The 41,500-nt window shown below is 70.2% G+C and carries 39 protein-coding genes; 14 read left to right on the top strand and 25 right to left on the bottom strand.

Translation table 11 applies throughout. The annotated features are described in order from the left end of the window. Positions 1-509: 509 nt before the first annotated feature. Positions 510-1,505 carry a tryptophan--tRNA ligase gene (gene trpS, locus J7E87_RS34090; protein ID WP_215098535.1) on the top strand — a complete coding sequence of 332 codons (996 nt, stop codon included), beginning with the start codon at positions 510-512 and terminating at the stop codon, positions 1,503-1,505. A 166-nt stretch (positions 1,506-1,671) separates the two neighbouring features. Here the strand turns inward: trpS and proC are convergent, their stop codons facing one another. The 3 genes from proC to J7E87_RS34075 form a co-directional block, all read right to left on the bottom strand. Continuing rightward, positions 1,672-2,481, bottom strand: coding sequence for a pyrroline-5-carboxylate reductase (gene proC / locus J7E87_RS34085; protein WP_215098534.1), 810 nt, complete (start codon positions 2,479-2,481; stop codon positions 1,672-1,674). A gap of 161 nt (positions 2,482-2,642) precedes the next feature. Beyond that, positions 2,643-3,380: an ABC transporter permease gene (locus J7E87_RS34080; protein WP_215098533.1), complete on the bottom strand. Its 738-nt coding sequence runs from the start codon at positions 3,378-3,380 to the stop codon at positions 2,643-2,645. Next, positions 3,377-4,189, bottom strand: a complete 813-nt coding sequence (locus tag J7E87_RS34075; protein ID WP_215098532.1) for an ABC transporter ATP-binding protein — start codon at positions 4,187-4,189, stop codon at positions 3,377-3,379. Before J7E87_RS34075 ends, J7E87_RS34080 begins: the two co-directional genes overlap by 4 nt. A gap of 138 nt (positions 4,190-4,327) precedes the next feature. Here J7E87_RS34075 and J7E87_RS34070 point away from each other — a divergent pair, with 138 nt between their 5' ends. Further along, complete coding sequence (locus J7E87_RS34070; RefSeq protein ID WP_215098531.1) at positions 4,328-4,789, top strand: hypothetical protein; 462 nt, start codon at positions 4,328-4,330, stop codon at positions 4,787-4,789. A gap of 202 nt (positions 4,790-4,991) precedes the next feature. Here J7E87_RS34070 and J7E87_RS34065 read toward each other — a convergent pair whose 3' ends face one another. Both J7E87_RS34065 and J7E87_RS34060 read right to left on the bottom strand, forming a co-directional pair. Next, complete coding sequence (locus J7E87_RS34065; protein ID WP_215098538.1) at positions 4,992-5,453, bottom strand: hypothetical protein; 462 nt, start codon at positions 5,451-5,453, stop codon at positions 4,992-4,994. Positions 5,454-5,606: 153 nt separating this feature from the next. After that, the gene (locus J7E87_RS34060; RefSeq protein WP_215098530.1) at positions 5,607-5,915 is read right to left on the bottom strand and encodes a peptidase; all 309 of its coding nucleotides are present in this window, start codon (positions 5,913-5,915) and stop codon (positions 5,607-5,609) included. 142 nt (positions 5,916-6,057) lie between these two features. Here J7E87_RS34060 and J7E87_RS34055 point away from each other — a divergent pair, with 142 nt between their 5' ends. Continuing rightward, entirely contained in the window at positions 6,058-8,187 is a 2,130-nt protein-coding gene (locus J7E87_RS34055) for a serine/threonine-protein kinase (RefSeq protein ID WP_215098529.1), read from the top strand. 33 nt (positions 8,188-8,220) lie between these two features. Here J7E87_RS34055 and ilvD read toward each other — a convergent pair whose 3' ends face one another. The 4 genes from ilvD to J7E87_RS34035 all read right to left on the bottom strand — a co-directional run bounded on the left by ilvD (position 8,221) and on the right by J7E87_RS34035 (position 12,726). Then, the gene (gene ilvD, locus J7E87_RS34050) at positions 8,221-10,071 is read right to left on the bottom strand and encodes a dihydroxy-acid dehydratase (protein ID WP_215098528.1); all 1,851 of its coding nucleotides are present in this window, start codon (positions 10,069-10,071) and stop codon (positions 8,221-8,223) included. A gap of 260 nt (positions 10,072-10,331) precedes the next feature. Continuing rightward, positions 10,332-10,946 (bottom strand): TetR family transcriptional regulator, encoded by a 615-nt coding sequence (locus J7E87_RS34045; RefSeq protein ID WP_215098527.1) that lies wholly within the window; start codon positions 10,944-10,946, stop codon positions 10,332-10,334. Further along, positions 10,943-11,773 carry a sugar phosphate isomerase/epimerase gene (locus J7E87_RS34040; protein WP_215098526.1) on the bottom strand — a complete coding sequence of 277 codons (831 nt, stop codon included), beginning with the start codon at positions 11,771-11,773 and terminating at the stop codon, positions 10,943-10,945. Before J7E87_RS34040 ends, J7E87_RS34045 begins: the two co-directional genes overlap by 4 nt. Before the next feature lie 23 nt (positions 11,774-11,796). Next, the gene (locus J7E87_RS34035) at positions 11,797-12,726 is read right to left on the bottom strand and encodes a Ppx/GppA phosphatase family protein (protein WP_215098525.1); all 930 of its coding nucleotides are present in this window, start codon (positions 12,724-12,726) and stop codon (positions 11,797-11,799) included. 40 nt (positions 12,727-12,766) lie between these two features. Between J7E87_RS34035 and J7E87_RS34030 the strand changes: the two genes are divergently transcribed. After that, positions 12,767-13,579, top strand: coding sequence for a hypothetical protein (locus tag J7E87_RS34030; RefSeq protein ID WP_215098524.1), 813 nt, complete (start codon positions 12,767-12,769; stop codon positions 13,577-13,579). Between the two features lie 650 nt (positions 13,580-14,229). On the opposite strand, the gene J7E87_RS34025 is transcribed toward J7E87_RS34030, so the two are convergent. Then, entirely contained in the window at positions 14,230-15,900 is a 1,671-nt protein-coding gene (locus tag J7E87_RS34025) for a hypothetical protein (protein WP_215098523.1), read from the bottom strand. A gap of 227 nt (positions 15,901-16,127) precedes the next feature. Here J7E87_RS34025 and radA point away from each other — a divergent pair, with 227 nt between their 5' ends. Together radA and disA are read left to right on the top strand one after the other, a co-directional pair. Continuing rightward, positions 16,128-17,570, top strand: coding sequence for a DNA repair protein RadA (gene radA / locus J7E87_RS34020; RefSeq protein ID WP_215098522.1), 1,443 nt, complete (start codon positions 16,128-16,130; stop codon positions 17,568-17,570). A gap of 44 nt (positions 17,571-17,614) precedes the next feature. Next, positions 17,615-18,739 carry a DNA integrity scanning diadenylate cyclase DisA gene (disA, locus tag J7E87_RS34015; RefSeq protein ID WP_215098521.1) on the top strand — a complete coding sequence of 375 codons (1,125 nt, stop codon included), beginning with the start codon at positions 17,615-17,617 and terminating at the stop codon, positions 18,737-18,739. Positions 18,740-18,936: 197 nt separating this feature from the next. Here disA and J7E87_RS34010 read toward each other — a convergent pair whose 3' ends face one another. Further along, positions 18,937-19,749 (bottom strand): hypothetical protein, encoded by an 813-nt coding sequence (locus J7E87_RS34010; RefSeq protein ID WP_215098520.1) that lies wholly within the window; start codon positions 19,747-19,749, stop codon positions 18,937-18,939. Between the two features lie 352 nt (positions 19,750-20,101). Between J7E87_RS34010 and J7E87_RS34005 the strand changes: the two genes are divergently transcribed. The 5 genes from J7E87_RS34005 to cseC all read left to right on the top strand — a co-directional run bounded on the left by J7E87_RS34005 (position 20,102) and on the right by cseC (position 24,462). Then, on the top strand, positions 20,102-21,010 hold the full coding sequence (locus J7E87_RS34005; RefSeq protein WP_215098519.1) for an A/G-specific adenine glycosylase: 909 nt from the start codon (positions 20,102-20,104) through the stop codon (positions 21,008-21,010). 182 nt (positions 21,011-21,192) lie between these two features. Beyond that, the gene (locus J7E87_RS34000) at positions 21,193-21,765 is read left to right on the top strand and encodes a SigE family RNA polymerase sigma factor (protein ID WP_215098518.1); all 573 of its coding nucleotides are present in this window, start codon (positions 21,193-21,195) and stop codon (positions 21,763-21,765) included. Beyond that, positions 21,753-22,424: a hypothetical protein gene (locus J7E87_RS33995; RefSeq protein ID WP_215098517.1), complete on the top strand. Its 672-nt coding sequence runs from the start codon at positions 21,753-21,755 to the stop codon at positions 22,422-22,424. Before J7E87_RS34000 ends, J7E87_RS33995 begins: the two co-directional genes overlap by 13 nt. Positions 22,425-22,435: 11 nt before the next feature. Beyond that, positions 22,436-23,143 carry a two-component system response regulator CseB gene (cseB, locus tag J7E87_RS33990; RefSeq protein WP_215098516.1) on the top strand — a complete coding sequence of 236 codons (708 nt, stop codon included), beginning with the start codon at positions 22,436-22,438 and terminating at the stop codon, positions 23,141-23,143. After that, complete coding sequence (gene cseC / locus J7E87_RS33985; protein WP_215098515.1) at positions 23,140-24,462, top strand: two-component system sensor histidine kinase CseC; 1,323 nt, start codon at positions 23,140-23,142, stop codon at positions 24,460-24,462. Before cseB ends, cseC begins: the two co-directional genes overlap by 4 nt. A 116-nt stretch (positions 24,463-24,578) precedes the next feature. Here the strand turns inward: cseC and J7E87_RS33980 are convergent, their stop codons facing one another. The 3 genes from J7E87_RS33980 to J7E87_RS33970 all read right to left on the bottom strand — a co-directional run bounded on the left by J7E87_RS33980 (position 24,579) and on the right by J7E87_RS33970 (position 27,325). Next, the gene (locus J7E87_RS33980) at positions 24,579-25,025 is read right to left on the bottom strand and encodes a VOC family protein (RefSeq protein WP_215098514.1); all 447 of its coding nucleotides are present in this window, start codon (positions 25,023-25,025) and stop codon (positions 24,579-24,581) included. 60 nt (positions 25,026-25,085) lie between these two features. Continuing rightward, a complete protein-coding gene (locus tag J7E87_RS33975) occupies positions 25,086-25,481 on the bottom strand; it encodes a helix-turn-helix transcriptional regulator (RefSeq protein WP_251018409.1) in 396 nt (131 codons plus the stop codon). 149 nt (positions 25,482-25,630) lie between these two features. Next, positions 25,631-27,325: an MDR family MFS transporter gene (locus J7E87_RS33970; protein WP_215098513.1), complete on the bottom strand. Its 1,695-nt coding sequence runs from the start codon at positions 27,323-27,325 to the stop codon at positions 25,631-25,633. A gap of 104 nt (positions 27,326-27,429) precedes the next feature. On the opposite strand from J7E87_RS33970, the gene J7E87_RS33965 reads away from it, so the two are divergent. Then, positions 27,430-27,990, top strand: coding sequence for a TetR/AcrR family transcriptional regulator (locus J7E87_RS33965; RefSeq protein ID WP_215098512.1), 561 nt, complete (start codon positions 27,430-27,432; stop codon positions 27,988-27,990). 54 nt (positions 27,991-28,044) lie between these two features. Here J7E87_RS33965 and J7E87_RS33960 read toward each other — a convergent pair whose 3' ends face one another. Next, complete coding sequence (locus J7E87_RS33960; RefSeq protein ID WP_215098511.1) at positions 28,045-28,788, bottom strand: M23 family metallopeptidase; 744 nt, start codon at positions 28,786-28,788, stop codon at positions 28,045-28,047. A gap of 569 nt (positions 28,789-29,357) precedes the next feature. On the opposite strand from J7E87_RS33960, the gene dacB reads away from it, so the two are divergent. Continuing rightward, positions 29,358-30,938, top strand: a complete 1,581-nt coding sequence (gene dacB / locus J7E87_RS33955; RefSeq protein ID WP_308313198.1) for a D-alanyl-D-alanine carboxypeptidase/D-alanyl-D-alanine-endopeptidase — start codon at positions 29,358-29,360, stop codon at positions 30,936-30,938. Positions 30,939-31,241: 303 nt separating this feature from the next. On the opposite strand, the gene J7E87_RS33950 is transcribed toward dacB, so the two are convergent. Continuing rightward, positions 31,242-33,767 (bottom strand): ATP-dependent Clp protease ATP-binding subunit, encoded by a 2,526-nt coding sequence (locus tag J7E87_RS33950; RefSeq protein WP_215098509.1) that lies wholly within the window; start codon positions 33,765-33,767, stop codon positions 31,242-31,244. Between the two features lie 431 nt (positions 33,768-34,198). Between J7E87_RS33950 and J7E87_RS33945 the strand changes: the two genes are divergently transcribed. Next, positions 34,199-34,777 carry an SCO3374 family protein gene (locus J7E87_RS33945; protein ID WP_215098508.1) on the top strand — a complete coding sequence of 193 codons (579 nt, stop codon included), beginning with the start codon at positions 34,199-34,201 and terminating at the stop codon, positions 34,775-34,777. Here the strand turns inward: J7E87_RS33945 and J7E87_RS33940 are convergent. The 9 genes from J7E87_RS33940 to J7E87_RS33900 all read right to left on the bottom strand — a co-directional run. Further along, positions 34,756-35,091 (bottom strand): Lsr2 family protein, encoded by a 336-nt coding sequence (locus tag J7E87_RS33940; protein ID WP_215098507.1) that lies wholly within the window; start codon positions 35,089-35,091, stop codon positions 34,756-34,758. The two genes, J7E87_RS33945 and J7E87_RS33940, sit on opposite strands and share 22 nt — an antisense overlap. Before the next feature lie 143 nt (positions 35,092-35,234). Then, a complete protein-coding gene (locus tag J7E87_RS33935; RefSeq protein WP_215098506.1) occupies positions 35,235-35,756 on the bottom strand; it encodes an amino-acid N-acetyltransferase in 522 nt (173 codons plus the stop codon). A gap of 9 nt (positions 35,757-35,765) precedes the next feature. Then, entirely contained in the window at positions 35,766-36,209 is a 444-nt protein-coding gene (locus tag J7E87_RS33930) for a BlaI/MecI/CopY family transcriptional regulator (RefSeq protein ID WP_215098505.1), read from the bottom strand. 124 nt (positions 36,210-36,333) lie between these two features. Next, positions 36,334-36,507, bottom strand: coding sequence for a hypothetical protein (locus tag J7E87_RS33925; RefSeq protein ID WP_215098504.1), 174 nt, complete (start codon positions 36,505-36,507; stop codon positions 36,334-36,336). Positions 36,508-36,520: 13 nt separating this feature from the next. Next, positions 36,521-37,150 (bottom strand): hypothetical protein, encoded by a 630-nt coding sequence (locus tag J7E87_RS33920; RefSeq protein WP_215098536.1) that lies wholly within the window; start codon positions 37,148-37,150, stop codon positions 36,521-36,523. Between the two features lie 459 nt (positions 37,151-37,609). Further along, positions 37,610-38,407: a type III pantothenate kinase gene (locus J7E87_RS33915; RefSeq protein WP_215098503.1), complete on the bottom strand. Its 798-nt coding sequence runs from the start codon at positions 38,405-38,407 to the stop codon at positions 37,610-37,612. Next, on the bottom strand, positions 38,407-39,420 hold the full coding sequence (nadC, locus tag J7E87_RS33910; protein WP_215098502.1) for a carboxylating nicotinate-nucleotide diphosphorylase: 1,014 nt from the start codon (positions 39,418-39,420) through the stop codon (positions 38,407-38,409). The genes J7E87_RS33915 and nadC overlap by 1 nt, the downstream gene beginning before the upstream one ends. 2 nt (positions 39,421-39,422) lie before the next feature. Continuing rightward, complete coding sequence (locus J7E87_RS33905) at positions 39,423-41,132, bottom strand: L-aspartate oxidase (protein WP_215098501.1); 1,710 nt, start codon at positions 41,130-41,132, stop codon at positions 39,423-39,425. After that, a partial coding sequence (locus tag J7E87_RS33900; protein WP_215098500.1) for a pantoate--beta-alanine ligase occupies positions 41,129-41,500 on the bottom strand: 372 nt, incomplete at its 5' end. The genes J7E87_RS33900 and J7E87_RS33905, both read right to left, overlap by 4 nt.

The raw sequence follows: 41,500 nt of genomic DNA, 5'->3' as shown, positions 1-41,500 counted from the left end.
CGGCCTTTCGGCTTTCCGGCGAGTCCGACTCTATCAGAACCTTTCGGGCCTGATTCCCGGTCGAACTCGAGTTGTCATTCCGGCTCTTGAGCCGTTCCGACGAGTGAGACTTTAGCGGAATCCTTGTCCCCAACGCTAATCGGGGTTGCGTCCGCTCGAACGCCGATTCCTCATTTCGCAAAAGCGCACGGAAAGCCGAGCGACGGAGAGTCGCTTGCTTGTAGTGGGTCTTGCGGAATGGCTGTCCGGGGACCGGCCGAAGTCGGTGCTCACGCCGGACAACTCGGAGAACAGTACGGATGTGGGAATCCGCTGTCAACCTGGTGCCTGCCAGCGTACTCTCGTTCGCATGACAATGCGTACGTGCCTCCTTCAGTGGTGGGCCGCCTGACGGCGGCCGGCACCTACGCATGTACTCAACGGCCGCCGCTTCGGCGGCCGTTCTCGTTTCTCCCTCCGGGAGTCCGGCCGCTGGACGCGGCGGCTCCGATCAGGAGACGGAGAGCGTGATGACGCGGATCTTCAGCGGGATCAAGCCCACGGGGCATCTGACGCTGGGCAACTACCTCGGGGCGCTGCGCAGGTGGGCCGAGGTCGATCAGTACCGGGCGGACGCGCTGTTCAGCGTGGTCGATCTGCATGCGCTGACCGTGGAGCACGATCCGGCGCGGGTGCGCAGACTCAGTCGGCAGGCCGCGACGCTGATGCTGGCCGCCGGGCTGGATCCGGAGCTCTGCACCGTATTCGTACAGACTCATGTGGACGAGCACGCGCGGTTGTCGTATCTCCTGGAGTGCACGGCCACGGACGGCGAGCTGCGGCGCATGATCCAGTACAAGGAGAAGGCCGCGCAGGCACGGGCGGCCGGGCAGAGTGTGCGCCTGTCGCTGCTGACCTATCCGGTGCTGATGGCGGCGGACATCCTGGCCTACGGGACGGATGAGGTGCCCGTGGGTGAGGACCAGACCCAGCATGTGGAGCTGACCCGGGATCTGGCGGTTCGGTTCAACCAGCGGTACGGGCACACGTTCACCGTGCCGAAGGCGACGCATCCGCCGGTGGCCGCGCGGGTCATGGATCTCCAGGACCCGACCTCGAAGATGGGGAAGTCGCACGAGTCCGGGGCGGGGATCGTCTATCTGCTCGACGACGCGGATGTGGTGCGCAAGAAGATCATGCGGGCGGTCACGGACAGCGGGCTCGAGGTCGAATACGACCGCGAAGGCAAGCGGGGCATCGCGAATCTTCTCGAAGTACTGGCGGCTTGTTCGGGTGGGAACCCAAGCGAGCTGGCCGGTGCATACGAGTCGTACGGGGCCTTGAAGAAGGACACGGCCGAGGCGGTGGTGGAGCTGCTGAGGCCGGTGAGGGAGCGACATGCGCGGCTGGCTTCGGATTCGGGACACGTCGAAGAGGTGCTGAGAAAGGGAGCCGAGCGGGCCAGGGGGATGGCTCGGCCGAGAGTTGATGCCGCCTACAGGGCGATCGGACTGCTGCCCCGGTAGCTGAGGACAGCTGCGTCCCACCGCCGTGGCACCACGGCGGTGGGACGGGGATGGGTACGACCGCAGGCGGTGGCTTGGCCTTTGGCCACGGCCCAGCAGCCCGCAGCCGTGGCAGTGACCGGAGCCGTCGGCCGTCAGCGAGTGATCGTGGTCATGACCAGCGCTGTCAGCCGTTGCCCGACGCGAGCTCGCGGCTGCGGTCGCGGGCCGCTTCGATGGCCGCGATCAGGGCGGCGCGGACACCGTGGTTCTCGAGTTCGCGGATGGCACTGATGGTGGTGCCCGCCGGGGAGGTGACGGCTTCACGGAGCTTGACCGGGTGTTCGCCGCTGTCACGGAGCATGATGGCCGCGCCGATGGCAGCCTGGACGATCAGGTCGTGGGCCTGGGCGCGGGGCAGGCCGAGGAGGATGCCGGCGTCGGTCATGGCCTCGACGAGGAAGTAGAAGTACGCCGGACCCGAGCCGGACAGAGCGGTGGCCGCGTCCTGCTGGGACTCGGGAACGCGCAGGGTCTTGCCGACACCGCCGAAGATCTCCTCGGCGTGGGCGAGGTGCTCGGCGGTCGCGTGGCTGCCGGCCGAGATCACGGACATGCCCTCATCGACGAGTACGGGTGTGTTCGGCATGACACGGACTACGGGAGTGCCTGCGGTCAGGCGTTCCTCGATGAAGGAGGTGGGGATGCCGGCCGCGGCGCTGATGACGAGACGGTCAGCGGTGATGTGCGGAGCGAGTTCGTCGAGGAGCTTGCCCATGTCCTGGGGCTTGACGGCCAGGATGAGGGTGTCGGCGCGCTTGGCGGCCTCGGCGTTGGTGACGGGCTCGACGCCGTAGCGGGTGCGGAGCTCATTGGCGCGGTCGGCGCGGCGGGTGGTGACCAGCAGGTCGGCCGAGCGCCAGCCGGCGCGGATCATGCCGCTGAGGAGGGCCTCGCCGATCTTGCCAGTGCCGAGGACTGCGACTGTCTGGGTCATGGCTCTGTTCACCTCGCCGGTGGGGATACGTGTCGCCATCCTCGCACCGGGGGCGTGGCCGTGCCGGGGCGTCCGAGGGGCGGTACGGGTGAGCGCGGGCCCGCCCGTACCTCGGAGGCCGGCGCCGACCGGGTCGAGGTCGGGGACACCGTCACCCTGGACTAGGCGGTGCGGCGGCGAAGCGTCGCCGCGCCCAGAGCCAGCACCAGGACCGCGCAGGCCGCCACGATCAGGACGTCGCGGGTGAAGTCGCCGGTGGCGTCCGGGTAGCGCTGGACTTCGGCCATCGCGTCGACGGCGTACGACATGGGCAGGACGTTCGAGATCCCTTCGAGGACGGGCTGCATCTGCTCGCGCGCCGTGAACAGGCCACAGAGCAGCAGCTGCGGGAAGATCACGGCCGGCATGAACTGGACCGCCTGGAACTCGGAGGCGGCGAAGGCCGAGACGAAGAGTCCCAGTGCCGTGCCCAGCAGGGCGTCGAGCAGCGCGACGAGGAGCAGCAGCCAGGGCGAGCCGATGACGTCCAGGCCCAGTGCCCACAGCGCGAGGCCGGTGGCGAGGAGGGACTGGACGACGGCGATGAGGCCGAAGGCCAGGGCGTAGCCGGCGATCAGATCGCCCTTGCCCATGGGCATGGCGAGGAGGCGTTCCAGGGTGCCGGAGGTGCGTTCGCGCAGGGTGGCGATGGAGGCCACCAGGAACATCGTGATCAGCGGGAAGATGCCGAGGAGCGATGCGCCGATGGAGTCGAAGGTCTGCTCGTTGCCGTCGAACACGTAGCGCAGCAGGAAGAGCATCAGGCACGGCACCAGGACCATCAGTGCGATGGAGCGCGGGTCGTGGCGGAGCTGGTGCAGGACGCGGGCGGCGGTGGCGAGGGTGCGGGAGGTGCTCATCGGGCGTTCTCCTGAATGGCCTTGGGCTGAGGGTCGGCCTGCTGCGGGGAGCCGGCCTGCCGGGCGTTGGCCTCGTCGACCAGGTGCAGGAAGGCGGCTTCGACGGTCTGGGTGCGGGTGCGGACGCGGAGGTCTTCGGGGCTGTCCTCGGCGAGGATCTCGCCCTCCCGCATCAGGAGCAGGCGGTGGCAGCGCTCGGCCTCGTCCATGACGTGCGAGGAGACGAGGATCGTCGCGCCGCGCTCGTCGGCGAGGCGGTGGAAGAGGTTCCACAGATCGCGGCGCAGGACGGGGTCGAGGCCGACGGTCGGTTCGTCGAGGACGAGCAGTTCGGGTGCGCCGAGCAGGGCGACGGCGAGGGAGACGCGGCTGCGCTGGCCGCCGGAGAGCCGGCCCGCGAGGGAGTCGGCGTGCGAGACGAGGTCTACGTCGGCGATGGCGCGGGTGACGTAGTCGCGGCGGGTGTCGCGGTGGCGGCGGCCGGGCTGCAGGACGGAGGCGAAGTAGTCCAGGTTCTGACGGACCGTGAGGTCGTCGTAGACGGCCGGGTCCTGGGTGACGTAGCCGATTCGCGAGCGCAGGGTGGCGTCACCCGCGGGCTTGCCGAGGATCTCGAGGGTTCCGGTGACCTTGGCCTGTGTGCCGACCGCGGCACGCATCAGGGTCGACTTGCCGCAGCCGGAAGGGCCTAGGAGGCCGGTGATCCGGCCGGGCGGCACGGTGAAGTCGATGCCGCGAAGGACGGTGCGTTCGCCTCGTACGACGGTGAGGCCGCGGGCCAGGACGGCGACTCCAGAAGAATTCATCATGCGATGAATAATGCGCTTGCGGTCCTGCCCCGTCAAGAGGCTGTGCCACGTCAGGAGATGGGGGCGCGTCAAGAGATGGGGGGCGGGTCAGGGGCATCCCCCATGGCTTTTGGGGGGTGGGCGGCGGACCGTGGACATATGAGCCACAACGGTGAGATCTCGAAGGCCGAGCAGCGGCGGCTGACCGTCGCCTCGGTGACGCTCGGGCCGTGGCGGGCCGCCCTGGCAGTCGGCGGGCTGGGTGGCGGCGTAGCCCTCGCGCTCGGCACGATCGGCGACGGAATCGGCCTCGGCGTACTGGCCGGCGCGCTGTCGGTGGCGCTGATGCTGTTCTTCATGGTCGGCGGAGCGGGCGCGGTGCTCGGCGACAAGCCGGGCACGGGGAACGCGTCCGACCGCCGGATACGGCGCTGGGCCGCGGCCCACCCATGGCGGGTCGCGGCCGTGCCGGGCGCGCTGATGGTCGCCGCGGATGTGGTGGTCCAGCAGGCGCTCACTGCGCAGGGGTTCTTCGGCAGCCTGTGGGAGAGCCTGTGGCGGGGTGCGCTCGTGATGGGCGTGGTCGGGCTGGTCGGGCGGTTCTCGCGCCGGAAGGCGTGAGCGGGGCTGACCAACGCCCGGGATCAGCCGGAGCGCCCCGGGCGGCGGGACGCCAGACGCACAGTTCCTTGGTGCGGGCCGGCCGATCGCCCGTAAGGAAACAGGCGCTGGTGCGGGTACGAGTGCGGGTACGAGTACGCGTGCTGGTGCTGGTGCTGGTGCTGGGTGAGCGTCGAAGCGTACGAACCGGATCAGGCCGCGGCTACTTCCGCTTGGACTTGCCGCCCTTGCCCTTGCGGGCGGCCGGGTTGCCGGTACGGGCGCCCCGGCGCTTCTCGTACTGGCTGCGGGCCGTCTCGTACTCCTCGCGGCGCAGCTTCTCGCCCGGCGCCTCGGTGAGCGAGCGGAAGAAGTACGCGAGGAGCGAGCCGATGAAGCCGATCGCCTTGAGGCTGCGCAGCGAATCCTCGGCCGCGGAACCGATGGGACGGCGGGTGAAGCCCTCCCAGGTCTTGCGGAAGGCGACAGCGCTGCAGATCGCGAACATGACGACGACCAGCGCGTTGACGAAGCCGCCGACGTCGGCGACCGCCAGACCCTGGTAGGCGAAGCGCAGCACGAGACAGCCGGCTACGGCAGCGGCGAGCGCACCGGCGGCGACGCCGGCGCGGCGCAGCCCATAGCCCCCGTCGTGGCCGACCCAGGTCGTGCCGAAGAAACGGATGGGCTCGGGCTGCGGACCGCCGCCGGCCCTACCCGTGTTGCCGCGCTGTTCGTCGCTCTGCTCGTCGCGCGGTTTTTCGGTCTGCTTTTCGTTCTGCTTTTCGCTCTGCTCGCTCACGAGGGCGATTATCCCTGTGGCGGGACGGCGCTCGCGTCAGGAGCAGCGGATGGTCACATAACCGTCGCTGCCCGTGTTCACATACGCGTCCGAGACGAACTGCCCGTTGGCGATGTTGTCCCAGAGGTCGGTGGTGCCGTACGGGCCGCTGACCCGCTCCCCCGGCTTCTGGCAGTTGATCGGCACCCGGGCTCCGTACGGCAGGACCTTGACGAGCCGGTAGCTGGTGCCGGGGCCGCTGCGGACGTTCAGGCGGTAGCCCGGTGCGACCGGATAGCGTGTGGCCACCGACGAGTCGTCCGCCGCCTCGGCCAGAACCTTGTTCTGTACTTCTTCAACAGCCATCGAATTCTCCCCCGTTGATGTGCGCGCCGTGTATGCGCGCTGTACGCCGCGCGCAGGCTAGCAAGCCACACCTGCCTCGCACGCATCATCGACTAGGCTCCGTCGCGTCGCGCTTGCGCACGAACAACCACGGGGGTGGGAGATGCCACCGCTGCGCAGCACCGGGCGGTTCCCGGAAGCGGAGCATCCGGAATATGCCGGGCAGTACCGTCTCGAGGCATGCCTCGGCAACGGCGGCATGGGTGTCGTCCATCTGGCCACCTCTGCCTCCGGGTTGCGCCTGGCGGTCAAGGTCATCCATGCCGAGCACGCGTCGGACCCGGAGTTCAGAGCCCGATTCCGGCAGGAGGTCGCGGCCGCCCGCAAGGTCAGCGGCGCCTTCACCGCGCCCGTCGTCGACGCCGACCCTGAGGCGGAACGGCCCTGGATGGCCACGCTGTTCATAGACGGCCCGACGCTCGCCGAGCGGGTCAAGCGGAACGGGCCGCTGGGTTCGGAGGAACTGCGCAAGGCGGGCGCGGGTCTCGCCGAGGCCTTGCGCGACATCCATCGCGCCGGCGTGGTGCACCGCGATCTCAAGCCCAGCAATGTGATGCTCGCCGCCGACGGGCCGAAGGTCATCGACTTCGGCATCTCCCGGCCCGCGGACAGCGATCTGCGTACGGAGACGGGCAAGCTGATCGGTACGCCGCCTTTCATGGCCCCCGAGCAGTTCCAGCGCCCGCGCGAGGTCGGGCCCGCCGCCGATGTGTTCGCGATGGGTGCCGTGCTGGTGCACGCGGCGACCGGGCGAGGGCCGTTCGACTCGGACAGCCCGTACATCGTGGCCTACCAAGTGGTGCACAACGAACCGGACTTGGCGGGAGTGCCGGCGGATCTCGTGCCGCTGTTCCGGCTCTGTCTGGCGAAGGACCCGGCGGACCGGCCGACGCCGTACGAGTTGATGGTCGCGCTGCGAGGGTCCTCGCCCTCCTCGTCGTACGACACTCAGGCCTACATACCGGCGCAGCACACCCCGGACTCCCGTGAGAGCGCGCCCCTGGGGCCCGCTGCGGGAAGCCGCAAATGGACCCGGCGGAAAATCCTCCGCGCGTGCGCGGCGCTCGCGGTGCTGGTCACGGCGGGGATCGCCGTAAGTGTCGTAAGTACCGTGGGCGACGGCGGCACCCCGGCTCCCGCGCCGGCCGGGCCCCGGGCCGAGCAGGCCTTCCGCCCCTGGAGTGTGCCGCTGCGCGGCGGGGACGACGAGAACAGAACGCCGGTCTGCGCGTCGGCGGGCCCGGGGCTCTACTGCACGGCGCCCGGCATCAAGGCTGCCCGCCTCAACCCCGCCGACGGCAAGACGTTCTGGTCGGTCAAGTCGGACGACAGCACGGCGCAGACCGACGAGGGCATGACGCCCGTACTCGCCGGCGGGCTGCTGCAGGTCGTCGCGCCCGGCGGGAACCGGCTCGAGGCGCTCGACCCGGAGTCCGGCCGGGTGCGCTGGGACATCGACATCTCCCGGTACTCCACGGTCCGGCCCGCCGGCGACGCGGTGCTGCTGGTGACCGACGGCGGGCTGGTGCGGGCCGTCGACGCCGCGACGGGCAAGCAACGCTGGACCCGGCAGCGCGGCGGGACGGGCACCCAGTGGCTCGCGTCCCCCGGCGGTGACCGGTCGGCGCTCGCCGTCACACCTTCCACAGACGGTACGTCGACGCTGGTCAGCGCGGTCGACCCGGCCGACGGCGCCCTGCTCTGGGACAAGCGGGTCAAGGGGACGCTGAGCCCGGCGGGGCGGGCCGGCGGTTTCCTGTATCTGCTCTCCGCCAACGCCGACGGCTTCACGGACGCTGTCGTACGACTCGACACCGCCGGCAAGCCGCGCGCGGTACGCCGCATTGCGCTGCCCGCGCCCGTCGACCAGGCACAGGCGGCCGTGGCCGGGGACACCGTGTATCTGAGCGGGGCGGGCGGCTCGCTTCTCGCCCTCGACACGGGCGGGACGAAGCCCGCCCAGCTGTGGCGGCTGGAGACGTCGGTCACCCATCTCTCACGCCCCGCCGCCGACGCCCGCGCGGTTTATGTGACGGCCGGGGACGGGCGGCTGCTGGCCGTGGACGCCGTACGGGGCGTGCTCGTCGGACAGACCGAACCCCGTATGGACGACGGGCGTTACACCTTCGCGTCGGTGCTGCCCGCACCCGTCGCCGCCGGTGACAAGGTCTTCGGCTCGGCCCCGGACGGCTCCGTCTTCGCGCTGGACGCCCGGGACCCCGCCAAGTGGTGATCCGGCCCCAGGAGGGATCGGATCAGCCCGGGATCAGCCCAGCCGGGACACGTCCCGGACCGCGCCCTTGTCGGCGCTCGTCGCCATCGCCGCGTACGCACGCAGTGCGGCCGAGATCTTCCGGTCGCGGTTCTTCGGCGCGTAGCTGCCGTTCAGCGCATCGCGACGGGTCGCCAACTCCTCATCACTGACGAGGAGTTCCATCGAGCGGTTCGGGATGTCGATACGGATGCGGTCGCCGTCCTCGACGAGTGCGATGGTTCCGCCGCTCGCCGCCTCCGGCGAGGCGTGCCCGATCGACAGGCCCGATGTGCCGCCCGAGAAGCGGCCGTCCGTCACCAGCGCGCAGGCCTTGCCGAGGCCGCGGCCCTTCAGGAACGACGTCGGGTAGAGCATCTCCTGCATGCCGGGTCCGCCGCGCGGGCCCTCGTAGCGGATGACGACGACGTCGCCCTCCTTGATCTCCTTGCGGAGGATCTTGTCGACGGCCTCGTCCTGGGACTCGCAGACGACGGCGGGTCCCTCGAAGGTCCAGATCGACTCGTCCACGCCGGCGGTCTTCACGACAGCGCCGTCGACGGCGAGGTTGCCCTTCAGCACGGCGAGTCCGCCGTCCTTGGAGTACGCGTGCTCGACGGACCGGATACAGCCGTTCTCGGCGTCGACGTCGAGGGACGCCCAGCGCTCGGACTGGGAGAAGGCAGTCGCGGAGCGGACGCAGCCAGGGGCCGCGTGCCACATCTCGACGGCCTCGGCGGACGGGGAGCCGCCGCGCACGTCCCAGGTCTTGAGCCAGTCGGCGAGGGACGGGGAGTGGACGGTGTGGACGTCCTCGTTGAGGAGCCCGCCGCGGTAGAGCTCGCCCAGGATCGCCGGGATGCCGCCCGCGCGGTGCACATCTTCCATGTAGTACGTGCCGCCGGGGGCGACGTTCGGCGCGACCTTGGCGAGACACGGGACGCGGCGCGAGACGGCGTCGATGTCGGTCAGGTCGTAGTCGAGCTCGGCCTCCTGGGCGGCGGCGAGCAGATGCAGGATCGTGTTGGTGGAGCCGCCCATGGCGATGTCGAGCGCCATGGCGTTCTCGAAGGCCTCGCGGGTGGCGATGTTGCGCGGCAGGACGGACTCGTCGCCCTGCTCGTAGTAGCGCTTGGTGATGTCGACGATCGTGCGGCCGGCGTTCTCGTAGAGCGCCTTGCGGGCGGTGTGGGTGGCGAGCACCGAGCCGTTGCCGGGGAGGGCGAGGCCGACGGCCTCGGCGAGGCAGTTCATCGAGTTGGCGGTGAACATGCCCGAACAGGACCCGCAGGTGGGACAGGCGTTCTCCTCGATACGGAGAACGTCCTCGTCCGACACGTTCTCGTCGACCGCGTCCACGATGGCGTTGATCAGGTCGAGCTTGCGGACCGTGCCGTCCACCAGGGTCGCCTGGCCGGCCTCCATCGGCCCGCCGGAAACGAAGATCACCGGGATGTTGAGGCGCAGCGCGGCCATCAGCATGCCGGGGGTGATCTTGTCGCAGTTGGAGATGCAGATCAGGGCGTCCGCGCAGTGCGCCTCGACCATGTACTCGACGCTGTCCGCGATCAGATCGCGGGACGGCAGGGAGTAGAGCATGCCTGCGTGGCCCATCGCGATGCCGTCGTCGACGGCGATGGTGTTGAACTCGCGCGGCACGGCGCCCGCGGCCAGGATCGCGTCGGAGACGATCCGGCCGACCGGGGCGAGGTGGGTGTGCCCGGGCACGAACTCGGTGAAGGAGTTGGCGACCGCGATGATCGGCTTACCGATGTCCGCGCCCGCTACGCCCGACGCCCGCATAAGGGCGCGGGCACCCGCCATATTGCGGCCGTGGGTGACAGTGCGGGACCTCAGATCGGGCATCGTCGCTCGCTCCTTCAGACGGATTGGGACTTCAATCGAGCGTACGCCGCGTCTCCAAGATCTGGACAGTCTGTCCGTTATACGGGACGACAGGTTCACGCCTCGGTCAGTTGCCTTCACGCTTCGGCCGGATGCCGCATCACGCCTCGGTCAGATGCCTCACGCTTCGGCCGGATGATGCTTCACGCCTCGGTCAGATGCCTCACGCTTCGGCCGGATGATGCTTCACGCCTCGGTCAGATGCCTCATGCTTCGATGCCTCACGCTTCGGTCAGATACCGCTGCAGCGTCGGGGCCACCATCGCGACGATCTCCTCCGGGTCCGCCGAGGCCAGCGGCTCCACCTGGATCACATAGCGCAGAATCGCGATGCCGATCATGTGCGAGGCTGCCAGCTCCGCGCGGAACTTCGGGTCCGGCACGTCGAGATCGCCCGCGATCCGCTCGAGCAGCCGCCGCAGTACGAAGCTGCGCAGCACCTTCGCCGCAGCCTCGTGGGTGAGCGCGGAACGGAGGATCGCCAGCAGCGGGGCCCGGGTCGCCGGGTTCTCCCACACCCCGATGAAGAAGCGGGCGAGCCGCTCTCCGATGCCCTCCGCGCCCTGCCCCAGGATCTCCGGGATCACCATCGCCGGCTCGAAGGAGACCTCGATGGCGGCCGCGAAGACCTCGTCCTTCGTACCGAAGTAGTGGTGGACCAGTGCCGGGTCGACGTCAGCCGCCTTGGCGATGCCGCGGACGGTCGTCTTGTCGTAGCCGCGCTCGGCGAATTCCGTACGGGCCGCCTTGAGGATCCGGTCCCGGGCGCCGGGGCCCTCACCCGCTCCCGTACGGGCCGGACGGCCGCGCCGCCGCGGAGCCGCAGCGCCCGTCATGAGCCGCGCACCCCTGAAGAGGCGGCGGACGCCAGATGCAACCGGGTGAACGCGAGCGCCTCGGCGAGGTCGGCCTCGCGTTCGGCGGCGGACATCGCGCGCCGGGTGTTGACCTCGATGACGACATGGCCGTCGAAGCCGGTACGGGCCAGGCGCTCGAGCAGCTCGGCGCAGGGCTGGTTGCCGCGCCCCGGGACCAGGTGCTCGTCCTTCGCGGACCCCTTGCCGTCGGCAAGGTGCACATGCCCGAGCCGGTCGCCCATCCGGTCGAGCATGGCCAGCGTGTCGGTACGGGACGTCGCGGTGTGCGAGAGGTCGATCGTGAAGTGCCGGTAGTCCTCTTTGGTGACGTCCCAGTCGGGGGCGTACGCGAGCATCTCGCGGTCCCGGTAGCGCCACGGGTACATGTTCTCGACCGCGAACCGGACATCCGTCTCGTTCGCCATCCGCCATATCCCGCTGACGAAGTCCCGGGCGTACTGCCGCTGCCAGCGGAACGGCGGGTGCACGACGACCGTCGAGGCGCCCAGCTTCTCCGCGGCCGCCTGCGCCCGCTGGAGCTTCACCCAGGGGTCGGTGGACCAGACCCGCTGGGTGATCAGCAGACAGGGCGCGTGCACGGCGTGGATCGGCACCTGGTGGTAGTCGGACAGCCGGCGCAGCGCCTCGATGTCCTGACTGACGGGATCGGTCCAGACCATGACCTCGACGCCGTCGTAGCCGAGGCGCGCGGCAATCTCGAAGGCCGTGGCCGTCGACTCCGGATAGACGGAAGCCGTTGACAGGACAACCTTCGCATCCGGGATACGCACCATTGGTTCTGCCACGGGAGACAGCGTACGGGCCGCCGCTAGGAGGTCGGGAGATGGTCCAGGCGCCGCAGAATGACGCCCTCGCGCAGTGCCCAGGGACAGATTTCGAGCACTGCCGCCCCGAACAGGTCCATCGCACCCTCCGCGACCAGCGCTCCTGCCAGCAACTGGCGGGCCCTGCCCTCGGAGACGCCGGGGAGGGCGCCGCGCTGCTCCGCCGTCATGGCGGCGAGCTTCGGCATCCACTCCTGCAGTGACTTACGACTCAGTTCACGCTGCACGTAAAGGCCCTCGCCGGAGCGCGCGGCACCCGCGATACGGGCCAGCTGCCTGAAGGTCTTGGACGTCGCCACGATGTGGTCCGGCTTCCCGAACCTGCTGAACTCGCCGACCGTACGGGCGATCTCGGCACGGATGCGGCGGCGCAGCGCCTTCACGTCCTGCGGGTCGGGCGGGTCGCCGGGCAGCAGCGCCGTCAGCCGGCCCGCCCCGAGCGGCAGCGACACCGCCGCGTACGGCTCCTCGTCGATCCCGTACGCGATCTCCAGCGAGCCGCCGCCGATGTCCAGGACCAGCAGCTTCCCGGCCGACCAGCCGAACCAGCGACGGGCCGCGAGGAAGGTCAGCCGGGCCTCCTCCTCGCCGGTCAGCACCTGCAGGTCGACCCCGGTCTCGGCCTTGACCCGGGCGAGCACCTCGTCGGCGTTGCTGGCCTCCCGCACCGCGGAGGTCGCGAACGGCAGCACCTGCTCACAGCCCTGGTCCTCGGCGGCCTGCACCGCGTCGCCGATCACCTCTATCAACCGGGCGACTCCGTCGGGTCCGACCGCCGCGTCCTCGTCGAGGAGTTCGGCGAGTCGCAACTCCGCCTTGTGCGAATGGGCGGGCAGCGGACGCGCGCCGGGGTGGGCGTCCACCACCAGCAGGTGCACCGTGTTCGAACCGACATCGAGGACTCCGAGTCTCATGAACCGAACGCTACTGCCGACACGCGCATACCCTGGGCCTGTGCCAAAGACGAAAAAGGCGAAGCAGGGCAAAGCCAAGCCCCCGAAGCAGATCAAGCCCCCGACGAACGACGAGAAGGGCCTGGACTTCGCGCGGGCGTGGGTCGAGTTCCCGGATCCCGCCGACGACGAACAGGTCTTCCGCTGCGATCTGACCTGGCTGACCTCGCGCTGGAACTGCATCTTCGGAAGCGGCTGCCAGGGCATCGAGGCGGGCCGGGCGGACGACGGGTGCTGCACGCTCGGCGCGCACTTCTCCGACAAGGACGACGAGAAGCGGGTCGCCGAGAATGTCGCGCGGCTCACGCCGGAGCTGTGGCAGTTCCACGACGTGGGTACGGAGACGGGCTGGGTCCAGACAGACGACGACGGCGAACGCCAGACGCGTCGCTGGGACGGGTCCTGCATCTTCCAGAACCGCCCGGGGTTCGAGGGCGGGGCGGGCTGCTCGCTGCACATCCTGGCGCTGCGGGAGGGCAAGGAGCCGCTGGAGACGAAGCCGGACGTGTGCTGGCAGCTGCCGGTGCGGCGTACGTACGAGTGGATCGAGCGGCCCGACGACACGAAGGTGCTGCAGGTCTCGATCGGTGAGTACGACCGCCGGGGCTGGGGTCCGGGCGGCCATGACCTGCACTGGTGGTGCACGTCGGCGACGTCGGCGCACGGGGCGGGGGAGCCGGTGTATGTGACGTACCGCCCGGAGCTCACGGAGCTGATGGGCAAGGAGGCGTACGACGTCCTGGTGGAGCTGTGCGAGGCCCGCCTGTCGTCGCAGCTTCCCCTGGTGGCTCCACACCCGGCGGACCCGACGTAGGGCGCTGGGGGGCGGGTCGCGGGGTTGCTCGGGTGCGGGGGTTCGCGGTGCGGGTCGGGGGTCGCCCGGTGGCCGGGGGGGCGGGCGTTCCGCTGTGCGGGCCTGGGAGTTGCCCAGTGGCGTGAGGTGGGGGTTCCGGGGCCCCTCCGGGCTCGACTCCTCGGGGTCGGCGGCGGCAAGCGGTACGCATTGATCACCGGGTCCGGCCGCCGATCCCCTGCGGGGACGACCCTGCACGGCCCCTCCCCGGCGGCAGGCCACAGACCCGGTCACCCCGAGGGCTAGGTGCGGCAGAGCCGGCCCCCGCCTTCCGGGCCCCGCGGCGAAGCCGCCGGAGCGGGGCGTCAACCCCTCCGTTTCGGGCGGCACGGATGCTCCCGATGGTGCGGTGCGGGGGCGTCAGCCTCGCCCATTGGCGCCGCGGCAAAGAGGGCATGGAAAGGCCCCGCTTTTCCTGCGCGGCGCGCGCCTGCTGCGGGGTTTACGTAAGGGCAGCTCCCCGCTTCCGGGCTTCGCGGCGAAGCCGCCGGGGCTGCCTGGTCGTCAGCCCGGCGCTTTCTGGGCGGCGCGGATCTGCCGCGTGGCGAAGTCCCGGGGCCTCGGCCCCGCCGTCCGGGGCCCCGCGGGAAGGCCGCGCTTCCGCGGCTCACTCAGCTCGATGACGGGGACGCTGGCGGGTCCGACGCGGGCGGGTCGGGCTGTGTCGGTTCCGGCGTGGTCGGGGGTGGCGTCGGTGACGGGTCCGAGGGTGGCGGGGTCGGATCCGGTGTGGGCGTCGGGTCCGTAGACGTCGGGGGCGGAGTTGGAGTGGGGGCGGGGTCCGAGGACGTCGGCGGCCTCGTCGCGCCGTAGCCGTCGATCTCCACCACCGCGCCCGAGGGGTCTACGCCCACCCGCGCGGTCCACGGTCCCGACGGCTCCCGATCGTGGTCCACGGTTACGTAGATCGTGACCGACTCGCCCGGATGCAGCGTGCCCGAGGACTGGCTCACGTACAGCCAGGGCGCGTCCGTCCATGCCGACCACGTCATCGGGGAGCCGCCGGAGGCCGTGATCGTGATCCGCGTGGTGTCGCCGGCGGGCTCCGCCTCGACCGTGAGGCGGCCCGGGCCGACGCCGGAACGGGACGGCGGTGCCGGCGGGCCTGTGCTGATGACCTCGACCGAGACATCCGGCGAGCGCGAGCCCGCCGTGAACCTCGGGTCCGGGTTCGCCTGCGCGTTGCCCGCGTTCTCGTAGTGGTCGTACGGCTCGCCGTCGAGGCCTCGCGACGCGTCGGCCTCGCTCGCGGAGACCGAGGAACCGTCGCGCCCCTCCCCTGTCAGCGGCGCGCCCCGGTACGCCGCCCACAGCGCGAGCACCGGCGCCGCGACCACGGTCGCCACGACCGTGGTCGTCACGGCGCGCGCCCGCAGCCGGTCCCGCCGGGCCGCGTGGTCCTTCGGGTCCAGCGGGAAGCCGCCGCGGCCGAAGCGCGGCGCGGCGGCCCGGGCGCGGGGTACTCGCAGCATCTCGGCGTACGCGGCATCTCGCGGCGCCTCGACCAGCGGCAGCGCGGCCGGCGTGACGGCCGCCCCGGGCCACGGGCCGCCCGCTCCCGCACGCTCGGCGGTGCGGCGGCAGCGGGGGCAGTCGCCGACGTGCCGGACGAGTTCCTGGCGCAGCGTGGCGGAGAGCAGCACCTGGTGGTCGCCGGTGAGCCGGGCGACGGCCGGGCAGTTACCGGTCTCGACGACGGCCAGCGCGGCCCCGGTGCGCTCGACCTCGCAGGCCGCGGCGGCCAGCAGCTCGCGCGCGGCCCTCGCGTCCAGGCCGAGGACGGTGGCGACCTCGCGCGAGCCGAGCCCGTGCCGGACGGCGAGCTCCAGGGCCTCGCGCTGTTCGGGTGTCGTCCCGGCCGCCTCCGGCCAGGCCAGCAGCGCCAGTTCACGGTGCCGGCGCTCGGCGGTCTCCTCCGGGACCGGGGGCGCGGCATCCCCGGAGACGGCGGGGCGTCCGGTGTGCGTCGCTTGCCGCTTGCGCCGCTGCTCGGTCAGCCGGCGCATACAGGCCCACCGCGCGAGCGCGTACAGCCATGCCTTCCGCTCGGCCTCGCCCGCCGGGCAACGCCCGTGCTGCCGCTCGGCGATGGCGAGTACGTCGCCGAGGAGCGCGGTCGCCGCGTCGTGGTCGCAGAGCACGGAAAGGCAGTACGTGAACAGGCCGTCGAGGTACGGCTCATAGCGCGCGAGCGGCTGTTGCGCGAGCGGACGGGGCGCGCGCCGGTTCGGCCGGTGTGCGCCGGTGGTGTGCGTCGGATGTTCCAGCCTGCTGCTCGTCACGCCGTGACCGTAGGCGTTGGAGCGCACCCCCTTCGCACCACTTGAACACTTTTAATCCTTACGGGTGAACAGATCGTTCGAAGAAGGACAGGAATCGTTAATTCCACCCCTAGTGGGCCACCGGCGTACGCCGGCCCTCGATGAATTCCCCTGCGGACGACAACCGCGTGAAGGAGCCCGCAGGAGGCGGCGGCGGCGTTGTCAGTGGGCCCCGCTACGGTTCCCGCATGGCTGTCCGTACGAAATCCGCGAAGGACCGGCCGTCCTACCGCTGCACCGACTGCGGCTGGACGACCGCCAAGTGGCTCGGCCGCTGCCCCGAGTGCCAGGCATGGGGGACGGTCGAGGAGTACGGCGCGCCGGCTGTCCGTACGACCGCCGCCGGCCGCGTCTCGACCGCGGCCCTCCCCATCGGCCAGGTCGACGGCCGGCAGGCGACGGCCCGCCCCACCGGCGTGGACGAGCTGGACCGTGTCCTCGGCGGCGGCCTGGTGCCTGGCGCCGTCGTGCTGCTCGCGGGCGAGCCGGGCGTCGGCAAGTCCACGCTGCTGCTCGACGTCGCCGCGAAGGCCGCCAGCGCGGAGCACCCCACTCTGTATGTCACGGCCGAGGAGTCCGCGAGCCAGGTGCGCATGCGCGCCGACCGGATCAACGCGCTGCACGACCACCTCTATCTCGCCGCCGAGACCGATCTGTCGGCGGTCCTCGGCCATTTGGACGCGGTCAAGCCGTCGCTGCTGGTCCTCGACTCCGTACAGACCGTCGCGTCCCCCGAGATCGACGGAGCGCCCGGCGGCATGGCCCAGGTCCGCGAGGTGGCCGGCGCGCTGATCCGCGCCTCCAAGGAGCGCGGCATGTCCACCATCCTGGTCGGCCATGTCACCAAGGACGGCGCGATCGCCGGCCCCAGGCTGCTCGAGCACCTGGTGGACGTCGTGCTGTCCTTCGAGGGCGACCGGCACGCGCGTCTGCGTCTGGTACGAGGCGTCAAGAACCGCTACGGCGCGACGGACGAGGTCGGCTGCTTCGAACTGCACGACGAGGGCATCACCGGCCTCGCCGACCCCTCGGGCCTGTTCCTCACCCGCCGGGACGCCCCCGTCCCCGGCACCTGCCTGACGGTCACCCTCGAAGGCCGCCGCCCGCTCGTCGCCGAGGTGCAGGCGCTCACCGTCGACTCGCAGATCCCCTCGCCCCGGCGCACCACATCGGGCCTGGAGACCTCCAGGGTCTCGATGATGCTTGCCGTCCTCGAGCAGCGCGGCCGGATCACCGCATTGAGCAAACGCGACATTTACAGCGCGACTGTCGGCGGCGTGAAGCTCTCCGAGCCCGCGGCGGACCTGGCGATCGCGCTTGCACTGGCATCGGCCGCCAGCGACACCCCGCTGCCCAAGAACCTGGTCGCGATCGGCGAAGTCGGTCTCGCGGGCGAGGTCAGACGGGTCACCGGCGTCCAGCGCCGGCTCGCCGAGGCACACCGGCTCGGCTTCACGCACGCCCTCGTCCCATCCGACCCCGGTAAGGTCCCGGCCGGTATGAAAGTCACGGAAGTGGCTGACATGGGAGAGGCTCTGCGGGTGCTCCCGCGGGGGCGTCAGGGGGGCTCGGTGGCCGCCCCGCGCAAAGAGCGGGCAGACGGCCCACAGGGCGACGAGACGCGCCGGTAGACTTTGCCCTGGTCTCGCCCATCCGTACGAGCCGGAGGAGTGCAGTGGCAGCCAACGACCGGGCAGCAGCACCCGGAAAGTCCGGCGGAAGCTCCGGCAACGAAGCGTTGATCCGCGCCGCCCTGAGCGCGGTCGCGCCGGGTCGGGCCTTGCGCGACGGCCTGGAGCGGATCCTCCGCGGCAACACCGGAGGCCTGATCGTCCTCGGTATGGACAAGACCGTCGAGTCGATGTGCACCGGCGGTTTCGTACTGGACGTGGAGTTCACCGCGACCCGGCTGCGTGAGCTGTGCAAGCTCGACGGCGCGCTCATCCTCGACAAGGACATCACCAAGATCCACCGGGCCGGTGTGCAGCTGGTCCCGGACGCGTCCATCCCCACCGAGGAGACGGGCACCCGCCACCGCACGGCGGACCGGGTCTCCCGGCAGTGCGGATTCCCGGTCGTCTCCGTGTCGCAGTCGATGCGGTTGATCGCCCTGTACGTGGACGGGGAGCGCCGGGTCCTGGAGGAATCGGCCGCGATCCTGTCCCGGGCCAACCAGGCGCTCGCGACGCTGGAGCGGTACAAGCTCCGCCTCGACGAGGTCGCGGGCACGCTCTCCGCGCTGGAGATCGAGGACCTGGTGACGGTCCGCGACGTCACGGCGGTTGCGCAGCGCCTGGAGATGGTGCGGCGGATCGCCACGGAGATCGCCGAGTACGTGGTGGAGTTGGGCACGGACGGCCGTCTCCTCTCCCTGCAGCTGGACGAGTTGATCGCGGGCGTGGAGCCGGAGCGCGAGCTGGTCGTACGCGACTATGTGCCGGAGCCGACGGCTAAGCGGTCCCGCACGGTCGGCGAGGCGCTCACCGAGCTGAACGACCTCACGCACGCCGAGCTGCTCGAACTTCCCACAGTGGCAAGGGCGTTGGGCTACAGCGGTTCGCCCGAGACGCTCGACTCCGCGGTGTCGCCGCGCGGTTACCGGCTGCTGGCGAAGGTGCCGCGGCTCCCGAACGCGATCATCGAGCGGCTCGTCGAGCACTTCGGCGGCCTGCAGAAGCTGCTCGCGGCGAGCGTCGACGATCTGCAGACCGTCGACGGCGTGGGCGAGGCGCGGGCGCGCAGTGTGCGCGAGGGCCTCTCGCGGCTCGCGGAGTCGTCGATCCTGGAGCGGTACGTATAGCTGCCCCAGCTGGGGAGGTGCCCCCAAGCCGGGCTGAATTTTCGGGCCTGCCCGCAGTTTCAAGTCCGTCGGGCGTTCGAGGACAGTCCGCTGGACGACCCCGCAGACGCGCCTTCAAGCCCGTCCGGGGGGCACCTCGCAGCGGTAGCTGGGGGAGATGGACGACAAATCCCGGCCGCCGGACGCCTCCGGGCCGGCTACTCCTTCTCCAGGCGGAACGACGCCCGCAGCACCGTCACCCCCGGGAACTGCGCCTCCACCAGATACGTACCGGAGGCAACCGCCCCCGCGGGCGGCGTCGCGCACTGCGGCGCGCTCCGCCTGCGGTCCCACTCCACCGTGTGCGTGATCGTCGCATTCGCCGGGACCCGCAGCAGCAGACCGTCGGCCGTCCGCGGGCAGTCCTTCGAGGACCACACGTCGTCGTCCCCGTCGTCGGTGACCGTCAGCACCGCCACCTTGGGGCCGAAGTCCGCTTTGCAGTTCGTCGCCGACGAGTTGGACGCGACCAGCTGGAACGTCGGCTTCTCCCCCGGCTCGTACGAGACTTTGACGCTGCGCAGGCTCAGTTTCAGTGCGCCCGGGGAACAGTTGGGGAGGGTCGATCCGACCGGAACCTGCTGGCCGCCTGCGCCGCCACTGGCCGCGCCACCCGCTCCGTTGTCGCCGTTCTTGCCGCCGTCACCGCCCGTGTCGCCGGCGCCACCCGTGTCCGTAGCGCCGCCGTCGGCGCTGCCGTCGCTGTCGCCGGAATCGCCCGACTCGTCGCGTCCGCCCGGCTGTTCGCTGATCGCGGGGCCGGACTGGGAGGGCCCGGGGGTGATGGAGGGCGCGGGACCGTTGCCGTTGGATCCGCCGTCGTCCCTGCCTCCGCTGCCGTTGCCGCCACCGGAACTGACGGCCCATACGATCAGCACGGCGAGCAGCGCGATCAAAGACGCCGCGACTGCCCTCCGTCGCCAGTAGATGGAGGAGGGGAGCGGCCCGATCGGATTGCGCATAGATCCCACGGCCCAAACTCTACGAGAGATCACGGCCAACTCCCGTCCCATCCGGCACCCGACTTCGCGAGTTCTGGCGATCATCATCACGGTCGGCGCCGCACGCACCCCCGACATTCGTCAAGGCCGCCCCTTGCCGATCGCTATGAGTGACCGCTCGGGCCTGACGAGTACGGTCCGTGACCATGGGCAGCCACATCAACCGCGGCCCGTGCAGGAACATCACCGAACTGCGCCCGCACGACCCCCTCCTGGTGCCGAACATGCCGATGGCACCGCTGATGGCCTTCTCGCGGGCCTCGCGCGGCGCTCGGAGCGTATGCAGCGTCTGCTCCCCTTGTCGTGCCAGGATCAGAGTGCCATGACTGACACCAGCACAGACCCTGCCCCGGCCGACGCGGCGTCCCTCCACACGCCGGTCATCGCCTGGTTCGACGAGCACGCCCGCGATCTGCCCTGGCGCCGCCCGGAGGCCGGCGCCTGGGGTGTGATGGTCAGCGAGTTCATGCTGCAGCAGACACCCGTAAGCCGGGTGCGTCCGGTGTACGAGCAGTGGCTGGCGCGCTGGCCGCGCCCGGCCGATCTGGCCGCGGAGGCGCCCGGCGAGGCGGTCCGCGCCTGGGGCCGGCTCGGCTATCCCCGGCGTGCGCTGCGCCTGCACGGAGCCGCGCAGGCAATAACGGAGCGGCACGGCGGCGATGTACCGAGCGACCATGCGCAGTTGCTCTCGCTGCCCGGCATCGGCGAGTACACGGCGGCCGCGGTGGCCTCCTTCGCGTACGGGCAGCGTCATGCCGTCCTCGACACCAACGTCCGCCGGGTCCTGGCCCGCGCCGCGACCGGCATCCAGTTCCCGCCGACCGCGACGACCGCCGTCGAGCGCAAGCTGGCCCGCGCCCTGCTGCCCGACGACGAGGCGACCGCGGCCCGCTGGGCGGCGGCCTCCATGGAGTTGGGCGCGCTGGTGTGCACGGCGAAGAACGAGGACTGCGCGCGCTGCCCGATCGCCGCGCGGTGTGCGTGGCGGCTGGCCGGGAAGCCTGCGTACGCAGGTCCCGCGCGCCGCGGCCAGACGTACGCGGGAACGGACCGGCAGGTGCGCGGCAGGCTCCTCGCCGTGCTGCGCGAGGCGGTGGCGCCGGTGCCGCAGTCGGCGCTGGACACGGTCTGGCACGAGCCGGTCCAGCGGGCCCGGGCGCTGGACTCACTGGTGGCCGATGGGCTCGTGGAACCCCTGGAGAACGGCCTCTACCGACTCCCCCACAGCTGAGCAGGCCGGCCCCATTCCCACTCGAACCACCCCTGAAACATCCGCTGTTACACAACCGATGGATGGCCGTGCGCCCTCCGACGGCTGCTCCGCACAGGCCCGTGACAACACCTCCGTAGCTTCTTGTGACACAAGGGAACGGCAGTGCTTGTCGCGGGACTCACGGGGTGGAGGCGGTTGGAATGGCACAGGGCGAGGTGCTCGAATTCGAAGAGTACGTACGCAACCGGCAGGAGGCGCTGCTGCGAAGCGCCCGGCGTCTTGTCCCGGATCCGATCGACGCGCAGGACCTGCTGCAGACCGCTCTGGTCCGCACCTACGGTCGCTGGGACGGGATCGCGGACAAGTCGCTGGCCGACGCCTACCTTCGCCGCGTGATGATCAATACGCGTACGGAGTGGTGGCGGGCCCGCAAGCTGGAAGAGGTTCCCACCGAGCAGCTGCCCGACGCGAGCGTCGACGACGGCAGCGAGCAGCGCGCGGACCGCGCCCTGCTGATGGACATCCTGAAGGTGCTCGCACCCAAGCAGCGCAGCGTCGTGGTGCTGCGGCACTGGGAGCAGATGAGCACCGAGGAGACCGCTGCCGCGCTCGGCATGTCGGCCGGTACGGTAAAGAGCACGCTGCACCGGGCGCTGGCCCGGCTCCGCCAGGAGCTGGAGAGCCGGGACCTGGACGTCCGCGCCCTGGAGCGCGGCGAGGTGCGGCGTAACGGTGAGCGCGACGGACGGGGGCAGGAGCGGTGCGCGGCCTGACTGGCAGAGGCGGCAACAGACGCCTGGCGGCGAGCGGCGCGGTGATGGCCGGGCTCACCGCGGTGGGCGTGTTCGCCGCCGCCTGCTCCACGGGCGGCACCGGGGTTCAGGACGAAGGCGCGGCGCACACCGACGCGATCGCCAAGGCAACCCCCTCGCCCAATATGTCCCCCACCGGCGGGGCGCAGAAGACCGAGGCCGTCAACGCGGTGAAGCTGATCATGAGCGATCCGAAGGTCAGCGAGCGGGTCAAGGCCGACCTCAAGCCGTGCGCCCGGGACTCCTACCCGGTGGACACCTCGTACGGGAACCTCACCGGCGGCTCCTCGCCCGATGTCGTCGTCAATGTGCTGACGTGCGGGGACGCGGTGGGCATGGGCACGTACGTGTATCGCGGGACCGGCGGGAAGTATGAGAATATCTTCGCCGCCGAGGAGCCCGCGGTGTACTCCGCGATCGACCGGGGGGACCTGGTGGTGACCAAGCAGGTCTACGCCAAGGGTGATCCGGTCGCCGAGCCGTCCGGCGAGGAAGTGACCACGTACCACTGGTCGGGCGGGAAGTTCGTCCAGCAGCACTGGGTACGCAACGAATTCAGCAGGGCGGTCGGGGAGGGCGAGGTTGTCGCCACCGAACCGCCCGCACCGAACGAGAACTGAGAGCAGCGGGGATGGCCGAGACTCATGTCCTTTTCGTCGAGGACGACGACGTCATCCGTGAGGCGACCCAGCTCGCCCTGGAGCGGGACGGCTTCGTGGTCACCGCGATGCCCGACGGGCTGCGGGGACTGGATGCCTTCCGCGCCAACCGGCCGGACATCGCGCTGCTCGATGTGATGGTGCCGGGTCTGGACGGCGTGAGCCTGTGCCGCCGTATCAGGGACGAGTCGACCGTGCCCGTGATCATGCTGTCGGCGCGCGCCGACTCCATCGATGTGGTGCTGGGCCTGGAGGCCGGAGCCGACGACTACGTCACCAAGCCCTTCGACGGCGCGGTGCTGGTCGCCCGCATACGCGCGGTGCTGCGCCGCTTCGGTCACGCGGCCGGCGCGGCGGGCGGCGGCGCGGGCTCCGCGGATCAGGATCCGCAGGGGCCGCTGCTGGCCTTCGGCGATCTGGAGATCGACACGGAGGGCATGGAGGTACGCAAGGGGGGTGCGCCGGTGGGGCTGACGCCGACCGAGATGCGACTGCTGCTGGAGTTCTCGTCCACGCCCGGCACCGTGCTCTCCCGCGACAAGCTGCTGGAGCGGGTCTGGGACTACGGCTGGGGCGGCGACACCCGGGTCGTGGACGTCCATGTCCAGCGGCTGCGCACCAAGATCGGACAGGACCGGATCGAAACGGTCCGCGGCTTCGGTTACAAGCTCAAGGCATGAAGCGACTCGTACTGCGCACGGGAGTCCGCTGGAAGATCAGCATCGCGATCGCGGGCGTCGGCGCACTGATCGCGATGGCGCTGAGCCTTGTCGTGCACAACGCCGCCCGTGTCTCGATGCTGGACAACACGCGCGATGTGCAGATGGACCGGGTGCTGCTCGCGCAGCGCTGGTACGAGACGTCCAAGAACAAGGACCCGCGCTTCAACACCAAGATCAATGACCCCTCGCTGCCCAGGTCGCTGCAGAAGCTGATGCGCGAGAAGCGGCGCGGCACTTATGTGGACGAGGGCAACGGCGGCACACCCGACATCTGGGCCGCCGTGCCGCTGTCCAACGGCGACGTGCTCTCCCTGCACACCCAGTTCGCCGGCCGCAGCGCCACCGTCATGAAGGACCTCGACCGGGCGCTGATCATCGGCTCTGTCTCCGTGGTCTTCGGCGGCTGCGCGCTCGGCGTGCTGATCGGCGGGCAGCTCTCCCGCCGGCTGCGCAAGGCCGCCGCTGCCGCCGGCCACGTCGCGCAGGGCAATACGGGGGTGCGGGTCAGGGACGCGATCGGCGGTGTCGTACGCGACGAGACAGACGATCTGGCCCGCGCCGTGGACGCGCTCACCGACGCCCTGAACGAGCGCATCGAAGCGGAGCGCCGGGTCACCGCCGACATCGCGCACGAGCTGCGTACCCCCGTCACCGGGCTGCTCACGGCCGCCGAGCTGCTGCCGCCCGGCCGGCCCTCCGAGCTCGTACGGGACCGGGCGCAGGCCATGCGGACGCTGGTCGAGGACGTGCTGGAGGTGGCGAGGCTCGACAGCGCGTCGGAACGGGCCGAGCTGCAGGAAATCGCGCTCGCGGAGTTCGTCAGCCGCCGGATCACGGCGCTGAACCCCGATGTGGCGATCAGCGTCGTGCACGAGTCGTGGGTCAGCACCGATCCGCGGCGGCTGGAGCGCATCCTGCTCAATCTGCTGACCAACGCCGCCAAGTACGGCAAGCCGCCGGTCGAGGTCACGGTCGAGGGCCGCGTGGTACGGGTCCGTGACCACGGTCCCGGCTATCCCGAGGCCCTGCTCCGTGAGGGCCCGAGCCGCTTCCGCACGGGCGCCAGCGACCGCGCGGGCACGGGCCACGGTCTCGGCCTGACGATTGCGGCAGGCCAGGCGCGAGTCCTCGGCGCACGGCTGACGTTCCGCAATGCCGCGCCGGAGGGGACCGCGACGCCGCTGGGGCAGTCGGGCGGCGCGATCGCGGTGCTCTGGCTCCCCGAACACGCGCCGACGAACACCGGCAGCTTCCCGATGATGCCGCTGTCGGACTAGCGGACCGGCCCTGAGCCCGGACCAGCCGGACTACCGGAACCCGCCCTGCGCGCCCGGACCAGCCGGACTACCAGAACCCGCCCTGCTCTCCTCCCGAACCAGCCGATCCAGCCGGACTAACAGGACCAGTCCTTGTCCAGGTCGAGCCCGCCCTCGCGCCGCTGGGTGAACGAGAACCAGTTGCCCGAGTCGTCGCGCAGGATCGCCTCCGTGCCGTACGGGCGGTCCTGCGGCGGCTGCAGGAACTCCACGCCGCGTGCCCTGAGCTTCTCGTAGTCCCCCTGGATGTCGTCGGTGGTCAGCACTCCGGCGCCCATGACGCCCTTGGCTATGAGCTTCTTGATCGCCTCGGCGGATTCCGGGTCCATCGCGGGCGGCCCCGGCACCATGAGCGTCAGCTCCACATCGGGCTGGTCCTTGGCTCCTACCGTCAGCCAGCGCATGCCGCCGTCGCCCATCGTCATGTCGGTGCGGACCTCCAGGCCGAGCCGCTCGGTGTAGAACTCCTTCGCCCGGTCCTGGTCCAGGACCCAGACGGTGGAAATGGCAAGACCCTTGATCATGAGGTGCTCCTCGGTGAGGCGTGGTTCCCGCTTGCCCTGCCACCGTAGGCAGCGGCCCGGTCAGTCGGCTTCTTCAGAATTGCGCTGCTTGGCAGGAGGCTTCTCCTTGCCAGGGAAGCCGCCCGCCCACAGCAGGGCGTAGCACCCCGGTATCAGCGCGGCTCCCCGCCCCACATGCTGGGCGCGGTACTCGCTCGGGGTCAGCCTGGTCTGCTTCTTGAACCGGGTCGAGAACGTGCCCAGGCTGCTGAAGCCGACGAGCGTGCAGATCTCGGTGACCGACAGATTCGCCGAGCGCAGCAGTTCCTCGGCCCGCTCTATCCGCCTGCGCGACAGATACTGGCCCGGCGTCTGTCCGTACACCGCTTTGAAAGCGCGCACGAAGTGAAACCGCGAATACCCGGCATGGGCGGCCACCGCGTCCAGGTCGAGCGGCTCGGCCCAGTCGCGGTCCATGGCGTCCTTGGCGAGGCGCAGCTGCCGCAGATGGGCGAGGCGCGCCGGCGCCGGAGTGGTGCTTTCCACACACCCGATGCTGGCACGCACCACTGACAACGGCCCCCGGCGTGCACACCGGGGGCCGTTCGCCAGAGGGTTTGCCGAGGTCAGACCTGTTCGGCCACCTTGTCCCCGGTCTCGTCCACGGTCTTGTCCCCGACCTGGTCCACGGTCTTGTCCCCGGTCGGGGCGGCCGCAGCCGTGGCAGGCGCCGGTCCGGCCCCGCGCAGCGGCACCTCCTTGACGAAGAAGGCCGCCACGAAGCCGACCACCGCGACCCCCGCGCCCACCAGGAAGGCCGCGTGCGTCCCGGAAGCCACAGCGAACTCGTACGCCTCACGGACCGGGTCCGGCAGCTTCGCCAGGCTCGCGGCGTCCAGCTGCGCGGAGTGCTGGGTGGCCGTAGCCCCGCCTCGCGCCGCCATCTCGTCCTGCACCCGGCCGGTGAACAGCGCGCCCATGATCGCGACGCCGAAGGAGGCACCGAGCGTACGGAAGAGGGTGGCCGCGGAGGAAGCGACGCCCATGTCCTTCTGCTCGACGCTGTTCTGTGCGACCAGCATGGTGATCTGCATCAGGAAGCCCATGCCGGCGCCGAGCACCGCCATGTAGATGCCGGAGGTCAGCCGCGAGGTCTCGGTGTCCATCTGGGCGAGCAGGAACAGCCCCGTCACCATCAGCCCGCCGCCGATGATCGGGAAGAGCCGGTACTTGCCGGTGTCGGTGGTGATCCGGCCCGCGATCATCGAGACGACGAGCATCGACATCAGCATCGGCAGCAGGAGCAGACCGGAGTTGGTCGCCGAGGCTCCCTGGACGGACTGCTGGAACAGCGGCAGGAACAGCACCGCACCGAACATCATGAACCCGGCCATGAAGCCGATCACAGACATCAGCGTGAAGTTGCGGCTGCGGAAGATGTGCAGCGGCATGATCGGCTCGGCGGCCCTGGTCTCGGCGATCAGGAAGCCGGTGAGCGCGGCCACGCCGATCGCGATCAGCTCCATGATCACGGCGGAGTCCCAGGCGTACTCCGTACCGCCCCAGGTGGTGACCAGCACGATCGAGGTGATGCCCACGGTCAGCAGCCCGGCGCCCAGATAGTCGATGCGCGCCTTGGTCCGCTGCTTCTTCGGCAGATGGAGCACTGCGGTGACCATGGCAAGCGCGACAGCGCCCAGCGGCAGGTTGATGTAGAAGCTCCAGCGCCAGCCGAGGTGGTCGGTGATGGTCCCGCCGACCAGCGGTCCGCCGATCATGGCGACGGCCATGACGGCGGCCATCATGCCCTGGTATTTCCCGCGCTCCCGCGGCGGCACGAGGTCCCCGATGATCGCCATGACGCCGACCATCAGGCCGCCCGCGCCCAGTCCCTGTACGGCGCGGAAGCCGATCAGCTGCCCCATGTCCTGGGCCATGCCGCTGAGAACCGAGCCGATCAGGAAGATCACGATGGCGATGAGGAAGACGCCCTTGCGGCCGTACATGTCGCCGAGCTTGCCCCAGATCGGGGTGGAGGCGGCGGTGGCCAGGGTGTACGCGGTGACCACCCAGGACAGATGCTCGAGGCCGCCCAGCTCTCCCACGATGGTCGGCATCGCGGTGCCGATGATCATGTTGTCGAGCATGGCCAGCAGCATGGCGATCATGAGCGCGAGTATCACCACCCGCACACTGCGGGGCTGAGGCCCACTGCCCGGTTTCCCCTCGTCGCCCGGCTGCCCCTCCGCCCCGGGCTGTGCTCCCACGCGCGGCTGCGCGCCACCGCTCCGCTGCGCCCCGTCTTTGGCTACGTCCACCATCGTTCCCGCTCCCCTGGCACTTACTTGCCGCCCGGCTAGTTGACTACAATGGGGAAGGTAGCCCCGTAACTAGCCGGGCGTCAAGTAAGTTTCCAGGAGAGCCCATGGCCAGAGGCAACACCCGCCAGCGCATTCAGGACGTTGCCCTGGAGCTCTTCGCCGAGCAGGGCTACGAGAAGACGTCACTGCGCGAGATCGCAGAGGTCCTTGATGTCACGAAGGCGGCGCTGTACTACCACTTCAAGACCAAGGAAGACATCCTGATCAGCCTCTTCCAGGACCTGACGAGGCCGATGGACGAGCTGATCGAGTGGGGGCGGACCCAGCCGCACACGCTGGAGACCAAGCAGGAGATCCTGCGCCGCTACAGCGAGACTCTCGTCGCCGCGTCACCGCTCTTCCGCTTCATGCAGGAGAACCAGGCCGCGATGCGCGACCTGAGCATCGGCGAGACCTTCAAGGACCGCATGATGCGGATGCTCGAGCTCATCAAGGAGCCGGAGGCGGCACTGGCCGACCAGGTCCGCTGCATCAGCGCGCTCTTCACGATGCACGCCGGGATGTTCGTACTGAGGGACATGGAGGCCGACCCCGAGGACAAGCGCCAGGCCGTCCTCGAGGTCGCCATCGATCTGGTGAGCCAGGCTCACCACGTCACACACTGAGAGTCACCGGCGGTCACACCTCTGAGCACTGCCTGGTGGCGCGTCGCCGCGGGCTCAGATAGTGACGCCCGCCGAGCGCAGGTAGGCCGCCGGGTTGACCGCGGAACCGTAGTTCGGGGTGGTACGGATCTCGAAGTGCAGGTGCGGACCGGACGAGTTGCCGGTGTTGCCGGACCGGGCGATGGACTGGCCCGTCTTCACGCTCTTGCCGACCGTGACGTTGATCTTCGACAGGTGGGCGTACTGCGCGTACGTGCCATTGCTGTGCTTGACCACGATGGCGTTGCCGTACGCGGGACCGTCGCCGCCGCCGTTCGGGCCGGCCTTCACGACGACACCGCTGTGGGCGGCCTTGACCGGGGTGCCGACAGGAACGGCGAAGTCCTGGCCGGAGTGCTTGCTCGACCACATGTTGCCGCCCTGGTTGAAGCTCGCGGTCAGCGTGTAGCCGGTGACGGGCTTGACCCAGGACGCGGCCTTCTTCGCGGCCGTGGGCTTGGCAGCCTTGGCCTTCGCAGCCTTGGACTTCGCAAGCTTGGACTTCTCGGCTGCGGCCTTCGCCACCGCAGCCGTCTTCGCGGCGTCGGCGGCCTTGGACTGCGCCAGGGCCTGCGCGGCGACGGCGCTCGAGGCGTCCACCGCGGTGGCCGACCCGGCAGCCGCCGGCGCACTGGTCCCAGCGGCGAACGCGGCCCCGGATCCGAGCACCATCGACGCTCCCAGGCCGGCGGCCAGGACGGCGGCGCGGCTACGGAGAGCGGAGGGGCGGGGAAGGTGGAACATGGCGCGCTGCGACATGGAGTGAACCTCCGGGGCATAAAGGGACCCGGCACCTGTGCGCCGGGCTTGGCTCATCCCTTGGTAACCCAGGCCCCGGCCTAGCCCAAAACCACCCATCTACGACATCTGGTCGTAGTCGCCACAACGGGAAATTGCCTCTTGACGCCCTCCGGGCCCCTTCCGAAGCAACCTCGCAAATCGGTCAAAATCTTCTGACTTCGTGAGGTTTAACCCAACGTACGGACGGCGCACGAACCGTGCGAATGCGACATCGACCCCGGATCACCCTCCATCGGACACCTAAGGGCCGCAGGTCCCGGCCGACCCCGGCCCGACGTACCGCATCAGAGCCGATCGAGCCCACTATTCTGGCTAGTAGGCCTCGATATCCCTGTGGGCCTTGTCACGGGTTCAACCGAGAACCACCCCTCCGGGGCCCTTCCGCGAACCCTCCGGAAACCTCCTCGGGAGCCCGTCCGGGAACCGCCCACGCCCCCGCCACGCGGTCCACGCGTTCTTCCCGCGCGCACCCACGTCCGGGATGCTCCTGTGCCATGAGTAGACCCGTGTGTGCCACGAGTAGGCCCGTGAATCGCCCGAACCGGCGCCCCCGCGGCTGGATCCTGCCTGTCGTCATCGGGCTCGCCTGCACGCTCACCTGGAGCGCGCCCGCCGGGGCCGGCCCTTCCGACACCGGCCTCAAGGGCGCCATCGACAAGATCCTCGCCGACGCCCGCATGGACGGCGGAGCCGCGAGTGTGGTGGTCGCCGACGCCACCACCGGTGAGCGCCTCTATCAGCGGGACGGCGCCGACCGCCTCATGCCCGCCTCCAACACCAAGCTCGCCACCTCCGTGGCCGCGATGGCGCTGCTCGGCCCCGACTACCGCTACCGCACCGACGTCCTGTCCACCGGCCGCCGGCTCGGCTCCACCCTCCTCGGCGACCTCTATCTGCGCGGCAGCGGCGATCCGACCACCCTCGCCAAGGACTACGACCGGCTCGCCGCCGACCTGGCCGCCTCCGGCGTCACCCGCGTCACCGGCCGCCTCGTCGCGGACGACACCCGCTTCGACACCCAGCGCCTCGGCCGCTCCTGGGCCGCGGACGACGAGTCCTCGTACTACTCCGCGCAGATCTCCCCGCTCACTGTCGCGCCCGACACCGACTACGACTCCGGCACAGTCGTCGTAGAGGCGCTCCCCGGCGCCGCGCCGGGCGACAAGCCGCGCGTGAAGGTCACCCCGCCCACCGACTACGTACGCCTCGACATCAGCGGCACCACTGTCCCCGCCGGACAGCCCGACACCCTCGCGGTCGAGCGGCAGCACGGCACCAACACGATCAGCGTCAGCGGGAACATTCCGGTCGGCGCGAGCTCCACCAAGGAGTGGGTGACCGTCTGGGAACCCACCGGCTACGCCGCCGCGGTCTTCTCCGACGCACTCTCCGCCCATGGTGTACGCATCGCCGGCAGCCCCCGCCTCGGCCGTCCCACCCCGCCCGGCGCGAAGCTCCTCGCCTCGCACAGCTCCATGCCGCTGCGGGAGTTGATGCGCCCGTTCATGAAGCTGTCCAACAACATGCACGCCGAGGCGCTCACCAAGACGATCGGCTACGAGACGGCCGGCCACGGCACCTGGGCCGCGGGCCTGTCGGCGATCTCCGGCCACCTGCAGAAGGAGGGGGTGCGGACCTCCACCATCCGCCAGGCCGACGGCTCGGGCCTGACCCGGATGAACCTCTTCCCCGCCGAGCAGCTCGCCACGCTGCTCCTCTCGGTACGGGACGCTCCTTGGTACGCCGACTGGTACGCATCCCTCCCGGTGGCCTGCAACACCGACCGCGCGATCGGCGGCACGCTGCGCTCGCGCATGTGCGGGACGCCCGCAGCTCTCAACGCCCGTGGGAAGACAGGCTCGTTGACGGGCGCTTCGGCTCTCTCCGGGTACGTCACGGACGCGGGCGGCCGCGAACTCGTCTACAGCGTCGTGCTCAACAACTACCTGGCTTCTTCTGTGAAGAGCATCGAGGACGCGATCGTGGTCATGCTGGCGAAGTCGGACACGGGGGCGGGCGCGATCGCCGCCGTACCGCCGCGGGCTCCGCGCAGCGCGGATCCGGCGGCGGATCTCGAATGCTCCTGGCAGAAGCCGAAGTTCTGCTGAAGGGCAGCCTCCCGGACCGTACGCAAAGGTACGGTCCGGGGCATGACGGACATCGAGCTCACCGACGCCATTCAGTCGGTACGGGACCAGTCACTCGACGCGGCCACCCGGGCCGTCCGCCGTCCGGATCGAGGAGCCGAACCTGGGACCTCTCCTTGGCCACGCCGCCCTGACGGTCTCCTCAACGGTGCTCCCCCACCCCCAGCGGCCTCTGAAACGGGCAGGCAAAAGGGGCTGCCCCGGTCCGTACGTCTCCGTACGGGTCCGGGGCAGCCCCTCCAGGCACTCAGCTCAGCGTGGGCGTCACGCGTCCTTCGACAGGTTCGGACCGGCTCCGCCGGCCGCCTGCTCGATCGGCGGGACGTCCGGCAGCGCCGACTTCTCCTCGCCGCGGAAGGTGAACTTCTTCTCCTCACCCTCGCCCTCGGTGTCCACGACCACGATGTGACCGGGGCGCAGCTCGCCGAAGAGGATCTTCTCCGACAGGATGTCCTCGATCTCGCGCTGGATCGTCCGGCGCAGCGGCCGGGCGCCCAGCACCGGGTCGTAGCCCTTCTTGGCGAGGAGCGACTTGGCCGTGGGGCTGAGCTCGAGGCCCATGTCACGGTCCTTCAGACGCTCGTCCACCTTGGCGACCATGAGGTCGACGATCTGGATGATGTCTTCCTCGGTCAGCTGGTGGAAGACCACCGTGTCGTCGACACGGTTGAGGAACTCGGGCCGGAAGTGCTGCTTCAGCTCTTCGTTGACCTTGGCCTTCATCCGATCGTAGTTCGACTTGACGTCGCCCTGCGCCGCGAAGCCCAGGTTGAAGCCCTTCGAGATGTCCCGGGTCCCGAGGTTGGTCGTCATGATGATGACCGTGTTCTTGAAGTCCACGACGCGGCCCTGGGAGTCGGTCAGCCGACCGTCCTCCAGGATCTGCAGAAGGGAATTGAAGATATCGGGGTGGGCCTTCTCGACCTCGTCGAAGAGGACGACGGAGAACGGCTTCCGGCGCACCTTCTCGGTGAGCTGGCCGCCCTCTTCGTAACCCACGTATCCGGGCGGGGAACCGAAGAGCCGGGAAACCGTGTGCTTCTCGCTGAACTCCGACATGTCGAGGGAGATCAGCGCGTCCTCGTCGCCGAAGAGGAATTCGGCGAGCGTCTTGGAGAGCTCGGTCTTACCGACGCCGGACGGGCCGGCGAAGATGAACGAGCCGCCGGGGCGCTTCGGGTCCTTCAGACCCGCTCGCGTACGGCGAATGGCCTGCGAGAGCGCCTTGATGGCGTCCTTCTGCCCGATGACGCGCTTGTGAAGCTCGTCCTCCATACGGAGCAGGCGCGAGGACTCCTCCTCGGTCAGCTTGAAGACCGGAATGCCGGTCGCCGTGGCGAGGACCTCGGCGATCAGCTCGCCGTCGACCTCTGCGACGACATCCATGTCGCCGGCCTTCCATTCCTTCTCCCGCTTGGCCTTCGCGGCAAGCAGCTGCTTCTCCTTGTCGCGGAGAGAGGCCGCCTTCTCGAAGTCCTGGGAGTCGATGGCCGACTCCTTGTCGCGGCGGACGCCCGCGATCTTCTCGTCGAACTCGCGGAGGTCCGGCGGCGCCGTCATCCGGCGGATACGCATCCGGGATCCGGCCTCGTCGATCAGGTCGATCGCCTTGTCCGGCAGGAAGCGGTCCGAGATGTACCTGTCCGCCAGGGTCGCGGCCTGGACCAGCGCCTCATCCGTGATGGAGACGCGGTGGTGGGCCTCGTAACGGTCCCGCAGACCCTTGAGGATCTCGATGGTGTGCGGCAGCGACGGCTCAGCGACCTGGATGGGCTGGAAGCGGCGCTCGAGGGCCGCATCCTTCTCCAGGTGCTTGCGGTACTCGTCCAGCGTCGTGGCGCCGATGGTCTGCAGCTCGCCCCGCGCCAGCATCGGCTTGAGGATCGAGGCAGCGTCGATCGCGCCCTCGGCGGCGCCCGCACCCACCAGGGTGTGGAGCTCGTCGATGAACAGGATGATGTCGCCGCGGGTGCGGATCTCCTTGAGAACCTTCTTCAGGCGCTCCTCGAAGTCACCGCGGTAACGGGAGCCGGCGACCAGCGCACCGAGGTCGAGGGTGTAGAGGTGCTTGTCCTTGAGGGTCTCGGGCACCTCGCCCTTGACGATGGCCTGGGCCAGGCCCTCGACGACCGCCGTCTTGCCGACGCCGGGCTCGCCGATGAGAACCGGGTTGTTCTTCGTACGCCGGGACAGCACCTGCATGACCCGCTCGATCTCCTTCTCGCGCCCGATGACCGGGTCGAGCTTGGATTCGCGAGCGGCCTGGGTGAGATTCCGGCCGAACTGGTCCAGGACGAGCGAGGTCGAGGGCGTGCCCTCGGCCGGACCGCCTGCCGTGGCGGCTTCCTTGCCCTGGTAGCCGGAGAGCAGCTGGATGACCTGCTGCCGCACCCGGTTGAGATCGGCGCCCAGTTTCACGAGGACCTGGGCGGCGACGCCCTCGCCCTCGCGGATCAGGCCGAGCAGGATGTGCTCCGTGCCGATGTAGTTGTGGCCGAGCTGGAGGGCCTCCCGGAGCGAAAGCTCCAGGACCTTCTTGGCGCGAGGGGTGAAGGGGATGTGCCCGGACGGGGCCTGCTGCCCCTGCCCGATGATCTCCTCCACCTGCTGGCGGACCGCCTCGAGCGAAATCCCGAGGCTCTCCAGGGCCTTAGCGGCGACACCCTCACCCTCATGGATAAGGCCCAGGAGGATGTGCTCGGTGCCGATGTAGTTGTGGTTGAGCATCCGGGCTTCTTCCTGAGCCAGGACGACAACCCGCCGCGCGCGGTCGGTGAACCTCTCGAACATCGTTAATCGCTCCTCAGAGCGGTCAGAAAGATTGGGGACGATCCCCTCCCTGTCCTTCCGCAGCTTAGTCCCGCAAGCGGGGACCGCTCATTCCAACTGCCGACACCCGTCCATGGCCTCCTGACCGCTGAACGTCGACACCTGCTCCAACCCGATGGTGCGAGACGATGTTCCCGCAGGCCAGGCAGATACCCTCACCATCACTACGCCGATGGCGAACGTGAGACGGCCAAGCAGGTGTGTCGCCCCTCCCCACTAGGAATGTCTTACCCGTAATCACTGACAGTCCATGCGGCGCGCACCGGTTCCCTCAGCTACGGGCGAACAACCTTGCGTTCCCGAATGCGTCCGGACGCCCCCAGATTGAACACCGTACGCATTCGCTACTCCACTCTGCGTAACCACGGGGCCTCGTCGGGAGTTCCCGGAGTATGGCCTTCACCGTCCCGCCCCCCCGCACGCCGTCGGAAGGCGGCATCGCGCGATGGTATGAGAACGAGCTCGGATGGGCCGCCGCCGACGGGTCGCCGGTGCGGCTGCTGACCGGGCTGCGCTTCGATGTGCTGGAGCTGCCCGCCGATGCGGGCGCCGCTGTGCTGAGCCGTACGAAGACCGCCGGGCCCGTGGCCCTCATGGGGCACAGAATGCGGCTCCTGGTGGCCGCGGGCAGCGCCGACGAGCTGCCTGGGCTGCTCGACTGGCTGGAGTGGGGCGGGATCGCTCTCGATCTGACCGCCATCGGCGCGGGCGGCCTGATGACCGCTCCGCCGCCGCCCGGATGCCCTGGCTCCCGGGGGGCCGCCGTATGGCTGCGACCCCCCGTGCCGGGGCGCGAGGTGGAGCCGACGCTGCCGGCCCTGGTCCCTTTCGGGCGCAGTGCCGCAGCCGGTGACGGAATCAGCCCCGATCTCGTACGACTTGTGGACACGGTGGCGACTGAGTGCCACCGGGCCCGATTGCTGCGTACGAATACGCCGCGTGCGAATACTCAGCCGTTGGCCTTCTCGTAAGCCTCGCGAACCGTTGCCGGGACGCGGCCGCGGTCGTTGACCTCGAAGCCGTTCGCCTTGGCCCAGGCGCGAATTTCGGCGGTGTCCTTGTTGCCGCCGGCAACCGCACGGCCCTTGCCACGGCCGGACGCAGCACGGCCGCCGGTACGCCGGCCGCTCTTGGCGTACGGCTCGAGCAGACCACGGAGCTTGTCCGCATTGGCGGTGGTGAGGTCGATCTCGTAGGTCTTGCCATCCAGAGCGAACGTCACGGTCTCGTCCGCCTCGCCACCGTCGAGGTCATCGACAAGAAGGACCTGAACCTTCTGTGCCACCGGATTTCCTTTCATCGAAAATGCAGTACGCGGAAAGGAAACCGCTTTTCCCTGAAAAACACAAACCCTTGGCAGAGGTTCAGAACCTCGAGAACACGGGAAACGTGCGCGATTCGGACATAGGGATCCTTCTCAAGCGGTGATCACAGGTGCAGAAGCATCCGGCTGTTGCCCAAGGTGTTCGGCTTCACTCGTTCGAGCCCGAGGAACTCCGCGACGCCCTCGTCATAGGAACGCAGCAGCTCGCTGTAGACATCTCCGTCGACCGGTGTCTCACCGATCTCCACGAAGCCGTGCTTGCTGAAGAAGTCCACTTCGAAGGTGAGGCAGAAAACCTTGCGCACCCCCAGCCAGCGGGCGGTCCGCACCAGTGTGTCCAGCACCTGATGACCGATGCCGGTGCCCTTGAAGACGGGGTCGACAGCGAGAGTACGCACTTCAGCGAGGTCTTCCCACATCACATGGAGTGCCCCGCAGCCCACTACCTTCGCGTCCTCGTCGCGTTCCGCGACCCAGAACTCCTGGATGGCTTCGTAAAGAGTGACCGTCGCTTTGTCGAGCAGGATGCCTTCACTCACGTACGGGTCGACGAGTCGGCGGACCGACGGCACATCGCTGGTCCTGGCCCGTCTGACGGTGATGGCATTTGCTTCGGCATAAGGCATGCCATGACGCTATCGCTCCGCGGACGTCCCGCCGTCGGCGGCCTGGTCACCCTGAACCTGACCCTGAACCTCGCCCTGAACCTCGCCCTGAACATCCCCCTGAACGAGGCGGACCGCGGCAAGGAGCGCTTCACGCTGCTCGGGCGACATCATGCCGAAGAAGGCGACAAGTGCGGCCGCCGGGTTGTCACTCTTGGACCAGGCTTCGTTCATGAGTGCGGCCGAGTAGGCGGCCCGGGTGGAGACAGACGTATATCGATAGGCGCGGCCGTCGACTTCCCGGCGGACCCAGCCCTTCTGATGGAGATTGTCCATTACGGTCATGACGGTGGTGTAGGCGATGGACCGTTCCTGCTGAAGGTCTTCGAGGACTTCCCGGACGGTGACCGGCCGGTTCCATTGCCAGACGCGTGTCATGACGGCGTCTTCCAGCTCTCCCAATTGACGGGGCACATAACCACCATAGTGGGAGACGTCGGAATGGCTGGTTATTGACGTAACAAAAAGGACGTACGGCCGAAAATCAGCCGTACGTCCTTGGTGTGCGCCTTCGTGTACGCCTTGGTGTGCGACGGGGTCAGGCGTCGCGTCCGGCCTGCTTGGCGGAGTGCGCGCGAGCCACGGCGGCGTCCACGATCGCGTCCTCCTTGGCCTTGTTCGAGCCGCCCTGGCTCTTGACGATCGTCACGACCAGAGCGGTGAAGAAGATGGCCATCACCACGGGGGGCAGCAGCGCGGATACGTAGTCCATGGCCCCAGGGTAGCTATCCGACCGCCAGCTGTTCGGGCGGGGGCACGGGCCGGCGGCGCGGCGGAAAGACCTCGGACGGCTTCGGCACCGGCTTCTCGCCCGGCGCGGGCGGCTTGGGCTGGGGTTTCTGCTGCGGATTCTGCTGCGGATTCTGCTGGGGCTTCTGCTGCGCCCTGGGGGCGTCGGCAGCGCGGCCGCCGACGAGCGCGAGGAGCCGGGTACGGGGGGCCGCGCCGGTGGCCACGGCGGTGGCCGCCACCCCCCGCACCGAGCGGCCGGCCAGCCGGGCGCGAACGGACTGCTCCGCCAGCGCCTGGCAGCGGTGCAGCACGGCGGCGCCGACCGGGGTGGAGCGCAGCGTGCGCAGCGCTGCGAGGTCCTCGGGGCGTGGGTGGTAGCCGGTGGCCAGGGCGTCCTGGAGGAGCTCCAGATAGCCGGTGGCGGAGCCGGGGAGCGCTTCGCGGTAGCGGACGAGGTCGGCGAGGAGGAACGTACGCAGTCGGCCGGCCTCGCGTACCGCCTCGTCCACGGAATCGGCCAGGCGCAGAGCGTCCTGGACGTCCTGTTCGGCGAGAGGGACGGGATGGAGGGCGATGGCGAGGGCGCGTCGGAGCACACGCAGCTCGTCTGCGCTGAAGGCCATGCCGCCGCGGGATCCGTATGGCGTGGGCATGGCCCGACGATACGTGCGACATGGACAAAATCGGGTTAATTGGCAAGCCCGGGCGCGGCGGATGCGCTGGCGCGCCGGGGACGCGGGGTGCGGGTGCGGGTCCTGGGGGTTGCCCGGGCCGTGCGGTGCGGGCGGAGGGCTTGGGGTTGGGGTGCCCGGGGCCGCGGTGTGCGGGCGGGGGGTGCCCGGGCCGTGCGGTGCGGGTTCCGGGGCCCCCTCCGGGCTCGACTCCTCGGCGTCGGCGGTAAGGCCGCCGATCGCCTGCCGGGCCGACCCTGCGCGGCCCCTCCCCACCCGGAGGCGCGGTAGCGCACGAAGGTTCGCCCCGGCAGCCACCAACCGGGCAGCGACCACCGGTGCCGCCGGCGTACGGGCAATCACGGCCCCTCACCACCAGCGACCACCGACGCCCACGCCCCCTCGGAAACGTCACATCCGGGAGACGTTCCGCTCGTAGACCAGGCGCAGGCCGATCAGCGTCAGCCACGGTTCGTGCTCGTCTATCGCCGACGCCTCGCCCAGCACCATCGGGGCCAGACCGCCGGTCGCGATCACCGTGACCTCGTCCGGGTCGTCCGCCAGCTCGACCTTCATGCGCCGTACGACGCCGTCGACCTGGCCCGCGAAGCCGTAGACAATGCCGGACTGCATCGCCTCGACGGTGTTCTTGCCGATCACGCTGCGCGGCCGGGCCAGCTCGATCTTGCGGAGCTGGGCGCCCTTCACGCCGAGCGCCTCGACGGAGATCTCGATGCCCGGGGCGATCACACCGCCCGCGTACTCACCGCGCGCGCTGACCGCGTCGAAGGTCGTCGCCGTGCCGAAGTCGACGACGATCGCCGGGCCGCCGTACAGGTCGACGGCGGCGACCGCGTTGATGATGCGGTCCGCGCCGACCTCCTTGGGGTTGTCCATCAGGATCGGCACGCCGGTCTTGATGCCGGGCTCGACAAGGACCGCCGGGACGTCGCCGTAGTAGCGGCGGGTCACCTCGCGCAGCTCGTGCAGGACGGAGGGGACGGTGGAGCAGATGGCGATGCCCTCGATGCCGTCGCCCAGTTCGTCGCCGAGGAGCGGGTGCATGCCCATCAGGCCCTGCAGCAGGACAGCCAGTTCGTCGGCGGTGCGCCGGGCGTCGGTGGAGATTCGCCAGTGCTCGACGATCTCCTCACCGTCGAACAGGCCGAGGACGGTGTGAGTGTTTCCGACGTCGATCGTGAGCAGCATCAGACGCCTGCCTCGCGCAGGTCGAGGCCGATGTCGAGGATCGGGGAGGAGTGCGTGAGCGCGCCCACCGCGAGGTAGTCGACGCCCGTCTCGGCGTAGGCGCGGGCGTTCTCGAGGGTGAGGCGGCCGGAGGATTCCAGGGCGGCGCGGCTCGCGACGATCGCGACGGCCTCCTCGGTCTCGGCCGGGGTGAAGTTGTCCAGCAGGATCAGGTCGGCGCCCGCGTCGAGCACTTCGCGTACCTGGTGGAGGGTGTCCACCTCGACCTCGATGGCGAGGTCGGGGAAGGCTTCCCGTACGGCCTTGAAGGCTTCGGCGACGCCGCCCGCCGCCACCACGTGGTTGTCCTTGACCAGGGCTGCGTCGGACAGCGACATACGGTGGTTGACGCCGCCGCCGCAGCGCACCGCGTACTTCTCCAGGGCGCGCAGGCCCGGCGTCGTCTTGCGGGTGTCGCGGACCCTGGCCTTGGTGCCTTCGAGCACGTCGGCCCAGGCGCGGGTCGCGGTCGCGATGCCGGACAGACGGCACAGGAGGTTCAGCGCGCTGCGCTCGCCGGTGAGCAGGTCGCGGGTGTTGGTGGTGACGGACAGCAGCTTCTGTCCCGCTTCGACGCGGTCGCCGTCCTCGACATGCCGCTCCACCTCGAACGCATCGGTGCAGACGATCGACAGGACGGCCTCGGCGACCCGCAGGCCCGCGACCGTGCCCGCCTCGCGGGCGGTGAAGTCGCCGGTGGCGACGGCGTCCTGGGGGACGGTCGCCACGGTCGTCACATCCACGCCGCCGTCGAGGTCCTCCCCGAGCGCCAGGTGTGCGATGTCCTCCACCTGGACCGGGTCGAGGCCCGCGTCGGCGAGCAGCCGGGCCAGCGCGGGGTCCAGACCGCACTCGTACGCTTCGTCGTCGCCACAGCCGCAGGCGTCGCCGCAGCCGCCCGCCTCGGTGGCGGGGGCGCCGATCTGGATCAGCGGTACGTCCACAGGACGCGGACGTTCTTCGGGCGTGCTCACTGTTACGGCTCCCTGGGGGCGTCGGGGACGGTGGCGGGGACGGTCGGGTCGAAAGCGGTGCTCTCGGTGCGCCGGACGACAAGGCTCCGGTCGGGAGCCAGACGTACGACGAGATGGCGGCGCCAGTCGGCGTCGTCGCGCTCGGGGCGGTCCTCGCGCCAGTGGCAGCCGCGGGTCTCCTCGCGCTCGAGGGCCGCGGTGGTCAGCACACGGGCCACGCACAGGAGGTTCGAGGTCTCCCATGCCTCGACGCCGGGCTCGGCCGTCTTGCCCGAACCCTCCTGGTCCTGCACGGCGTTGCGATGGACCGCGTCCAGTGCGGACGCCGCGCCGGCCAGGCTGTCGGCCGAGCGGAGCACGCCGGCGCCCTGGGACATGATCCGCTGGATGTCGGCCCGCGTCTCGGGTGCGATGAGCGGCAGTACGGACGGGCTGACGGGCTCGGCGGCCGCGCGGGCCGGGAGCGGGGCGCGGGAGGCGATGTCGGCAGCGATGCGCTCCGCGAAGACCAGGCCCTCCAGGAGGGAGTTGGAGGCCAGCCGGTTCGCGCCGTGAACACCCGTGCAGGCCACCTCGCCACAGGCGTAGAGCCCGGGCACCGTCGTGCGGCCACGCAGGTCCGTGCGGACGCCGCCGGAGGCGTAGTGGGCGGCCGGGGCGACCGGTATGGGCTCGCTGACCGGCTCGATGCCATGCGCGCGGCAGGCGGCCAGGATCGTTGGGAAGCGCTGCTCCCACATCTGGGCGCCGAAGTGGCGGGCGTCGAGGTACATGTGCGCGGCGCCCTGCTCCTGCATGCGGCGCATGATGCCCTTGGCGACGATGTCACGGGGGGCGAGTTCGGCCAGCTCGTGCTGTCCGAGCATGAAGCGGGTGCCGGAGGCGTCGACGAGATGGGCGCCCTCTCCCCGTACCGCCTCGGAGACCAGCGGTTGCTGGCCCTCGGAGTCCGCGCCGAGGAAGAGCACCGTCGGGTGGAACTGCACGAATTCGAGGTCGGAGACCTCCGCTCCGGCGCGCAGCGCGAGGGCGACGCCGTCGCCCGTGGAGACGGCGGGGTTGGTGGTGGCGGAGAAGACCTGGCCCATGCCGCCAGTGGCGAGAACGACCGTGGGGGCGTGGACCGCGCCGACGCCGTCGTGCTGGCCCTCGCCCATGACATGGAGGGTGATGCCTGCCGTACGGCCTTCGGCGTCCGTAAGCAGGTCCAGGACCAGCGCGTTCTCGATGGTGCGCAGACCGGCGTCGCGAACCGCCTCGACCAGGGCGCGCGAGATCTCGGCGCCCGTCGCGTCGCCCCCCGCGTGCGCGATACGGCGGCGGTGGTGGCCGCCCTCCCGGGTGAGCTCGATCTCGCCGGCCTCGGAGGTGTCGAAGTGTGCGCCGGTGGCGATCAGCCGGCGTACCGCGTCGGGGCCCTCCGTGACCAGGATGCGTACCGCCTCCTCGTCGCACAGGCCCGCGCCCGCGACGAGGGTGTCGTCCAGGTGCTGCTCGGGGGTGTCGCCGTCGCCGAGCGCCGCGGCGATGCCGCCCTGCGCCCAGCGAGTGGAGCCGTCGTCCAGCCGGGCTTTGGTGACCACGACCGTGCTCAGTCCGGTGGCCGCGCAGCGCAGCGCGGCGGTGAGGCCTGCGACGCCGGAGCCGACCACGACGACGTCGGCGTCGATGGCCCAGCCGGGAGCGGGGGCGGTCAGCCGTATTCCGGTCACTTGGCGGCTCCGAAGGTCGGGGGTTCGAGGGTCGGGGCGTCGGGCGCCGGGCCGTCGGGCGTCGGAGCTTCGGGCATCGGCGATTCGGGCGCCGGGGGCTCGAAGGCCGGGGGCCCGAAGGTCAGGAGGATGTTGTCGATCAGGCGCGTCGCGCCCACCCTCGCGGCGACCGCGAGGATCGCCTCGCCCGTGTGGTCGTCGGGAACCTCGGCGAAGGTGGCCGGGTCGACCAGGGCCAGATAGTCGAGTACGAGGGGCGGCACGGCGTGCGCCGCCTCGTCGAGGACGGTGTGTGCCGCGGCCCGCACGCCGTCGGCCCCGCCCGGGCCCGCCTGGGCCACCGCGTGCGCGTCGGCCGCGGCGCGCGC

Origin of the sequence: Streptomyces sp. ISL-1, from assembly GCF_018614585.1 — a bacterium.
Classification (GTDB): Bacteria; Actinomycetota; Actinomycetes; order Streptomycetales; family Streptomycetaceae; genus Streptomyces; species Streptomyces maoxianensis.
This window is presented reverse-complemented; position numbering and strand designations above follow the sequence as displayed.

Bases quoted from the DNA above. Each gene is read 5' to 3' on its own strand.
- J7E87_RS33960 (WP_215098511.1), bottom strand. From the start codon at position 28,788: ATGTCGCAGCGCGCCATGTTCCACCTTCCCCGCCCCTCCGCTCTCCGT.
- J7E87_RS34080 (WP_215098533.1), bottom strand. From the start codon at position 3,380: ATGAGCACCTCCCGCACCCTCGCCACCGCCGCCCGCGTCCTGCACCAG.
- trpS (WP_215098535.1), top strand. From the start codon at position 510: ATGACGCGGATCTTCAGCGGGATCAAGCCCACGGGGCATCTGACGCTG.
- proC (WP_215098534.1), bottom strand. From the start codon at position 2,481: ATGACCCAGACAGTCGCAGTCCTCGGCACTGGCAAGATCGGCGAGGCC.
- J7E87_RS33915 (WP_215098503.1), bottom strand. From the start codon at position 38,407: ATGCTGCTCACGATCGACGTCGGAAACACTCACACCGTCCTCGGCCTG.
- cseC (WP_215098515.1), top strand. From the start codon at position 23,140: ATGAAGCGACTCGTACTGCGCACGGGAGTCCGCTGGAAGATCAGCATC.
- J7E87_RS34055 (WP_215098529.1), top strand. From the start codon at position 6,058: ATGCCACCGCTGCGCAGCACCGGGCGGTTCCCGGAAGCGGAGCATCCG.
- J7E87_RS33925 (WP_215098504.1), bottom strand. From the start codon at position 36,507: ATGGACTACGTATCCGCGCTGCTGCCCCCCGTGGTGATGGCCATCTTC.
- J7E87_RS33970 (WP_215098513.1), bottom strand. From the start codon at position 27,325: ATGGTGGACGTAGCCAAAGACGGGGCGCAGCGGAGCGGTGGCGCGCAG.
- radA (WP_215098522.1), top strand. From the start codon at position 16,128: ATGGCTGTCCGTACGAAATCCGCGAAGGACCGGCCGTCCTACCGCTGC.
- J7E87_RS33965 (WP_215098512.1), top strand. From the start codon at position 27,430: ATGGCCAGAGGCAACACCCGCCAGCGCATTCAGGACGTTGCCCTGGAG.
- J7E87_RS34075 (WP_215098532.1), bottom strand. From the start codon at position 4,189: ATGATGAATTCTTCTGGAGTCGCCGTCCTGGCCCGCGGCCTCACCGTC.
- cseB (WP_215098516.1), top strand. From the start codon at position 22,436: ATGGCCGAGACTCATGTCCTTTTCGTCGAGGACGACGACGTCATCCGT.
- ilvD (WP_215098528.1), bottom strand. From the start codon at position 10,071: ATGCCCGATCTGAGGTCCCGCACTGTCACCCACGGCCGCAATATGGCG.
- J7E87_RS33935 (WP_215098506.1), bottom strand. From the start codon at position 35,756: ATGCCTTATGCCGAAGCAAATGCCATCACCGTCAGACGGGCCAGGACC.
- J7E87_RS34070 (WP_215098531.1), top strand. From the start codon at position 4,328: ATGAGCCACAACGGTGAGATCTCGAAGGCCGAGCAGCGGCGGCTGACC.
- J7E87_RS33945 (WP_215098508.1), top strand. From the start codon at position 34,199: ATGGCCTTCACCGTCCCGCCCCCCCGCACGCCGTCGGAAGGCGGCATC.
- J7E87_RS34005 (WP_215098519.1), top strand. From the start codon at position 20,102: ATGACTGACACCAGCACAGACCCTGCCCCGGCCGACGCGGCGTCCCTC.
- J7E87_RS34035 (WP_215098525.1), bottom strand. From the start codon at position 12,726: ATGAGACTCGGAGTCCTCGATGTCGGTTCGAACACGGTGCACCTGCTG.
- J7E87_RS34060 (WP_215098530.1), bottom strand. From the start codon at position 5,915: ATGGCTGTTGAAGAAGTACAGAACAAGGTTCTGGCCGAGGCGGCGGAC.
- J7E87_RS34045 (WP_215098527.1), bottom strand. From the start codon at position 10,946: ATGACGGGCGCTGCGGCTCCGCGGCGGCGCGGCCGTCCGGCCCGTACG.
- J7E87_RS33980 (WP_215098514.1), bottom strand. From the start codon at position 25,025: ATGATCAAGGGTCTTGCCATTTCCACCGTCTGGGTCCTGGACCAGGAC.
- J7E87_RS33975 (WP_251018409.1), bottom strand. From the start codon at position 25,481: ATGGACCGCGACTGGGCCGAGCCGCTCGACCTGGACGCGGTGGCCGCC.
- J7E87_RS34000 (WP_215098518.1), top strand. From the start codon at position 21,193: ATGGCACAGGGCGAGGTGCTCGAATTCGAAGAGTACGTACGCAACCGG.
- J7E87_RS33920 (WP_215098536.1), bottom strand. From the start codon at position 37,150: ATGGCCTTCAGCGCAGACGAGCTGCGTGTGCTCCGACGCGCCCTCGCC.
- J7E87_RS33950 (WP_215098509.1), bottom strand. From the start codon at position 33,767: ATGTTCGAGAGGTTCACCGACCGCGCGCGGCGGGTTGTCGTCCTGGCT.